Annotated in this window: 57 protein-coding genes and 1 riboswitch (1 of these 58 running past the window's edge); of the genes, 8 read left to right on the top strand and 49 right to left on the bottom strand. The window is 45.1% G+C overall.

Going from position 1 to position 57,671, the window contains the following annotated elements; genetic code table 11:
• Window positions 1-231 (bottom strand): helix-turn-helix domain-containing protein (locus BLW39_RS00005; protein WP_143404242.1); only part of this gene is annotated, 231 nt, incomplete at its 3' end.
• 255 nt (window positions 232-486) lie between these two features.
• On the opposite strand from BLW39_RS00005, the gene BLW39_RS00010 reads away from it, so the two are divergent.
• Window positions 487-1,185, top strand: coding sequence for an FAD-binding oxidoreductase (locus BLW39_RS00010; protein WP_074717642.1), 699 nt, complete (start codon window positions 487-489; stop codon window positions 1,183-1,185).
• Between the two features lie 73 nt (window positions 1,186-1,258).
• Here the strand turns inward: BLW39_RS00010 and BLW39_RS00015 are convergent, their stop codons facing one another.
• The 7 genes from BLW39_RS00015 to epsC form a co-directional block, all read right to left on the bottom strand.
• Entirely contained in the window at window positions 1,259-1,909 is a 651-nt protein-coding gene (locus BLW39_RS00015; RefSeq protein ID WP_148666466.1) for a helix-turn-helix domain-containing protein, read from the bottom strand.
• Window positions 1,869-2,510: a 3,4-dihydroxy-2-butanone-4-phosphate synthase gene (gene ribB / locus BLW39_RS00020; protein ID WP_059375059.1), complete on the bottom strand. Its 642-nt coding sequence runs from the start codon at window positions 2,508-2,510 to the stop codon at window positions 1,869-1,871. The genes BLW39_RS00015 and ribB overlap by 41 nt, the downstream gene beginning before the upstream one ends.
• Window positions 2,511-2,789: 279 nt before the next feature.
• The gene (rfbB, locus tag BLW39_RS00025) at window positions 2,790-3,812 is read right to left on the bottom strand and encodes a dTDP-glucose 4,6-dehydratase (RefSeq protein ID WP_059375063.1); all 1,023 of its coding nucleotides are present in this window, start codon (window positions 3,810-3,812) and stop codon (window positions 2,790-2,792) included.
• Window positions 3,813-3,881: 69 nt separating this feature from the next.
• Window positions 3,882-5,411, bottom strand: coding sequence for a ClC family H(+)/Cl(-) exchange transporter (locus BLW39_RS00030; RefSeq protein WP_059375065.1), 1,530 nt, complete (start codon window positions 5,409-5,411; stop codon window positions 3,882-3,884).
• Window positions 5,412-5,485: 74 nt separating this feature from the next.
• The gene (locus tag BLW39_RS00035; RefSeq protein WP_179948143.1) at window positions 5,486-6,727 is read right to left on the bottom strand and encodes a glutamate-5-semialdehyde dehydrogenase; all 1,242 of its coding nucleotides are present in this window, start codon (window positions 6,725-6,727) and stop codon (window positions 5,486-5,488) included.
• Window positions 6,724-7,518 carry a glutamate 5-kinase gene (gene proB, locus BLW39_RS00040; RefSeq protein ID WP_059375072.1) on the bottom strand — a complete coding sequence of 265 codons (795 nt, stop codon included), beginning with the start codon at window positions 7,516-7,518 and terminating at the stop codon, window positions 6,724-6,726. The genes BLW39_RS00035 and proB overlap by 4 nt, the downstream gene beginning before the upstream one ends.
• A 129-nt stretch (window positions 7,519-7,647) precedes the next feature.
• Window positions 7,648-8,151 (bottom strand): serine O-acetyltransferase EpsC, encoded by a 504-nt coding sequence (epsC, locus tag BLW39_RS00045; RefSeq protein ID WP_059375075.1) that lies wholly within the window; start codon window positions 8,149-8,151, stop codon window positions 7,648-7,650.
• A 217-nt stretch (window positions 8,152-8,368) separates the two neighbouring features.
• Between epsC and BLW39_RS00050 the strand changes: the two genes are divergently transcribed.
• Window positions 8,369-9,571, top strand: a complete 1,203-nt coding sequence (locus BLW39_RS00050) for an ammonium transporter (protein ID WP_059375077.1) — start codon at window positions 8,369-8,371, stop codon at window positions 9,569-9,571.
• A gap of 55 nt (window positions 9,572-9,626) precedes the next feature.
• Here BLW39_RS00050 and BLW39_RS00055 read toward each other — a convergent pair whose 3' ends face one another.
• From BLW39_RS00055 to BLW39_RS00065, 3 genes are all read right to left on the bottom strand, one after another.
• Window positions 9,627-10,307, bottom strand: coding sequence for a type 1 glutamine amidotransferase (locus BLW39_RS00055; protein WP_059375081.1), 681 nt, complete (start codon window positions 10,305-10,307; stop codon window positions 9,627-9,629).
• A 129-nt stretch (window positions 10,308-10,436) separates the two neighbouring features.
• A complete protein-coding gene (locus tag BLW39_RS00060; protein ID WP_059375083.1) occupies window positions 10,437-11,438 on the bottom strand; it encodes a YeiH family protein in 1,002 nt (333 codons plus the stop codon).
• A 236-nt stretch (window positions 11,439-11,674) separates the two neighbouring features.
• Window positions 11,675-12,538, bottom strand: a complete 864-nt coding sequence (locus tag BLW39_RS00065; RefSeq protein ID WP_059375086.1) for a LysR family transcriptional regulator — start codon at window positions 12,536-12,538, stop codon at window positions 11,675-11,677.
• An 84-nt stretch (window positions 12,539-12,622) separates the two neighbouring features.
• Here BLW39_RS00065 and BLW39_RS00070 point away from each other — a divergent pair, with 84 nt between their 5' ends.
• Together BLW39_RS00070 and BLW39_RS00075 are read left to right on the top strand one after the other, a co-directional pair.
• Window positions 12,623-13,555: a DMT family transporter gene (locus tag BLW39_RS00070; RefSeq protein ID WP_059375087.1), complete on the top strand. Its 933-nt coding sequence runs from the start codon at window positions 12,623-12,625 to the stop codon at window positions 13,553-13,555.
• An 81-nt stretch (window positions 13,556-13,636) separates the two neighbouring features.
• Window positions 13,637-14,326, top strand: a complete 690-nt coding sequence (locus BLW39_RS00075) for a YjjG family noncanonical pyrimidine nucleotidase (protein WP_059375090.1) — start codon at window positions 13,637-13,639, stop codon at window positions 14,324-14,326.
• 51 nt (window positions 14,327-14,377) lie between these two features.
• On the opposite strand, the gene BLW39_RS00080 is transcribed toward BLW39_RS00075, so the two are convergent.
• From BLW39_RS00080 to BLW39_RS00170, 19 genes are all read right to left on the bottom strand, one after another.
• The gene (locus tag BLW39_RS00080) at window positions 14,378-14,686 is read right to left on the bottom strand and encodes a thiamine-binding protein (RefSeq protein WP_059375093.1); all 309 of its coding nucleotides are present in this window, start codon (window positions 14,684-14,686) and stop codon (window positions 14,378-14,380) included.
• A 21-nt stretch (window positions 14,687-14,707) separates the two neighbouring features.
• Window positions 14,708-15,214 (bottom strand): energy coupling factor transporter S component ThiW, encoded by a 507-nt coding sequence (gene thiW, locus BLW39_RS00085; RefSeq protein WP_059375098.1) that lies wholly within the window; start codon window positions 15,212-15,214, stop codon window positions 14,708-14,710.
• Between the two features lie 287 nt (window positions 15,215-15,501).
• Window positions 15,502-15,609, bottom strand: a riboswitch (TPP riboswitch).
• Window positions 15,610-15,639: 30 nt separating this feature from the next.
• Window positions 15,640-16,449 carry a 2-keto-4-pentenoate hydratase gene (locus BLW39_RS00090; RefSeq protein ID WP_059375104.1) on the bottom strand — a complete coding sequence of 270 codons (810 nt, stop codon included), beginning with the start codon at window positions 16,447-16,449 and terminating at the stop codon, window positions 15,640-15,642.
• Window positions 16,450-16,912: 463 nt separating this feature from the next.
• Window positions 16,913-17,566 carry an SDR family oxidoreductase gene (locus tag BLW39_RS00095; RefSeq protein ID WP_059375108.1) on the bottom strand — a complete coding sequence of 218 codons (654 nt, stop codon included), beginning with the start codon at window positions 17,564-17,566 and terminating at the stop codon, window positions 16,913-16,915.
• 137 nt (window positions 17,567-17,703) lie between these two features.
• Entirely contained in the window at window positions 17,704-18,414 is a 711-nt protein-coding gene (locus tag BLW39_RS00100; RefSeq protein WP_059375111.1) for a 2,3-bisphosphoglycerate-dependent phosphoglycerate mutase, read from the bottom strand.
• Between the two features lie 115 nt (window positions 18,415-18,529).
• Complete coding sequence (gene spxB, locus BLW39_RS00105) at window positions 18,530-20,347, bottom strand: pyruvate oxidase (protein ID WP_059375113.1); 1,818 nt, start codon at window positions 20,345-20,347, stop codon at window positions 18,530-18,532.
• A 133-nt stretch (window positions 20,348-20,480) separates the two neighbouring features.
• A complete protein-coding gene (locus BLW39_RS00110) occupies window positions 20,481-20,741 on the bottom strand; it encodes a hypothetical protein (RefSeq protein ID WP_059375116.1) in 261 nt (86 codons plus the stop codon).
• Window positions 20,728-21,126, bottom strand: a complete 399-nt coding sequence (locus tag BLW39_RS00115) for a hypothetical protein (RefSeq protein ID WP_059375122.1) — start codon at window positions 21,124-21,126, stop codon at window positions 20,728-20,730. The genes BLW39_RS00110 and BLW39_RS00115 overlap by 14 nt, the downstream gene beginning before the upstream one ends.
• A complete protein-coding gene (locus tag BLW39_RS00120) occupies window positions 21,119-22,447 on the bottom strand; it encodes a Y-family DNA polymerase (RefSeq protein ID WP_059375131.1) in 1,329 nt (442 codons plus the stop codon). The genes BLW39_RS00115 and BLW39_RS00120 overlap by 8 nt, the downstream gene beginning before the upstream one ends.
• Window positions 22,448-22,569: 122 nt before the next feature.
• On the bottom strand, window positions 22,570-23,118 hold the full coding sequence (locus tag BLW39_RS00125) for a 5-formyltetrahydrofolate cyclo-ligase (protein WP_059375135.1): 549 nt from the start codon (window positions 23,116-23,118) through the stop codon (window positions 22,570-22,572).
• A gap of 86 nt (window positions 23,119-23,204) precedes the next feature.
• Complete coding sequence (glyA, locus tag BLW39_RS00130) at window positions 23,205-24,437, bottom strand: serine hydroxymethyltransferase (protein WP_059375138.1); 1,233 nt, start codon at window positions 24,435-24,437, stop codon at window positions 23,205-23,207.
• 128 nt (window positions 24,438-24,565) lie between these two features.
• Window positions 24,566-25,528 (bottom strand): asparaginase, encoded by a 963-nt coding sequence (locus tag BLW39_RS00135; protein WP_059375140.1) that lies wholly within the window; start codon window positions 25,526-25,528, stop codon window positions 24,566-24,568.
• Window positions 25,525-26,310, bottom strand: a complete 786-nt coding sequence (gene recO, locus BLW39_RS00140) for a DNA repair protein RecO (RefSeq protein WP_059375274.1) — start codon at window positions 26,308-26,310, stop codon at window positions 25,525-25,527. The genes BLW39_RS00135 and recO overlap by 4 nt, the downstream gene beginning before the upstream one ends.
• Before the next feature lie 82 nt (window positions 26,311-26,392).
• On the bottom strand, window positions 26,393-27,304 hold the full coding sequence (era, locus tag BLW39_RS00145) for a GTPase Era (RefSeq protein ID WP_059375143.1): 912 nt from the start codon (window positions 27,302-27,304) through the stop codon (window positions 26,393-26,395).
• Window positions 27,305-27,309: 5 nt separating this feature from the next.
• Entirely contained in the window at window positions 27,310-27,831 is a 522-nt protein-coding gene (locus BLW39_RS00150; protein WP_059375146.1) for a diacylglycerol kinase family protein, read from the bottom strand.
• Entirely contained in the window at window positions 27,809-28,291 is a 483-nt protein-coding gene (gene ybeY, locus BLW39_RS00155) for an rRNA maturation RNase YbeY (RefSeq protein WP_059375150.1), read from the bottom strand. Before ybeY ends, BLW39_RS00150 begins: the two co-directional genes overlap by 23 nt.
• Window positions 28,291-29,292, bottom strand: coding sequence for a PhoH family protein (locus BLW39_RS00160; protein ID WP_114666311.1), 1,002 nt, complete (start codon window positions 29,290-29,292; stop codon window positions 28,291-28,293). Before BLW39_RS00160 ends, ybeY begins: the two co-directional genes overlap by 1 nt.
• 92 nt (window positions 29,293-29,384) lie before the next feature.
• Complete coding sequence (pyk, locus tag BLW39_RS00165) at window positions 29,385-30,803, bottom strand: pyruvate kinase (protein ID WP_059375151.1); 1,419 nt, start codon at window positions 30,801-30,803, stop codon at window positions 29,385-29,387.
• 95 nt (window positions 30,804-30,898) lie between these two features.
• Window positions 30,899-34,309 (bottom strand): DNA polymerase III subunit alpha, encoded by a 3,411-nt coding sequence (locus tag BLW39_RS00170; RefSeq protein ID WP_059375154.1) that lies wholly within the window; start codon window positions 34,307-34,309, stop codon window positions 30,899-30,901.
• Window positions 34,310-34,509: 200 nt separating this feature from the next.
• Here BLW39_RS00170 and BLW39_RS00175 point away from each other — a divergent pair, with 200 nt between their 5' ends.
• Entirely contained in the window at window positions 34,510-34,707 is a 198-nt protein-coding gene (locus BLW39_RS00175) for a YjzD family protein (RefSeq protein WP_059375159.1), read from the top strand.
• Window positions 34,708-34,783: 76 nt separating this feature from the next.
• Here BLW39_RS00175 and pepT read toward each other — a convergent pair whose 3' ends face one another.
• The 11 genes from pepT to BLW39_RS00230 form a co-directional block, all read right to left on the bottom strand.
• A complete protein-coding gene (gene pepT / locus BLW39_RS00180; protein WP_059375162.1) occupies window positions 34,784-36,019 on the bottom strand; it encodes a peptidase T in 1,236 nt (411 codons plus the stop codon).
• Between the two features lie 26 nt (window positions 36,020-36,045).
• Window positions 36,046-36,831, bottom strand: a complete 786-nt coding sequence (locus tag BLW39_RS00185; RefSeq protein ID WP_059375165.1) for a Nif3-like dinuclear metal center hexameric protein — start codon at window positions 36,829-36,831, stop codon at window positions 36,046-36,048.
• Entirely contained in the window at window positions 36,806-37,516 is a 711-nt protein-coding gene (locus BLW39_RS00190) for a tRNA (adenine(22)-N(1))-methyltransferase (RefSeq protein ID WP_059375168.1), read from the bottom strand. The genes BLW39_RS00185 and BLW39_RS00190 overlap by 26 nt, the downstream gene beginning before the upstream one ends.
• A 101-nt stretch (window positions 37,517-37,617) precedes the next feature.
• Window positions 37,618-38,382 (bottom strand): ribonuclease HII, encoded by a 765-nt coding sequence (locus tag BLW39_RS00195; protein ID WP_059375171.1) that lies wholly within the window; start codon window positions 38,380-38,382, stop codon window positions 37,618-37,620.
• Window positions 38,375-39,220: a ribosome biogenesis GTPase YlqF gene (gene ylqF / locus BLW39_RS00200; protein WP_059375174.1), complete on the bottom strand. Its 846-nt coding sequence runs from the start codon at window positions 39,218-39,220 to the stop codon at window positions 38,375-38,377. Before ylqF ends, BLW39_RS00195 begins: the two co-directional genes overlap by 8 nt.
• A gap of 19 nt (window positions 39,221-39,239) precedes the next feature.
• Window positions 39,240-39,467: a YozE family protein gene (locus BLW39_RS00205; RefSeq protein WP_059375177.1), complete on the bottom strand. Its 228-nt coding sequence runs from the start codon at window positions 39,465-39,467 to the stop codon at window positions 39,240-39,242.
• Entirely contained in the window at window positions 39,457-40,017 is a 561-nt protein-coding gene (locus BLW39_RS00210) for a DUF2140 family protein (RefSeq protein WP_059375182.1), read from the bottom strand. Before BLW39_RS00210 ends, BLW39_RS00205 begins: the two co-directional genes overlap by 11 nt.
• Window positions 40,018-40,035: 18 nt before the next feature.
• On the bottom strand, window positions 40,036-40,887 hold the full coding sequence (locus tag BLW39_RS00215; RefSeq protein ID WP_059375187.1) for a DegV family protein: 852 nt from the start codon (window positions 40,885-40,887) through the stop codon (window positions 40,036-40,038).
• A 25-nt stretch (window positions 40,888-40,912) separates the two neighbouring features.
• The gene (locus tag BLW39_RS00220) at window positions 40,913-41,410 is read right to left on the bottom strand and encodes a dihydrofolate reductase (protein ID WP_059375189.1); all 498 of its coding nucleotides are present in this window, start codon (window positions 41,408-41,410) and stop codon (window positions 40,913-40,915) included.
• Complete coding sequence (locus BLW39_RS00225; protein ID WP_059375191.1) at window positions 41,397-42,614, bottom strand: CCA tRNA nucleotidyltransferase; 1,218 nt, start codon at window positions 42,612-42,614, stop codon at window positions 41,397-41,399. The genes BLW39_RS00220 and BLW39_RS00225 overlap by 14 nt, the downstream gene beginning before the upstream one ends.
• A gap of 85 nt (window positions 42,615-42,699) precedes the next feature.
• Entirely contained in the window at window positions 42,700-43,968 is a 1,269-nt protein-coding gene (locus BLW39_RS00230; RefSeq protein ID WP_059375277.1) for a tetratricopeptide repeat protein, read from the bottom strand.
• Window positions 43,969-44,159: 191 nt separating this feature from the next.
• Here BLW39_RS00230 and BLW39_RS00235 point away from each other — a divergent pair, with 191 nt between their 5' ends.
• Window positions 44,160-44,711 carry an Ada metal-binding domain-containing protein gene (locus tag BLW39_RS00235; RefSeq protein WP_059375192.1) on the top strand — a complete coding sequence of 184 codons (552 nt, stop codon included), beginning with the start codon at window positions 44,160-44,162 and terminating at the stop codon, window positions 44,709-44,711.
• Between the two features lie 95 nt (window positions 44,712-44,806).
• The gene (locus BLW39_RS00240; protein WP_059375193.1) at window positions 44,807-45,592 is read left to right on the top strand and encodes a glucose-1-dehydrogenase; all 786 of its coding nucleotides are present in this window, start codon (window positions 44,807-44,809) and stop codon (window positions 45,590-45,592) included.
• Between the two features lie 66 nt (window positions 45,593-45,658).
• On the opposite strand, the gene BLW39_RS00245 is transcribed toward BLW39_RS00240, so the two are convergent.
• From BLW39_RS00245 to BLW39_RS00260, 4 genes are all read right to left on the bottom strand, one after another.
• Entirely contained in the window at window positions 45,659-46,480 is an 822-nt protein-coding gene (locus tag BLW39_RS00245) for a hydroxymethylpyrimidine/phosphomethylpyrimidine kinase (protein ID WP_059375195.1), read from the bottom strand.
• A gap of 47 nt (window positions 46,481-46,527) precedes the next feature.
• The gene (gene topA / locus BLW39_RS00250; protein ID WP_059375197.1) at window positions 46,528-48,615 is read right to left on the bottom strand and encodes a type I DNA topoisomerase; all 2,088 of its coding nucleotides are present in this window, start codon (window positions 48,613-48,615) and stop codon (window positions 46,528-46,530) included.
• 156 nt (window positions 48,616-48,771) lie between these two features.
• Window positions 48,772-49,641: a DNA-processing protein DprA gene (dprA, locus tag BLW39_RS00255; RefSeq protein ID WP_059375199.1), complete on the bottom strand. Its 870-nt coding sequence runs from the start codon at window positions 49,639-49,641 to the stop codon at window positions 48,772-48,774.
• Window positions 49,642-49,749: 108 nt separating this feature from the next.
• A complete protein-coding gene (locus BLW39_RS00260) occupies window positions 49,750-51,663 on the bottom strand; it encodes an ABC-F family ATP-binding cassette domain-containing protein (protein WP_059375204.1) in 1,914 nt (637 codons plus the stop codon).
• Between the two features lie 85 nt (window positions 51,664-51,748).
• On the opposite strand from BLW39_RS00260, the gene BLW39_RS00265 reads away from it, so the two are divergent.
• A complete protein-coding gene (locus tag BLW39_RS00265; protein WP_059375207.1) occupies window positions 51,749-52,618 on the top strand; it encodes an N-acetylmuramoyl-L-alanine amidase in 870 nt (289 codons plus the stop codon).
• A 231-nt stretch (window positions 52,619-52,849) separates the two neighbouring features.
• On the opposite strand, the gene BLW39_RS00270 is transcribed toward BLW39_RS00265, so the two are convergent.
• From BLW39_RS00270 to BLW39_RS00285, 4 genes are all read right to left on the bottom strand, one after another.
• Entirely contained in the window at window positions 52,850-54,703 is a 1,854-nt protein-coding gene (locus tag BLW39_RS00270) for an ABC transporter substrate-binding protein (protein ID WP_059375210.1), read from the bottom strand.
• Between the two features lie 129 nt (window positions 54,704-54,832).
• The gene (locus tag BLW39_RS00275; RefSeq protein ID WP_059375212.1) at window positions 54,833-55,720 is read right to left on the bottom strand and encodes an ABC transporter permease; all 888 of its coding nucleotides are present in this window, start codon (window positions 55,718-55,720) and stop codon (window positions 54,833-54,835) included.
• 10 nt (window positions 55,721-55,730) lie between these two features.
• Window positions 55,731-56,696: an ABC transporter permease gene (locus BLW39_RS00280; protein WP_059375214.1), complete on the bottom strand. Its 966-nt coding sequence runs from the start codon at window positions 56,694-56,696 to the stop codon at window positions 55,731-55,733.
• Window positions 56,697-56,698: 2 nt separating this feature from the next.
• On the bottom strand, window positions 56,699-57,671 hold the 3' portion of the coding sequence (locus BLW39_RS00285) for an ATP-binding cassette domain-containing protein (RefSeq protein WP_059375217.1). Its footprint extends 14 nt past the window's final position; 973 of the gene's 987 nt are visible here — the last part of the coding sequence; the start codon falls outside the window, past its right edge; it ends in the stop codon at window positions 56,699-56,701.

A 57,671-nucleotide genomic window follows, 5' to 3' on the forward strand; every position in this document is an offset into this window, starting at 1 on the left:
CAAAAAAGCTGATATTTCAGGTGTCAGGGTCGGATGGCGACCGTGTTTGTGCCGATTACACTGGGCTAAATGATGAGCCTGTTGTGCATTGTATGGTTTAATTCGATTTAACTCGTAGGTAATAGTTGCAGGAGAACGCTTTAAGAAACGGGCTATTTCTCGAGTTGAATGATTAAGTTTGATCATTGTTTCAATGACAGAACGTTCGTGAGCTGATAAACTAGAAGACATAAGCTGCAGATCCTTTATGGTTGATTTTAGTCAATTACCATTAAAGTCTCTGCAGTTTTTTTATGCAAGGTGTTCGGTTTAATTTTACAATCTGCCATTTTTAAACATGAATTATCCGTTTGGCTGCATCGTTTAAATTTAATCGCTACCCTATTAGGATTTATTCACGTTCAATTAATTAGCTATGTTACCTCGATTCACCCTTTTATGTTTGTCTTTTATCTCTACAGCGGCATCGTATTGATTAGCTACGTGATGAGTAAGGTTCGTAGCCAATTGGGTAATACTAGAGGAACCGTCACGACAAATGAGGTATTAGCGCCAAATGTGCAAGAACTAACGATTACGCCACAGCAACATCATCAATTAAATTTGCGAATGGGCGATTTTGTCTTTATCTCCTTCCCTACTTTACAGGGCCTCAAAGAATATCATCCATTTTCCATCGTCAATCCGCCTAGTGACGATAGCCAGCATATTAAGTTGGCTGTCCGTGGGGATGGTGACTTCACAAAGTTGCTTTCAGAAATTGAGCCAGGGGCACCAGTCAAATTAATTGGCGGTTACGGCCGTTATCATTCCTTCCTAGAAGATAATGATCAAAACCAGCACATTGTCATGATTGCCGGTGGAATCGGCGTGACGCCATTGCTTTCGATTGCAGAAGGCTCTCCAAACCGTCAAATTTCGTTGTTCTATTCGGCTCATTACGACCACGACTTAATTTATTTGAATCAGTTAAAGGATTGGCACCAACGTGATAACTTTGATTTGCATTATCAGATTGGTCGCTATTCTGAAGATGATGTCTTAAACCATAAATTGCACGACTTACCAAATAACACCATCTTTCTGATTTCTGGTCCGGCCCCAATGATTCGCTATTGGAAACGGGTTTTGAAGAAAAATGGTATTGGAAATGGGCAAATGTATGCCGAAGAATTTACTTGGTAGTAGAAAAAAGAAGCTCTGTCGTTCTGACGGGGCTTCTTTATTTTATATTAGCAAAGTGGAAACAAATTTCATTTTAAAAAGCGGTCTGATGGTAGTGTTCCCAGGCAATTTGAACAATTGGTGACCGTTGACTTGCCTCGTTCCCTAGCCTTTTACCGATATGTTGGATTAGCCAAGTGGGCAAATATGGTTTGGCTAGTAAAGCTAAGTAGGCATCAAAGCTCAAAACGGAATCTAAATTTTCAAAGTAATCGACGAGATTTTCAGTGCACTTGGTTTGTTCACCAAGTAGCAATAAGAGAATGTCAGCTAGGGCTTGCTCGTGTTGTAATAGGTGCTTTTTGGCTTCGAGTTCTGTTAAAATTCGCTCTAATACTTGGCGATTATCGGCAAAGCGATAAGCCTTTTCCGCCCAATCAATCATTGAAAAGCCGTTAAAAATATTGGCTAAGTAAACATCCTCTAGGGTCAAACCCATATAACTTAATAGCTGAATGGCGGTGCTCAAATGGACGTCTGTTTGTCCCCGTTCAAATTTGGAAATCACACTTGTCGACAAACCGGTCGCTACAGCTAAGTCATTTACGGACATAGTTCGGCCTTCTCGTAGTTCGCGAATCATTGCTCCTAAATGTTGAACTTCTGCAAAGACATCTCTTGGCACCGTGATTTCCTCTTTTTCGTTATTCTGCGATTTGTTCCACTTCTTCAGCTGCTTGCTCACGTAAGTATGCTTGTAACTCTTCAATACTAATCATTGGCAATTGCCATTCTTTTGCTAACTGAACCAAGTCATTTTGCCGCGCCATGTGACCATCTGGTAAAAGAATTTCAATAATGGCGGCGATTGGGGCAGTACCGGCTAATTTAGCTAAATCAACGCCCGCTTCTGTGTGACCATTTCGTTCTAGTACCCCACCTGCTTTGGCAACTAAGGGAAAAGTATGACCAGGATGGACAAAGTCCTTTTCGCTGGCATCAGCTAAGGCCAATTGCTTAATAGTAGTGGCACGATCAAAGGCAGAAACACCTGTCGTCACGCCAGTTGATACATGTTCACCATCAAGCGATACAGTAAAGGCTGTCTGATTTGTCTCGTGATTATCAGCGACCATCTGCTTTAGGCCGTACTTTTCAGCTAATTCAGGAGCCATTGGTGCACAAAGCAAGCCACGAGCCTTGGTAACCATAAAGTTAACGGTTTCTGCCGTGATATTTTCACCTAGGGCAATCAAGTCACCCTCGTTTTCACGATCTTCATTGTCGACCACAATCACGGGCTGACCTTTTTTTAGTACTGCTAGTGCGTCTACAATCTTATCCATTTTTCTGCTCCTCCAAATTTCTTTCGCGAGTGACTTAATATTAACTGTAAAAGCTGCGACGAAAATAAATATTTCTTATAAGAAAAAATGAAATGAGTGAAAAGAAAGAATAAGCCGATAATATTCACTTTTTCTCTTCATTATTCGGGATAAAACGAAACATTTGAAACAGAACGTTCCCTTATATCTAAATAAAGACGAACATTATCAATTAAATTATAGCTGTTTTGTATTAAAAAAACACTAAAAAATCCTTTTAGTGGATAATTTTTTAGTGTTTCACTGATTGTCTGCTGACTGAAACTTACTTTGATACTTTGTCTCGGTAACCTTTTTACTGCTAGCCCACCAATCCGAATGACTTCGATACCAGGAAATCGTTTCTGCTAGTCCCGCTGAAAAATCAGTCATAATGGGTGTCCAGCCTAACTCTTGCTTTGTCCTTTCAGCATTCAAGGCATAGCGCTGATCATGTCCCGGCCGGTCGGCAACGTGGTCTAGCCAGTCCGTCGGATGACCCATTTGTCGAAGAATTTCCTCAATAACACTCTGATTATTTCTTTCGGTGTTAGCGCCAAAAAGATACGTTTGACCCGCTTGCCCTCTCTCTAAGGCAGCAATCAAGCCACGGACGTGGTCAGCTACATGGAGCCAGTCGCGAACTTGTTGGCCCGAACCATAAACCTTGGGTCGTTGGCCAGCTAAAATATTCGTGATGGTTCTCGGAATTAGCTTTTCAACGTGTTGATAAGGGCCATAGTTGTTGGATGAGTTTGATATTGTGGCATTGATGCCAAAAGAACGGACCCAAGCCTTGACTAATAAGTCGGAGCTGGCTTTGGTCGCTGAGTATGGTGAGGATGGTTGATACGCTGATTGTTCTGTAAATTGCTCATTTGATTCAATTGGCAAATCACCGTAGACCTCATCCGTCGAAACGTGATGATAGCGAACCTGGTATTGGCGTACTGCCTCTAATAAAGTATAAGTTCCAATAATATTGGTTGATAAAAACGGCGTCGGATTGGCTAAAGACCGATCATTGTGACTTTCTGCTGCAAAATTAATCACGGCGTCACTTTGACTAATAAGCTGGTCAACAAGATCAGCATCACAAATGTCGCCCACTACTAATCGAAACCGGTCTGACGGCAGCCCTGCCAAGTTAGCAGGATTAGCGGCATAGGTCATTTTGTCGAGGACGGTAATCTGAACTTGCTGCTCTTTTTGCAGTACTTCTCGGACAAAATTACTGCCAATGAACCCTGCGCCACCGGTTACTAAGATTTTCTGATAGTGCATGCCCTGCCCCACTTTCTAGTCTAATTAATGATTTATTATAACAAAAAAACGGCCTTCGCCGTTTTCCTCTTAGTCTGCTACTTGTAATTGATCGTGAATTTTTTTACTGTCCTCTTTTGGTACGCGAAGAAAAATCGTGTCCCCCGGTCGCAATAGCAAGTCCCCATTTGCCAGTAACTCTTGCCGACCACGGTGAACCATTATGACGATAGTCTGTTTGGGCCAGTTGATGGCACGAATGGAATGGTCGGCCAAAGTGGTCCCGGCTAGGACTGGTAATTCAATCGTAATGAAGTCCTGCTGTCCCACCTCTTCTTCATTTGCTAAGAGTCGATTGAGTAATGATTCGTAAATTGGTGCGCCATTTAGACCATCGACAACGGCATAGGCCACTAAGCTGACCAAGGCCAGCGGCAAAACGTGCGTGACGGAACCCACCATTTCAACAATCAAGATAATGGCGGTGAATGGTGCCTTTCCAATCGCGGCAAAGTAAGCAGCCATCCCAATTACGATAAAGTCAATCAAATAGGTGGCCGCCATCCAATGCAAGAGCACAAATACCTGGCCAATCATCGCCCCGTTCAAGGCGCCTAGGGTTAGGATTGGTAAAAAAATCCCACCCGGGAGACCGGAACCGTAGCTAATCATTGAAAAAACAAATCGGGCGACGACCATTAACAATAAGAACCAGAGGCCTGGAACGTGGTGGCCAAGGCCAAGGATAATTTGATTACCACCACCAAGACCTGCTGTCCAAATAAAGCCAAGTGGAACAACTAACACTAATGGAATTAGGCCATTAAGATACTTGGGTAAGCGGGTATAGCGATAAAGGGTCTGACTGGCTAGGAGAACTTTCTGATAGAAGAAGCCAAAGAGCCCTAATACCAGACCTAAAATTAGTAATAAGCCATAGAGGTGAACCGGGATGTTTGGCAATTGGCCAACAGCTAAGACCGGTGTTTGACCAAAAACAATGGTGGAAACGGCATCGGCCGTGACGGCACCAGTCAGTGCCCCGACCCAAATAAAGGGCGAAAAACTATGATAAATTTCTTCTAGCACAAACATCACCCCTGCTAAAGGAGCATTAAAGGCTGCCGCGAGGCCTGAAGCAGCCCCGGTCGCAATTAGGCTTTTGGTATTTTGCTCATCGAGCTTGAAGGTTTCGGCTATGCTTTGACCGACGGTTGCCCCCAGTTGAATCGATGGCCCCTCTCGTCCAAGCATTAAACCAGAACCGATGGCTAAAATACCAGCTACAAACTTGCGCCAGAGAATGGCAAAGGCGTTCAAATGTAGTTCGCCCAGCAACTGTCCTTCAACTTGTGGAATCCCAGATCCAGAAATTTGCGGCTGCTGCTTGATTAGCTGGCTAATGAAGATGCCAAAGATAAGATTAATCAGCAAGGCGATGAATACTAGCCCTTGATGACCTGTTCGCATATATGTATACATATGCTGCCAGAGTAAAAGCAGGTGTTCAATACTGAAACGGAAGCTGGCGACGACTAGTCCTGCCACTAGTCCAACCAATAAGCCATTGATGATCGTCCAGACTTGGGTGAAATTGAATTGAAGTCTCATTTTTTGCATAAACACAGTTTACACCTATTCGGACTATTTTCTAAATAAAATAAAAAAATAGCCTAAAAAGACTATTTTTAAAATTAATGCCTTGTTTGACCGTCGCCAAAGACTTCATACTTAATAGTAGTTAAGGCTGGCAAGCCCATTGGTCCGCGAGCATGGAGCTTTTGGGTTGAGATTCCAATTTCTGCTCCAAAGCCAAATTCAAAGCCGTCCGTAAACCGACTCGAAACGTTTTGATAGACAACAGCAGCATCGACCATATTCATAAATTGAGCCACATGGTCAGCGTCTTCGCTCAAAATCGTTTCAGAATGATGGGTGGTATGCTCGTTAATCCAGCTAATCGCTTCATCAGTGTCTTTCACAACCTTAATGGCCATAATCAAATCATTATATTCGGTGTCCCAGTCTGCTGCGCTAGCTTCTTTGACACTGGGACTAATTGCACGGGTAGCGGTATCACCACGCAGCTCAACACCAGCATTTGTCAAAGCTTGCACAATTTTAGGCAAAAATTCAGCTGCAATCTTTTCATGAACCAAAAGCTTTTCGGCTGCATTGCAGACCGCTGGCTTTTGTGTTTTTGCATTGACGATTACGTCAATTGCTTGATTTTGCACAGCGCTTTCGTCTACAAAAATATGAGTATTCCCTGCCCCAGTCTCAATCACTGGTACGGTGGCGTTGGCTACGACAAAGTCGATAAACTTGGCCGAACCGCGGGGAATCAAAACGTCAATGTAGTCGCGCATATGCAACAATTCATTGACGGAATCGTGGCTAGTGTCTTGTATCAATTGAATAATATCGGGGTTCAATCCTTGCTCAACCAAGACTTGACGAAGAACTTCTGCTAGCGCTTGGTTTGAATGAATTGCTTCCTTACCACCGCGCAAAATCACAGCATTACCTGACTTTAGCGTCAGAGCAGCTGCATCGACCGTAACGTTTGGGCGGGCTTCATAGACCATGGCGACAACGCCCAATGGCACAGTTTTCTTAACAATCTTAAAGCCAGTTGGATGCTGCCAATTTTCATAAGGCCCAGCCAAAGGGTCTTTCAAATCCGAAACGGCAGCCAAAGACTCGGCAATCCCTTCAATGGTTGCTTGATCAAGCGTCAAACGATTGCGCATTGAACCGGATAGTTCGGTTGCTGCCGCTAAATCCGCTTGGTTAGCGGTATTAATTGTCTGCCAATTGTCTTTTAAAGCTTGGGCCATCGCTACCAGGACTGTATTTCGTTTTTCGATTGTCAGGTTAGCTACCTCGAGTGTCGCCTTTTTAGCATTTTGTCCAATTAATTTCAGTTTTGTCATGATTTTTGTCCTTGAAAAAGAGTCCCAATTGGTTCACCGGAAATAATTTGTAAAATATTAGCCGGGTCGTTACCGTTGATCAGCGCCATTTTACTATGGTGAGCCATCGTAAAGTCGGCGGCTGCCAGCTTAGTGCTCATCCCGCCAGTACCCAGGCCTGAAGTTGATCCGGTTGCGCTGCTGCGAATTTCATCAGTAATTTGTTTAACACGGTGAATTGGCTGAGCTGTTGGATCCAAATTAGGATTAGCCGTATACAAAGCATCGACGTCGCTTAAAATAATCAGCCCATCCGCCTGAATTTCATTGGCAACTAGAGCAGCTAAGCGGTCATTGTCACCAAATGAGTGTTGGTGATCCAGCTCATCAACGGCAATTACATCATTTTCATTAATAATTGGAATGACGTGTTCAGCAAATAAAGTCTCAATGGCATTTTTGGTATTAGCTAACATCGCGGGATTGTCAAAGACGTCATAGGTTAGCAAGACCTGTCCCACCATTTGTTTGTAGAAGGCAAAGCTTTGATGGTAAGTCGACATCAAATAACCCTGCCCAATCGCGGCCAAGGCCTGTTGCTTCGGAATTTCTTTTGGTCGGGCTGGCAAATCCATTTGATCCAAAGCCACCCCGATGGCGCCTGACGTCACTAAAAGTACTTGGTGCCCTTCTTTTTGAAGAGTCGAGAGTGTTTGAGCCAGACGGTTAATCACTGGATAGTTAACCCGTCCCTCTTCCGTCACGATCGTACTTGTTCCTACTTTGATTACAATTTTTTGCCAATCGGTCATGCTGATTTTCCTTAGATGATTTTAATTAATTATACCAGGAAACCATCAGACTGGGTAATTGAAAGTCAAATGAGGACAGTAAAAAACAGCAAAATTCTTTGCTGTTTAAGTAGTTTAATAGGATGTTACTCAGCTAACCACCCGTGCCGGAATACCAACGACTGTCTGCCCAGCCAAAATATCCTGCAAGACGACTGCATTAGCACCAACTTTACTATCGGGTCCCACATGAATATTGCCGATGATCTTGGCCCCTGCCCCAATTAAAACACGGTCACCAATCGTTGGATGACGACGAATGCCATCTTTAACTGCACAACGAGCACCTAAAGTAACGCCCTGATAGATTGTCACGTCGTTGCCGATGACTGTTTCTTCACCAATGACCACATTGACACCGTGATCAATGACCAAGTGCTGACCAATGGTTGCACCGGGATGAATATCGATTCCTGTTCGTCTTTTACTGCGGTTAGCTAACAGCTGTGCTAAGAATAGATGGCCATGCTGCCATAAATAGTGACTTTGACGGTAGGCCCGCAAAGCTCGGTAACCAGTATGGAAAAAAATTACTTGATAACGATGTTTTAAAGCAGGGTCACGGCGAATATAGTCATCAACAATTTCAAACATGAGAACTCCTTTTGTCCTTCGTACTGGCTAGCGTATTCGGTCGCTAGCTAACTTTTATAGTATTTCCGAATATTTGTTGATGAATATACTCTGTTTTTGTTAGTAAAACATACATTTGATGTCAGAAAAGCTACCAAATTAAATTGGTATAGCTGAAACAGGCGGTATGATTATGACTGTAATAAAAAGAAAACAGGGACTCAGTGGAGGATGAAAGATGGATAGTGGTAGTATTGCATGGGTCTTGACTTCAGCCGTTTTGGTTTGGATCATGACTCCTGGATTAGGATTATTTTACGCAGGTCTTGGTGACAAGAAGAACTCATTGCATACTGTTGGCTTGTCAGTTTTGATAATTGGTCTGGCAACAGTTGTTTGGGGATTGTTAGGTTATAGCCTTGCCTTTGGTGGATCAGGTTCTTTCATTGGAAACCTCCATTTTTGGGGAATGAACCATGTTTCGCTATCGGGCTCAACCCGCGGCCTAACAATTCCTGATGGTGCATTTGCAATCTTCCAAGGAATGTTCCCAATCATCACGGTAGCCATTATTACTGGTTCTGTTGTTGGTCGGATGCGTTTGAAGGATATGTTAGTATTCCTGACATTGTGGTTACTCTTCATTTATGCACCATTAGCACACATGGTTTGGGACAATGGTTTCATTGCCAAGCTCGGTGCAATTGACTTTGCCGGTGGAACGGTTGTTCACATTTCTTCTGGTGTTACTGGTTTGGTCTTGGCATTGGTCCTTGGCCCTCGTAAGAGCCGGAAACCAAACAAGACGAACCCTACCTTTGTTTTGGTTGGTGGCTTCTTGCTTTGGGTTGGTTGGTTTGGCTTCAACTCAGGTTCAGCCTTAGCAGCTAACAACCAAGCAATTGTTGCCTTGGTTAACTCATGGTTTGCTTCTTCTGCTGCTGTATTGTCATGGGCAGCCATTGCTTACCAAATTCAAAAGAAAGTCACTGTTGATGGTCTGGTAACTGGTGCCCTAGCAGGTTTGGTTGCCATCACCCCTGCCGCTGGTTACGTTCAACCTTGGGCTTCAATCGTAATGGGATTGATTGCCGGTGTACTTGGCTTTGTCAGCATCACTGCCATCAAGAACTTCTTTGGTTATGACGATACATTGGATGCCTTTGGTATTCACGGAATCGGTGGAACTGTTGGTGCCCTCTTGACTGGTGTCTTCGCTAGTCAAAGCCTTTCAGGTGGTGCCAAAGGGTTGATCGAAGGTAGCTGGACTTTGCTTGGTCATCAAGTACTAGCTATTTTGATTACATTGGTCTTGGTAATTATTGGAACATTGATTCTAATCGCCTTGACCCGTTTGATTGCTGGCCCATTGCGGGTAACAGAAGCAGACGAAGAATCTGGTTACGATAAGTTAATTCATATCGTTGTTGTTGACGACTAATGATGAAAGAAAAAAGGTTGCATCCTCAAAATTAGGATGCAGCCTTTTTTACTGTTTATTTACTTTCTTGGACTAAATAATCTAAGAGTGTAAACATGATTTTTTGATTTTCACTGGGAACACCGTGCGCTAAGATATCCTGCCCACTTTGGTGCAAAGCATTAGCCGGGTCGGCCGCATATGCCCCATCGTTAGCCACCATCTCGCGGACATTATCGGCCATTGGTTCAAAGTGGAATTGCAAACCAATGACGTTATCAAAGACAAAACCTTGGTTTTTGACCAAATCCGTACTGAAGAGCAATTCGGCCCTGTCAGGAATTTCAAACATTTGTTCATGCCAATGCAAGCCAACCAGCGTCTCCGGTAAGCCTGGGATTCGATCACTTTCCTTTGTAACCTGAGCCCAACCAACCTCTTTCGCCGGTGCATCTAAAACTTTAGCACCAAGTGCTTTGGCAATTTGTTGGGCACCGTAGCAGGCACCGTAAATTGGCTTTTTGGCTGCCAGCATCTCAAGGATTAACGTCCGTTCTTCCTTAATCCAATCCAGGTCATCGTTTGGGCTCATCGGGCCACCTAAAATGACTAACAAGTCGGTATCGGCAACACTTGGCAAGACGCCATTAAACTGGGCCGGATGATAAACGGTCATTTCGTGACCATGCGTTTGTGACCATAAGGCAATGCTGCCTGGTCCTTCGTTTGGGGTATGTTGCAAAACATTAATGCGCATCAAAAAAGCCTCCTTTTTTCGACGGCAATTTGATATGGGTTTCGCCTGCATATGCCCTTGATGTCTTTATTTTATCACATAAAAAATGGACCTGCAGCTGTGCAGGTCCACATTTGTAAGGGAGATATTTTAAAAGAAAATTTTGATTAAAGCAATTGCCAAAATCACTTGAGTGGCGCCAACAAGGAAGCCGAAACTCAAGAATTTAACCCCACTCTTTTTAATTACAGTCCACTTCAAGTTAAGACCGATGGCAGCCAAGTTGACGATACCAAAGAAAGTACTGATTGTATGGCTCACTTGGTGAACTGGTGTCGGCAGTGTGGCCAACGAATTTATGACCAAAAGAATGGCAAAGACGATGATGTACCAAGGCAGAATCGTCACTTTAGCCTTCTCCTCTGTTGTTGCCAGGTCTTTGGCATCACGACGCTTGGCCAAATAAGCAAAGAGCAGCACGACGAAAACCAGCATAATCACTCGAAGCAACTTGAACAGTGTGGCGAAAGTCACGACATTGCTATTAATTAGGGCTGCGGTTCCAACCACCTGACCGACGGATTGGACGGTTCCACCAACCAAAGCCCCCCGCAGCAAGTCATTATTACCAAAGAAAAAGTGTGACAGCGTTGGTAAAGTCAGCAAAAGCAACATTCCAGTTAAGGAAACTGTCGCAACGGCTGTCCGACGGTCGTCGTCCTTCGCCTTAATGACCGGCGCCACTGCAGCAATTGCACTGGATCCACAGACTGCGTTCCCAGCCCCCATCAACATCGTACTATTATCATCGACCTTGAATAGGTACTTACCGAGGACAAAGACGATGGTAATAACCAAAATCATGTTAATAATGATGAAAGCAATTCCATTCAGTCCTAATTTGGACAGGGTCTTAAAGGTCAAAGTCGAACCCAGTAAGGCGATTCCAATTTCAATTGGGTACTTTTCCGACCACTTGACCCCTGCTGCATAGCGGGCATTAGCAAAAATCGTATTTCCCAAGATGATTCCAATAATCATGGCCAAACTTTCAGCCCCTAATTGTGGTAAGTACCGGCTGAGGAACTGAGCCACTAGCGAGACAATCAGCACTAATGCAATTCCAACGAGGTGAACTCGTTTAATTTTCATGATGAACTCCTCTTTTACTCGTTATGATTTGAACAAAAACAATGCCTCTACATTAAACACCTTTTTTCAGAGAAGAATCAAGGGAAAAATATTAAATTTTAGCAACATTCTTGAACTTTTCAAGAAATAATCCTGGTTAATGCGGTTTTGGGCAGTGGCAAGAGTCATGTTTGTGGCTCGGACATTTGGCACTTACTGTTAGCGCTAACCGGCCTTTTTGTAACTGGAGCAATAGCTTACAGCTGATCGGCATTTTTTTGGACAAAGTTGATGAAATTCTTCGCGCTATTGGTTAATAGACCGTCATTCTTTTGAATTAAGCTGATTGTTCGGCTGATTTCTGGCTTGGTATTAAAAGACTTGATCTGATAAAGCTTTTCCGTTTCGGCATCCATTGGCATGATGGTATAACCGAGCCCCTGCTCGACCATCAAAATTGTCGAGAAACTATCATGGAGTCGTAATTTCATCTTTGGCTGCACGCCGCTTTTCTCAAATTCGGCCATTGATTCACTATACAGGCCCTCTTCCAGCAAAATATAGTCGTAGTCGGCCAATGCTGACAAAGGGACAGGCTTTGTTTCATCAAATTCCTGGGCGAGATTGTCTGGCAAAATCAGTTTGAGCACCTGCTTTTGTATCGTTAAGCCATGGGCCACGATATCACCGTTTACAAATCCGATATCGGCATCACCATTTTCAATCCAATTAGGAATACTCGTGCCATCACCTTGAATAATTGAAAATTCGACTCCCGGATTTTCCTGTTGAAAACGGGCTAATAGCTTAGGCAGCCACTGCTGGGAAATGCTTGGAATCGTCGCAATTTTAATGACAATACTTTCCCCTTGAATTTCTCGTTTTTGCTCTTCCAATGCCTGGTAATCATTAATCAGTTGGTTAATGATTAGAAAGATTTTCTTCCCAGCAGGTGTTAAAAGAATCTGATTGTGATTTTTGATTAAAAGCTGGAAGCCAAATTCAGTTTCGAGGCTATTGAGCATTCGCGTGATGGCAGGCTGGGTATAGCCAAGAATTCGGGCCGCTTTGGTAACGCTTTGCTGTTCCAAGACAATTTTTAACGCTAAGAATTTATTCATAACAATTCCTCATATTAATATAAAAATCATTCATTTTAATTATACCTCTTCTTGCCGTATATTAATTAAAAGAGGTACGAGTCCATGAACAATTCTAAAAAAAATATTGGTATTCTACTGGCGGTTTTAGGCGCTTCTTGCTGGGGAATTAGTGGCGTTTCCAGCCAATTTTTATTTAGCCATCAGAGCATTTCGCCTGTTTGCTTAGTCGGTCTGCGCCTTTTTGTTGCCGGCTTTTTAGCACTGGTCATTGCTTATTTGAATCCCAAAAATCGACAAGCCTTCTGGCAAATATGGCGGGATCCGGCCAGCCGCAAACGATTATTACTCTTTAGCATGTTTGGCTTTTTACCCTCGCAGTTATCCTACTTTTTATCGATTAACTACGGGAACGTTGCCGCAGCAGCTGCCCTGCAATTTTTGAGCCCGACCTTTACCCTCTTTTTTATGATTTTATTTCAGCACCACCGGCCCCAAATGATTGAAATCATCACGATTAGTTTGAGCTTTATCGGCACCATTTTCTTAATCACTAATGGTAATCTGGCCATGTTAGCCATCTCGACGTTGGCGATTTTTTGGGGCATTCTATCCGGAGTAGGTCAAGTCGCCTATAGTATCTTGCCAAAACCACTTCTGAAACAATTCCCCGCCACCATCGTGGTTGGCTGGGGCATGTTTCTTGGAGGCATTCCGCTTTTGCCGGTTTGTCTGAGTCGCCATAACACCCTACAGCAATTAACCAGTTGGGAATGGACTAACGTCTTCTTTGTCATCTTGGTTGGGACGCTTTTAGCCTGCCTCTTTTACATTAGCAGTCTCAAATACCTATCAGCGACCCTTAGCCAGATGTTGGGGTCATTTGAACCACTAACCGCTACGGTCTTCTCAATCATCTTTTTAGGCCAACAAATGGGCTTGGTGGAGTTGCTCGGCATCCTACTAATTGTTAGCGTGGTCCTCATTCAAAAGAAACCAACCGTACGGCAACCGGTATCGACAAGGATTTCAAATTAAATTTGTATTTTAGTACTAAATAGCGCAAAATATTAGCCATGATGTAAAAACATTTTTTTCAGGATTAGGAGAAACTTGCGCATGTATCAGTACTTAATTTTTGATTTGGATGACACATTGTTAGACTTTACCGGGGGCGAGATTGCCGGGATTCGTCAGCTATTTGCTGACGAACTTGGCATAGCCGACAATCGTCTAGACGATGCCTTGGTCACCTATCAAGAGATTAACCACGATCTTTGGCACCGCTATGAATTAGACGAAATTCCACGACAGGAAATTTTTGATACCCGTTTTGCCAAAACCATTGAAGCTCTTCAAGTCAGCGGCGATGCTGATCAATTGGAAAAGGATTACGCCGACATGCGTGATCACAACTACCGACTAATCCCCTATGCTAGCGATTTACTTGCACATTTGAAGGAAAAGTATACGATAATTGCTGGTACCAATGGGCAGGATGCAACCCAACGGTTACGTTTGAAGGAAACGGGATTGGACCAGTACTTTGATCAAATCTACACCTCAGAAATGATTGGTGCTTCCAAACCGGATGTGGCCTTTTTTGAACGAATCTTCAACGATAATCCAGCAATGACGACCGAAAATACGGTGATGATTGGGGATGGCCTGACATCTGATATCTTGGGCGGACAATCTTTCCATCTCGATACCATTTGGATCAACCCAAACAAAAAACAGGCGCCAGCAGACATCAAAGCTACTCAAGAAGTTGTTGACTTGCCCGCACTAGAAAAAATTTTAAAATAAAAAAAGCCTTGTTTGCCAAAGCTTTTTTAAATGAAGTACTAACAGTCCTTGTTAGTGCTTTTTATTTTGGTATTTACCAATTTTTTGGTCGATAGTTAAAATTTCACCCTCTGGCTGATAAGCGACTTTGATATACGCAGATACCTTTTGAGCACCGGCTCGCACTGCTACGTGTTGACACTCTTTAGCAATCATCATTAGCTGGTCGTAATCATCGCCCTCAATGGTCGTTTCAAATGGGCCGACCTCGTAACGCAGTCCCGTACTGGCGATATAGGCAATCACCTCGTCAACAATCCGAATCAGTTCCTGATCATTTTCTGCTGCTGGTAAAACCTGAATTGCAATACTTGCACTCATTTTTTCTCCTTCAAATTCGCCTTAATTTAGGCTCTGTGTCATTTTCTTTAACAGACCTGATCGTCTGAAGAATAAGAGGACGGCCAAACCCATTCCGGCCCCAACAATCGCAGCCGGCGTGTAATATGGAATGAAATAGTACCACTCTTTGACATCGAGACCATAGAAAATTTTCATTAATGGATATGATGACAGAGCGCCAAAAATTCCAGTTCCAATTACTTCACCAACAAAAACCAGGTAAAGGTTATGGGTTTTGCGATAAATTAGTCCGCCTAGGACTGGGCCAAAAATGGCTCCAGTGACAGCCTGAATTGTGCGGCCCGACAGCATTCGTAAAATGCCGCAAATTAAGGCGCTAGCAAAGCCATACCAAGGTCCAACCAAGACAGCAGCCAAAACATCAACAAAGTGTTGAAACGGCGCCATAGCTGGAAAATGAACAAAACTGTTCAATACATAGGCCAAGGCCGCTAGCAAAGCTGTCACAATCAACTTCTTCGTTGAAATTTTCGTACGTGTTTTCATTCGAAAACGCTCCTTTGAAATAAATTGGAAAACGACAAAACAGCGCCGCTTCCCCGCAATCGTGTGGTTCAAAGCAACTGATTGCCAGCAACTTGGCCAATCAATTTGCCTTTGGAAGGTCGGTCGAGGCTTACTGGCCTCCTCTCACACCGGAACACGGCTTCCCATCGCTGTTTTTCAAGACTAAAGGCGCTCCCCTTCGTCCGTCGCGGCTGTTGTACCCGCGAAAATCGTTTTCTTCTCCTTTCAAAGTAAAAAGCACCCGTATCAAAAAAATACAGATGCTCACTAAAAATCAATCATGATTCCTACGACGGCATTATCCGTATCAGGTCAATGGGTCGAAGATCATATCTTCCTCTCAGACCGTTACACGGACTCCCCGAAAAATATTATAACTGATTACTGACAAGCTTAGCAATCCTTTATTTGAAAACGGTCAATTTCACATCCGGGAAGCCATGACTAAAGCTAGCAGTCCACTCACCGGCCGTTAGGTGTGGCGGCAACAAAAAAGTACCAGAAGAAACGCGTTGCCCTGCTTTTAGCGTCACGCCGTCTTCAGCCAACTTCTTGACTAGCCACTGCAAAGACTTGAGTGGATTACCTAAGACTTCACCTGAGTCCCCCTCCGCCACTTTGTGACCATCATGGCTCAACTTCGCTGTGACCTTGGCAAAGTCTTCCTCGGTTAGGGACTGACTTTCTCGTTCTTCACCATAGACGACAAAGCCACCAACAGCTGCATCAGCAACTACCAAATACTTGCTCAATTCAAGGAACCAGTCCGAAAAGCGGGCGTCGGGCACTTCGACTCCAGCAGAAACCAGTGTTTTTTTGCGTAAATCCTCAAGCAAATCATCAACTGACAGATCTTCTTTAGCCTTAAAAACCAATTCAACCTCAGCCAATGGATCCATCAAATCAGTCTTTAATGCCAAAGTCACCGGTGACTGAACAAAGTGGCTTTGAACTTGGGCACCATAAAGTGGTTCGGTAGAATCAAACATTTTTTGGGTTTGCTCACTCGTTAGGCTAACTTTGTAGCCGCCTAGTGGCTGCCCCTTTAGTTTCATTAATTCGTGCTGAACCTTGTAGGCAGTGGGTTCATCTTGAACCTTATCAGTCCAGTCTGCCATCGTTAATGGTTCTTTGTTTTGATAGGCACGGTAGAGCGCCTGAGCCAGTTTTGCTTCTGCACTTTCGGGTGCAAGTTGGTCATTAAATTCTGTCATGAAATGCTCCTTTCAGCATCTTCTCTTGGATTACACTAACAACACTTGATTCAACTCCTCTCGTTTCCTGTTACAAACAAAAAAAGCCCTTAATGCCGAAATAAATTTCGAAATTAAGGGCGCAAATGCGCGGTACCACCTTATATCTATTGAACGCGGTCCATTTGACCTGACACACCCTCAACCTCACACGTACAGCCTTAGAGGCGATACGTTGGCAAGGTAACGGTTGCGGCCGAGTGAAACTTACTAGGCTTCGGTTCACTAGCTAAAGAAAGATAGTCTCATTTAACCAGAAACCACGCTGTTCCACCAAACCAACGCTCTCTTTGAATTTCTCGGTTAAGGACGCTTCTTATGATTGCCTCTTTTTTTATCTGTTGACCGTAGTTTACTATATTATGAGCAAATGTCAATCTTTTTATCATCTTTTTCTAATTATTTGTTGCTGATGGTTGTTCCGTCAAATTAATTGATCAATTGGTTGGTCACCGCTCGTTAAGTCATAGACTTCGCCGATTGCCTCAGGATTTTTTAAGACTGAAAACAGAAAACGGCTCACGTCGGCCCGAGAAATGGACAGCGGCCCCTTCTCAAAGTCAACCAACAGTGATCCCTTGCCGGAGGCTGGCTCATCAAGCAAAGCCGTTGGTCGAACAATCGTATATGGCAAGCCAGAGTTCTTTAAGTACAAATCAGCATAATGCTTGGCCATGAAATACCAATACAAATTTGAAGCCACCCAGCGCTTGCGGTCATCAGCGCCGGCAGCTGAAACCATGATGTAACGACTAATATTTGCTTGACGGGCAGCTTGCATCGACTTAATCGCGCCGTCTAAATCAACGGCCATTGTACGCTCAACACCGCCTTTGCCTCCGGCTCCGGCAGTAAAGACGACCCGTTTAACATCATTTTTTGTCATCACAGCAGCCATTTCTTCAGGCGTCTGGTCGAGATCAGACAAGATTGGTTCAACGTTTTTTAGTCCAGTAACTGTTGACAGTTGGTCTTCTTTTCGAAAACCAGCGACTACCTTATGACCTGCTTGGTCTAATTCTTTTACTAGTAGCTGTCCAATCTTACCGTGAGCACCAATTACGAGTATTTTTGCCATGAATGCTACCTCCTTTGCCAGTGAAATGAATGATTTACTAACTTTATTATGCACTTTTTAACCTTCGAATACAAACTGGTCTAGTCGATTTTTCCAAAGAAAAAGACGACTACTTTCTAGTCGCCTTTCGTAACAGATTATTTTAAAAATGTTTTCTGGTAGGTAGACAAATTGTCCGCAAAATCATAGCGAATCGGCTGCCCATTTGGAATTTCAACCTTTGTCACCTCGTCTGGCGTCAGCTGTTCAATGAGCTTGGTTAACGCCCGCACTGATGTTCCATGCGCCACAATCAAAACATTTTGACCGGCCTGAAGGCGGGGAATGATTTCCCCTTCAAAAAGTGGTCGAACTCGTTCTTCTGTACTATGAATATTTTCAGTTCGTGGTAAAAGACCAAAGGCAACATTTGCATAGCGACGATCAAAGGCCGGATAACTTTGCCCATTAATCGTTACCGCTGGGCTGAACGCCGGTTGCTTTGGCGGCAAAACCGAATAAGACCGACGCCAGGTCTGAACCTGATCATGGCCGTATTGAGCCCGCATCTCATCCTTATTTTCGCCTTGTAAAATACCATAATGACGTTCATTTAACCGCCATGACTTGGTCAATGGAATGTAAGATTGTCCCATTTCGTCTAATAAACGGTTAATGGTCATGATTGTTCGACTTAAAACAGAACTATAAGCAGCATCAAAGCGCAGCCCTGTTTCTGCTAATTGCCGGCCAGCCTGCTCTGCTTGTTTTTTACCAGTTTCAGATAAATAGGTATCAATCCAACCGTTAAAACGGTTTGCTTCGTTCCATTCGCTTTGTCCGTGCCGTAATAAAACAAGTGTTGCCATCTTCACGCTCCTTTGGCGTTTATTTTACACCGATTCAAGACAAGAACGCAAAAAGAATAATAAAAAATAAAATAGCCGTTATAAAAACGACTATTTTATAAGTTAGCTTATAAGTTTACCATTCAACCCCATATTCATCGAAGAATTCAGGCAATGTCTTTAGACTTTGTCCGTCGTAAGAATCCAAAAACTCGCGAACTGAACTTGGTTGTTTCAAATCAAAGTTACTATTGTAGGTTGGATTAAGTGTTTCTTCCATGCCGTGGTCAGTTTGCGTCAACTTCAGTTCTTCAACTGGCAACGAGCGCGCAGCCGAAATCTTAGCATCGATTAAGAATGGCCGACCGGCTTTGGTAACCTCAATCGCTTGATCAAAGGCCGCTGGCAATTCACTGGACTTTGTAACCGTGACCGATTCGACCCCCATTCCCTTGGCAATCATGGCAAAGTCTTGGTCAGCAAGGTCAATACCGGAGTGGTACATGGCCACATCATCCTGTTCGCTCTTAATAAAGTTCAAGGTCTTATTGGCCGTGATGACGTTAATAATTGGCAAATTGTACTTCTTTTCGGTTAACAAATCTTGCATGATCATCGAAAAGGCCCCATCACCGGCGATATTCCAAACTTGACGACCAGGATATGAAAGTTGACCTGCTAAAGCTGCTGGTAGCCCTGAACCCATCGAAGCGAAGATGGCAGAAATGACAAACTTGTTCTTAGGTGTCACATGCAAGTGGCGGAAGGAATTAATAATGTTGTCACCAATATCAATGGCAAAGACGGCATCAGGATCAGCGACCCGATTAATTTCCTTATAGATTGGTTCTGCCCGCAAGGGTTCGTGGTTATCATCTTGTAACTGCTTTTGATAGGCAAACCAATTTTTCTTATCCGCAACCGCTGCCTTAAAGAAGGCTGATTCTGGTGCTGGTACACTACGGTCAAGGGCGGCCTTTACAAAGGCGGTCGCATCAGACCAAATACCTAAGTCAAGGTTATGGTGGCGGCCCAGCTCGGTCCGATCGTTATCGATTTGAATAAATTTGAAAGGATGAGTCGTATAAATTAATTTGGCAAATGGGAAGTCAGCACCAATGGCAATCAGTAGGTCCGCACTGGCCATAATTTCATCGGCCGACTTAGAAGCGGCTCGGTTCGCCATACCCAGGTTGGCTTCATAATCTTCGTCAACATGCCCCTTAGCCAAACCAGTCATGACTAGCGGGATTTGCAACTTCTTTGAAAGCTCAATCAAAACGTCGCCACCGGCTTGAATACCGCGACCGACGTGAATAACAGGTCGCTTAGCTTCCTTGACCATCGCCAAAAATTGATCAACTTCTGCATCAGTTGGTTGTGGCTGTGGTGTTGGCTTTTCATCAGTTGGACCATGTGATCCATAAGAAATATCTGGAATTTGTTCGTAGCCTAAGTCATTTGGAATAATGACCGTTGCCACACCATGGTGCTTATAGGCTTCACGAATGGCCTGATCGACAACATGTGGCAAACTCTCCGCCGTCATGACAGTCCGGCAATAGACTGAAACGTCTTCAAAAATTGGGTCTTCATTAAATTCCTGAAAGAAGTGTGAATTCATCACGGCGCGTGGCGTTTGACCGACTAAGGCAAGCACTGGCACGTGGTCTTCCTTCGCATCATATAAACCAGTTAAGAGATTGGTTGCTCCAGGACCAGCAGAACCAAAGGCCACACCAACTTTACCAGTTAATTTGGCATCGGCTGCCGCGGCCAAGGCACCAACCTGCTCATGGCGTACTTGGATATATTGAATCTGCTCTTTTTGCTCTGCAAGGGCTGCCATAGTGGAGTTAAAAGAACCCCCAGGATAGCCAAAGAGGTGTTTAACCCCCCAATCTTCAAGCACCTTTAACATTGCGACGCTTGCTGACACTGTATTCTTTGACATAAGACATCTCCTGTTCTCTTCTTGATGCCTTCATTATAGCCCTCTCTTACAAATATGTAAAAACAATTACGATTTTATGACAGAGAGGAATATTTTTCAATCAATAAAAGAAAAAAGACGATCATTTTGTGCCTTAGCCGAGGGTAACACGGACCGTTGTGGCGCGTTGAAGCATGCTTAACAGGGCGTCTAAATCTTGAATTTGTGGTCGTGGCACCGTTTTAATTTGCCGAGAGACCGTTGACCGTCCGACTAGCCCCCATTCAAAGAAGAAGTTCACTTGACCGGCATAGCGTTGGTCAACAACCCGTAACTCATAAGTCGTATTTTTGACTTTTTTAAATAACGGGGTAATTGCCCGGAGTAAATCTTGAATAATTTCAGTGTTTTCCATGTTGAACCTCCACAAACCGAATTTCATCCCAAAGCTTAGCAACTTGATCCAGGTAAAAGCCGCTCTCAAAAAAGCCCGTTACCCGACCTGTTATTATCGGACTGACATGACCGTCTTGATCTTGCTGATTTAGTTGCACGGACAGTTCTTGTTGGTTAGCCGCCGCTTGACCAACAACCCGTTGGATGTCATGATAAGCCATTTGTGGCTGCCAGCTAGCCTTTTCCAGGACTTTTTGATCCTTTTTTTGTTCAGATAACTTGGCAGTGTGGTCAGACAGAAAAAAACCGTTCCACTTGACCTTGCCCCGATCCCGATAATCCTGGGCAAAGTAGGTGGAAACCGTTTTGAGCCAGTCTTTTTCACTAGCAAAAGAATTATTCATAAGTATTTCCCCCATTATGGCCACCAACCAAGTTAGCGCGAGCAATTGCCGTTGCCCCCTTTTCGAGGGATAACGAACGAACGAGGCTCGCCGGGCCAAAGCGGTGCCGGATTTGGTCAACTACCGCATCAACAGGGTCCTCTTCGGCCACTGCTTCCGGTACCGGATCAAAGAGCGAAATGGCTTGTACCTTTTCACTCTGCAAGCCTGCAAAGCTGACACCGATATAGCGAACTGGTTGACCTGTCCAGTGCTTTTGAAAAATCTGGTTCATGATTGCCATTAAAGTTTGTGTCCGATTGGTTGGTTCGATTCGAACTGTTTGGTGCAAACCCGTCTTATTGTCATGTCGAGTATCAAATTGGATGCCCTGGTTGGCATAACCCAAATAAAGCGAAGCAAGGCTTGCCTGTTGGCCGTGTGACCTAAGCCGACTGGCCACCTGATCGGCCATCTCCTGAATCACCACTTGAATTTTCTGGCCATCATAGTACGTATCAGGCAAAACCTGAGAATTACCATACGATTTATCTTTCACCTGAATTTTTTCAGTTAAATCCGTCCGATCAATTCCCCAAGCTAAGGCAAAGAGTTGTTCGCCCATTAGCCCCAGTCGTTCCTTTAGCTGATAAGGATTGGCGTGGGCCAAATCCCCCATGGTCTGAATGCCCCAGCGTTCCAACTTAGCAGCCGTCTTTTTACCAATGCTCCAGACCTGACTCAAATTACTAATTGGCCATAATTTTTTGGCAACATCCTCATAATGCCAGACCGCTAACAAATTAGGCGCTTTTTTCCCTTCTAAGTCCAAAGCTAATTTGGCCAAAGCCGGACTGTCACCAATGCCAACAGAAAGGTAGATGCCCATTTCTCGGCGGACCTGCTCTTGAATTTTTCTAGCCGCTGCCGCCGGTGAATCAGCTACCAAATGCCAAAAGTCGGTCATATCTAAAATTGATTCATCAATCGAATATGGCAGCAAGTGGTCATCGTCGACATACTGCTGGTAAATAGCATTAATAGCTAAGTTTTTTTGAATATAGAGGTTCATCCGGGGCTCTGCTTTAATCAGGCCAGGAACATCAGGCACGTCCTTTTGCCGCGTTACGTTGGAAATCCCCAGCCGCTTTTTGGCCATTGGCGAGGAGGCCAGAACCAGTCCCCCAGTATCATTTTCTTGGTGGGACATCACGACGAGCATCGCCTGCAGTGGATTCAAATTCCGTTCCACGCATTCCACACTGGCATAAAAGCTTTTTGAGTCAATCAAAAAAATCACGCGCCGTTGTTCACTTTGGTATGGTGCCGGTAATTTGGCCATCTGCTCTTTGTCCTTTCCAAAAGTCTGTTTTTATTATACGAACAGATGTTCGTATAAGCAAGCAAAAACCCTTAAAATTTACCTAAGAAAAAAGCAAGGAAAAATTTCCTTGCTTCTCATTCTCAGTCTACTTCATCAATTGTAATTACTTGATCGACAACCTGGTCAAATTGATCAGGCACCCAATCTGCGCGGCGCTGTTCCGGCAAAGCTAAGCTAACACTGGCGCCTTGATAGTCCTGTAAAAAGCGGTCATAATAACCACCACCAAAACCAATTCTCAAACCAGCATCGCTGAAGGCCAGGCCTGGTACCAAAACCAAATCAATTTGGTCTTTGGCAACGGCGTGGTTACTTTCCGGTTCCAAAATGCCAAAGCTGTCCCCCGTTGTGAGCGGAGTGTTCGCATCGATTTCAACGAAAAACATCTGGCCATCGACAATCTTATCTAAAAGAACCGTCTTTTCTTCCTGCCAGGCTTGTTCCATGATTGGCCGTGTGTTGACCTCGAAAGGAAGCGATGCCGTCACGGCCACTGATTGTGCCTTTTGCCAGCTGCTTGTCTGAAACAACTTAGCGTACAACGCTTTCTCGTTGTCGGCTTTCACAATCGGATCCAATGCCCGCAATTTTTTAGTTTGTTCTTTACGAATCGTCTTTTTATCTGGCATAAGTGCCTCCTTTCACTGTTTATTATATAAAATTAAGAGAACTAAAAAAGCTGCCATGGCAGCTTTTTTGATTACAAATTTTTACATTATGGTAACTTGTGGGCCATTGCCAACTGTTCAGCTTGCTTTTTGATGTCCTTCAAAGCCTTTTCATCCGCGTGGTTGTGAATAGCTTCAACAATCAAGCGTGCTACTTCAGCACTATCGTTTTCATCAAAGCCACGAGTGGTGATGGCTGGCGTTCCAATTCGGATACCAGAAGTGATGAATGGGCTGCGTTGCTCATTTGGCAAGGCTTCCTTGTTGGTTGTGATTGAAACGCGATCCAACAATTCTTGTGTTTCCTTACCCGTCAATTCTGTCTTGGTCAAATCCAAGTTAAACAAGTGGTTATCAGTACCACCGGCCACAACACGGATATCATCCGTCTTTTCAAAGACCTTTACCATTGCTTGGGCATTCTTGATAATTTGCTTAGCGTAATCCTTGAATTCGGGTTGCAACGCTTCACCGAAAGCAACTGCCTTGGCAGCGATTACGTGTTCCAAAGGACCACCCTGTGAACCAGGGAAAATAGCGGAATTAATCTGCTTAGCGTACTTTTCTTGTGACAAAATCACCCCACCACGTGGGCCACGCAATGTCTTGTGAGTCGTTGACGTGACCACATCCGCAATGCCAACTGGATTTTGGTGCAAGCCAGCGGCCACCAAACCAGCGATGTGAGCCATGTCGACCATCAAATAAGCACCGACTTCATCGGCAATCTTACGGAACTTCTTAAAGTCAATCTTGCGTGAATATGCTGAAGCCCCAGCCACAATCATCTGTGGCTTCACTTCTTTGGCTTGAGCCAAGATAGCATCGTAGTCCAATGTTTCCGTCTTTGGATCCAAACCATAACTTTCAGAATGATAGACCTTACCAGAAAAACTAACCTTGGCACCGTGAGTCAAGTGACCCCCGGCATCCAAATCCATTCCCAAAATTGTGTCGCCAGGCTTCAAGAAAGCCATGTAAGCGGCCGCATTCGCTTGTGAACCAGAATGTGGTTGAACGTTGGCATATTCTGCTCCAAACAATTCCTTCAAACGATCAATAGCGGCTTGTTCGACGATATCAACGTATTCTGTTCCACCATAGTAACGCTTGTAAGGGTAACCTTCGGCGTACTTGTTAGTCAAAACAGAACCTTGAGCAGCGCGAACTGCTGCTGAAGCAAAATTTTCAGAGGCAATCAATTCGATGGTCCGGTTTTGCCGGGCACCTTCTTGTTGAATGGCTGAAAAAATCAATGGGTCTTGGTCAGTAAAATTCATGATTTAAGCTCTCCTGGGCATCTACTTTCACGAAAAAACAAAAACAACGACGTGGCTAGTCAGTCGACTAGTGCACAAATATTATAGCAAATATTCCTCGCCCTAGTCTAGACTAAGTCCGACTTTTATTAAAATTCATGCAAAAATTCATTTATATCGTTCGTTTTTAGATGATTTTCTAAGCCGATTAGTAACTTTAACCGCGCTTTTTGCCCATTGACGGCCGTGGCAAAGATTGCACCAGCTTTTTCAAGTTGGACACCACCACCGAGGTAATCGTAGACCGGTTCGGCAATCCCCTTAAAGGAGCGCGAAACAATCACGACCGGAATATCAGCGGCCAATAATTTCAAGACGCCACGAGCGGCATCCTCCCCTAAATTACCAGCCCCAAGGGCCTCAATCACAATACCATCAATGCCAGAATCGGCTAGAAGCGTCAAAATTCTGCCGTCCATCCCGGCATAGGCTTTCATGACCGGAATTCGCTCATCAACAGCATTAATTGGATAAGTCCGCTTAGCTGGTAAGTCGTAAAAGAATAAAATCTTGCGCTTATTGACCATACCCATTGCCCCGGAAATTGGTGAAGCAAAGGTAGCCACGTTGGTTGCGTGAGTCTTGGTTACAAAGCGAGCTGCATGAATTTCGTCGTTTAAGACGACCAAGACCCCACGGCCCCTTGATTGCTCGTCAAGAGCGACTCGTAAGGCAGACTGGTAATTATAAAGGCCATCTGATCCAATTTCATTTGATGATCGCATCGCTCCAGTCATCACGATAGGAATTGATAACGACAATGTATTGTCTAAGAAATAAGACGTTTCCTCCAGCGTATCCGTTCCATGGGTAATCACCACGCCGTCAAAGTCCTGTTCGGCGTTTTTGAGCCGGTTATAAAGCGCTAGCATGTTTTCGGGCGTAATGTGTTCAGAGGGCAAATTAAAGATGTTTTCCGTTGTTAATTCAACCTCTGGCAAATCCAAATGGATATCGTTCAGCGGATTTTGTGCCCCTTGTTCAACGTCACCGTTTGCGTCCTCATGCATGGCAATCGTTCCACCAGTATGCAATACCAAAATTTTTTTCATGACTTTCCCTTTCGCGCCTTAATGGCGAGCTGTCCTTCCCAGGCAGCCATTTTTTGAATAAAAACCTTTTCCTTTGGCTTTAAACCAAGTTCACGGTCGTAGAGGTAATCAATCACCCGCTGAATCGCGCGTTTGGTCATCAAGGATAAGGTAACCTTTGAAATTTTCTCAATATCAATTGCTGAAAATTGCCGCAAATAATAGACAGTTTTCGGCTCCAAGTTTAATCGATGGTCATCTAAATCAAAGTGTGACCGATCAATAATGCCGTTATACTTTTCAGAGTAATCAAAGTCGCCCGTTACCGCCCCAGAAATCGGATCGGCCTGCCAATTGGGTGCCACCCCAAAGGCTGGCAGTAACTGCAATTCAAAGATGTTCGTAATGATTTGTGGATCAATACCAGCATCTAATTTTTCAAAGCCAGCCACCGCTTTTTGATACCAGCTTGTTTGCGGTTGGTTTTCTTCAAAGGCCAAGTCTAAGAGCTTGGCAATCAGGGCCGCATAAGCACTGACATTGATATCTTGAATTACATGGCGGTAGGACTTGCTCTCCTGGACACCATTCATAAAACCAAGCCCCGCGCCATTTTTCGGATAAGCGCCATCAAAGATTAACCAGGTATAGGGTTGGCAGGCATAGCCTACCTTTGATTTTGGCTTCTTAGCCCCCCGCGCCATGACCGTGAGGATTCCCTCTTCTTTGGTAAAAACGCGAACCAGGAGGTCATTATCGCGGTATGACCGGGTTGTTAAGATTAAGCCTTCAATTAAAGCCATCATGACCTCCTTTCCAATAAAAAAACGGCCATCGATTTGATGGTCGTTTTGTTTTGTTGCGTTCAATCAAGGCAATCAACTTTTAGAAGTCATCCTTGCGGTAACCAAAGGACTGAAGGGCCTGTGGTCGGTCACGCCAACGTTCTTCTACCTTCACCCAAGTTTCCAAAAAGACTTTTGACCCCAACAAGCGCTCGATATCTTTACGAGCTCGAGTACCAATTTCTTTAATCATTCGGCCTTGCTTCCCAATGACAATATTCTTTTGGCTTGCGCGTTCCACGATGATAGAAGCCTGAATGCTAACCAGACCATCCGGGTCAGCACTAATCTTATCAATTACTACTGCCACAGAGTGCGGCACTTCCTGCTTGGTTAGTTGCAGAACTTTTTCTCGAATTAATTCTGAAATAACGAAGCGTTCTGGGTGATCCGTTAACTGGTCGGAGTCAAAGTACTGTGGTCCCTCGTCCAAGTCACCAATGACTGTTTCCAGCAATTCTGGAACATTGTCACCTTCTCGTGCCGAAATTGGGAAAATTTCCTTCCATTCCGGTGCGTCTTCCTGGTAAGACTGAATCACTGAGAACAATTCTTCTTTGTCGAGCAAATCAACCTTGTTAATTAACAAGTATAAAGGCGTCTTTTTGACTTCTTTTAGTCGATCGATGATGTAGTTGTCACCACCGCCACGCTTTTGGCTAGCATCGGCCACAAACCAAATGGCATCCGCTTCATGCAAGGCAGAAAAAGCTGACTTAACCATGTAATCGCCCAAAGAGTTTTGTGGCTTATGAACACCGGGGGTATCAATAAAGACAACCTGGGCCTCATTTGTTGTGTAAATTCCCTGAATCTTATTCCGGGTAGTTTGGGCCTTGTTGGACATGATAGCAATTTTCTCGCCAACGATGCGGTTAAGCAAGGTCGACTTCCCAACATTTGGCCGGCCAATAATGGCCACAAAGCCTGATTTAAATCCTGGATTTGTCATAAAGTTTATCCTTTCAAACGATGAACGAAACGTGAAAGATCAGTTTGAATACCAAAGTAATGCCAAACATGTGGCTGGAAAATAATGACCAAGATCAGCATTTCAGCAGTCACAGCAACAATCACCATTCCGGCCGAAACATCTTTGACCAAGCCAGCCAATGGATGATACTTACGTTCAACCACCAAATCGACGACCGCTTCCACCACTGTATTTAAAAACTCGCCATAAACGGCCAAAAAGACAGCGATTACCACCCACAGCCACTCAGATCGGTTCAGGCCAAGGTACAGGCCAATTACCAAAACAAAGAAGGCAAAGGCCAAGTGGAAACGCATATTGCGCTCACGAATCACGACCAAGAAGATTCCCTTCAAGGCATGGTAAAGCGAAATAAAGAAGTTCTTATTGCGTTGTGTAGGCGCCTTAGCGTTGTTTTGCTCAGCCAACTTTTCAACGGCAGACTTTTCTTTATAATCAGGCTCTGCTGTCTGGATAAAGTTATTATCGCGTGAGTCCGTAGTCATCGAGTATCTTCCTTTGTAAGTCAAACATTTCCTTCTCCTCGGCCTCACCGAGCATGTGGTCATAACCATTGAGGTGGAGGAAACCGTGAACGACTAAGAAACCAAGTTCACGTTCAAACGAGTGGCCTAAGTATTCCGCCTGGCTCTCAATAATATCAACGGAAACCAGGATGTCGCCAATGTTTTTTGCAATGTCTTCATCCATCTCTTCATCAGGCAAGACAGGTAAGTCATCACCATCTTCTTCAATGGCAAATGAAATCACATCCGTTGGCTTATCAAGACCGCGATAATCACGATTATAAGCCTGAATAGCATCGTTATTCATAAAGGTAACAGACATTTCGGTGTTGTCTGGTAGGTTCAAATAAGAACCGGCATAGTCAAGGACATATTGAACTAAGTCCTTGTGAAACTGTGAAACGCCAGCTTCCGTTTGATCAATTATTGCTAAATCCATTAATTACTTGCTTCTTTCTGTGCCTGCTTCAAGGCCGCCAAACGACTATCGGCAGCATCATAGGCAGAGACAATTTGACCGACCACTGGGTGGCGGACAACGTCACCGGCTTCAAAGTTAATGAAGGCAATCCGGTTAACATCCTGTAAAATACGGCGGGCAGCCACTAGTCCCGAACGAACACCGTGTGGCAAATCAATTTGGGATGGGTCCCCGTTGACTACCATCTTGGAGCCAAAGCCCAACCGGGTCAGGATCATCTTCATCTGCGCATTAGTCGTGTTTTGAGCCTCATCGACGATGATGAAGGCATCATCCAAAGTACGACCACGCATGTAAGCCAATGGTGCAATTTCCAAAACGCCACGTTCAATTAACCGGGCAACATGGTCAGCACCAACGAGTGTATTCATCGCATCGTAAATTGGTCGCATATAAGGATCGACCTTTTCCTTTAGATCACCGGGCAAGAAACCAAGTGATTCACCAGCTTCAACGGCTGGACGAGTAATCACGATCCGCTCTACATCACCCTTTTTCAAGGCTGAAATTGCCATCGCGACCGCTAAGAAGGTTTTTCCGGTACCGGCCGGACCAATCCCAAAGGTCAAATCATTCTTACGAATGGCTGAGACATATTGACGCTGACCGTAGTTTTTAACTCGGATTGACCGCCCCTTGTTATCGCGGATGATGCTTTCGCTATACAAGTCAGCAAAGTAATCCAACGTGCCCCGTTTAGCCATGGTCATCGCTGAAATAACATCGGCTGGGCCGATGGTAATTTGTTTTTTAATTAATTGTGTCAACGCCTCCAAAACGGAGAGCGCCAATGAAGCTTGTTTAGAATCACCCTGAACAGCAACTTGGTTGCCGCGAACGAGCATTTTAACGGACAAGCCCTCTTCCATTAGGACCAGTAATTGGTCCTTTGGTCCGGTTAGCTTAGTCTGTTGTTCGATATTTTCAAAAGTGAATAGTTTTTCTGTTTGAGTTGTCAAAAATCCCATACCTCATTTGGACTGAACTTACTTCATTTTACCACAACTTAGAACAAAAAAAGCCCGACAGGGTCGGACTTTCTCGATAAAAATTATAGTGTTTCAACAGAAACGTTGTTTGCTGACTTAGCAGTGTCAATTGGTGCAACAGTAACAACAACAATCTTGTCACCAGTGTCAGCCAATCCCTTAGCCTTAGCAACTTCCTTGGCCTTAGCAACCAATTCGTCAACTGACTTAGGAGTATCAGCCAATACAGGCAAGATACCGTTGTTCAAAGTCAAACCACGTTGTACACGTTCTGCGCTAGTCAATGCAATTGTCATTGCTGCTGGACGGTGCTTTGAAACCATACGAGCTGCGTAACCAGTTTCAGTCAAGACAACAACTGCCTTAGCTTCAACTGAGTCTGACAAACGAGCAGCTGCTGAAGCAACTGATTCAACATCGTCATCACCGTAGAATGTATCTGCATGACGGCTGTACAATGACAAAGCTGATTCAGCCTTTTCATCAATAGCAGCCATTGTTGCAACAGCTTCAACTGGGTATTCACCGTTAGCTGATTCACCAGAAAGCATCGTTGCATCAGTACCATCAAAGACAGCGTTGGCAACGTCAGAAGCTTCGGCACGTGTAGGACGTGGGTTTTCTTCCATTGAGTCAAGCATTTGAGTAGCAGTAATAACTGGCAAGCCCAATACGTTCATCTTGTCGATCATTTCCTTTTGAATCAAAGGAACGTTTTCGGCAGGAATTTCAACACCCATGTCACCACGAGGAACCATCAAACCATCAGAAACTTCCAAGATAGCATCCAAGTTATCGATACCTTCTTGTGATTCAATCTTAGGGATGATTTGAACGTGTTCCATGTTCTTTTCCTTCAACAAGGCACGGATATCCAAAACATCTTCTGGCTTACGAACGAATGAAGCAGCGATATAGTTGATTTCGTGGTCCAAACCAAAGCGGATGTCATCGGCATCCTTTTCAGTGATACCTGGCAAGTTGATTGAAACACCAGGTGCGTTAACACCCTTACGTGATCCCAACAAACCATGGTTTTCTGCGCGAACAACCAATTCCTTGTTTGCTTCGTCTTTTTCAGTGACAGTTGTAGCTAACAAACCATCATCAAAGAGCACTTGTCCGCCGACCTTAACGTCGTCAAACAATCCAGGGTAAGTAACTGCAATCTTTTCCTTTGTTCCTTCAATGCTGCCGTCCATTGAGATACGGAAAACATCACCAGTCGCAAATTGAATCTTACCATCAGCTTGCTTAGTAGTACGGATTTCCGCACCCTTTGTATCAAGCAAACGACCAACAGTCTTGCCAGTAATCTTTTCGGCTTCTGCAACTGCTTGCATACGGCCCAAATGTTCTTCGTGATCACCGTGTGAGAAGTTGAAACGGAATACGTTAGCACCAGCTTCGATTAACTTCACAATTGTGTCCACATCAGATGATGATGGACCAAGTGTTGAGACGATCTTCGTCTTTTTCATGGGTAAATAGCTCCTTTGATATCTTGGTGAGTTGCCTCTAAACAACTTCCTTAGCATATTGTAATACACTCTATAACCAATTCACAAGACACAATTTAGTCTTTTTGTCGGAAAACAACATTTTTCTTAGACAAAACTTGTTCTAATCCACTTTGTAATTGGTCTGGTCCGGCCAAATTAAATTGAGCCGGCATCGATTTTCTGGTTTTTGTCGCTGGCCAATACAAGATGACTGGGTATGGTCCAGGATTGGCCTGCATGATTTGCCAAAGCTTTCGCTTAATTTCTTCTTGATCATGGTCTTCGTCAAGCCGCAAGAACCAAGTGCCAATTTGGCTGGCCTTTGACTGGTTCGTTTCAGCAGTTATTTGCGAATGGACTGGGTGGGCCTTTTCTTGGTTTTGTAAAGTAGGTACCGCCTGTCGTGGATCAAGTTCCTCAATAAAGTTGGCAATCACTGCCAACCCCTGCCGCACTTCTGTCTTACCGCCAATTCGAATCAACCGACCTGCTTTCAGACTGGCCTGCTTTTGTTCAAATAGCTTTGGGAAAACCGTCACATCGACCGAACCGGTCATATCAGTTACGGTTACAAAGGCCATCGCATCGCCCTTCTTGGTCTTAATGGCTTTCACACCCTTAATCATGCCAAGAATTTTAACATTTTGTCCCTCCGCCAAATCAACAATCGGATGAACTCGCCCACTATCAAATTCGGCCTGAAAGGCCTCCGTTGGGTGACCTGACAGATTAAAGCCAAGCGCTTCTTTTTCCTTTTGCAGTCTTTCCACGAGTGACAAATCAGCCCGCTTTTTAACCTTGGTTTCTGCCAAAACTAAATCGCCAAAGGCGGCCGCGTTAATCAAATCGGGAATGTTTTCCAACAGCTCCGCGCGGTTGTAACCAAAATGATCCAATGCACCCGCATAGGCCAACTGGTTCAAGAACTTTTCGTCCCGAAACTTATCCGGCAAGGCTTTAACCAGGTCTTGCAAGGAATCAAAACCAGCAACCTGGTCACGGGCTTCTAGCACGGTCGTGACAAAGGCAGTTTGAAGGCCGCTAATGTTGTCTAGTCCCATGACCAATGCGTCATCCTGAATCGACCACAGCCTTGCCGACCGATTCACGTCGGGTGGCAAAACCTTGATACCAAGCTTTTTCGCTTCCAGTAAGTAGCCCTGTGCCTTTTCAACCCCACCCTGGTGAGCGTTCAGTAAGGCCGTATAAAAGGCCAATGGATAATGGGCCTTCATGTAAGCTAACTGATAAGATAATTGGCTATAGGCCACCGCATGCGACTTGTTAAAGCCATAGTTGGCGAATTGATCAATATAGGCAAAAAGTTTTTCGGCCTGGTCCTTTGGATGCCCCTGCGCCACTGCTCCCTGCAGGAAGGCGGTTTTCAGCGAGGCCATCTGGTCCAGCTTCTTCTTAGACATTGCTGACCGTAAGAAGTCGGCTTGAGCCAACGAGAAACCGGCATAAGCTGCCGCCACCCGCATAACTTGCTCCTGATAGACCAAAATCCCGTAAGTTTCGGACAAAATGTGGTCCACCACCGGATCAATCTTTGGAGTGGGCTCTTGCTGCAGTCGCCGTTTGATAAAGGTATCAATATGCTGACTTGGGCCGGGCCGGTACAGCGCGGTCGCCGCCACAATCAGATGAAAGTCATCAACTCGCAACCGCTTCAAAACATTTTTTATCCCGGCTGATTCAAATTGAAAAATACCAGTCGTTTGGCCCTTAGCAAATAGGTCTAAGGTTGCCTCGTCTTGTAGGGAAATCTTTTTGATATCAAAATTATCAGGTAACTCACCCTGAGCAAAGTCGATTGCTTGCGCCAAAATCTTTAAATTGGTCAACCCCAAAATATCAATTTTGAGCAGACCTAATTCTTCAACCGGCCCCTTTTCAACTTGCGTTAACAAATAGCCGTCGTTTCCAACCTGAACCGGCAGGGTTTCGACCAACGGCCGGTCTGAAATCACAATTCCAGCAGCATGGGTTGAATAATTTCTGGGTAAGTTTTCTAATGACAAGGCCGTTTTCATCAGCAAAGAACCAAATTCAACTCGATCAATTGCCTTCTTTAATCGACCGTCTGGCGCTTGCCAAGCTTCCTGTAGGCTGACCTTACGACCGTTTTTTCCGGCTGGAACGCCATCAGACAATTTCTTTTGTTCCTTTGCATCCAGGCCAAAGACCCGGGCGGTATCACGCAGAGCCTGCTTAGCCGCTAAGGTTCCAAAAGTAATAATTTGAGCAAAGGATTCCTGGCCGTATTTGTCGTGCAAATACGTCAAAACATCATCACGACGGTCATCGGGCCAGTCGATATCGATATCAGGCATCTGCGCCCGGTCCGGATTTAAGAACCGCTCAAAGAGTAACCCTTCCGCAATGGGGTCAACGCTCGTAATCCCCAGGGTATAAGCGACTAGAGAGCCAGCGGCCGAACCACGGCCCGCTCCCGTTTGGACATGTTCATCATGGGCATATTTTAAAATATCCCAAACAATCAAGAAGTAATCAGCAAAGCCCAAGTCGATGATGACCTTTAATTCATGGGCTAAGCGTTCCTGATAGCGCTGTTGATCAACGGTGAGGCCGGCTAAGCGCCGTTTCAAACCAGCTTCGGACAGCTTAGTTAAATAAGTCTTTGAATCTAAACCGGAATCTTGCTGAAAAACCGGTAAAGCCGGCGCCTTAAAGGTCAACTCAACGTTGGCCTCGTCAACTAAGCGCTCATTGTTAGCATACGCCCCTGCCAACGCCGGATTGGCCTGGTAAGCTGCCGCAACATCTTCTGCTTGCCATAGGTAATAGGCACCTTTTTCTCGTGACAAAAGGTCCAAGTCGGTTAATTTCGTTCCCTGGTCAATTGCCCGCAAGACCTGCGTACTAAAGGCGTCCCCCTCATCCAAATAATCAACCTGGTCCCAGGCAATCAAGGAAAGCTGACGAGCGGTCGCAAAGGCCACCAGACTTTCCTGGTGGCCCTGTGAGATTAGCGGGTTGATTCCCAAATACAGTTCTTCAACGCCACTTTGGTCTTGCAGTCGGTCCAAATAGTCCGCCGCCGCACCATCCTGGCCAATAATTAACTGACCCAGTTCTGACTGTGGCGTCAAAGTCAACGCTAGCCCCTCTAAATGCCCTTTCAGGCTGGTAAATTCAAAGGGGTCTTCTGGTGACCGCATCTTTTTGGAAGACAGGTAAACTAGGTTTTGATAGCCAACTTGGTTTTTGGCAGTTAAGAGAATTGGAAAAGCAGTTGCCAAATTAACCAAACCGTTCACTTGAAGAGTCAACGAAAAAATTGGCTTGATGTCGGCCTTTTTGGCGGCCTTATAAAAACTAACCAGGCCATATAAGACGTTTTGTTCGGCTAAGGAAACCGCCTGGTAGCCCCGGTCTTTGGCCACGGCCACAATTTGTTCAACAGAATTGGGGCTTTGTAGCAGTGAATAAGCACTTTTGATTTGTAATGGTGCGTACATGCAGTCCTCCAATTCGAAATTCTTTCTATAAAACATTATACCGAAAATTTGTTTGCCTTTCCGAAAAATGTCAACAGCCCTGCCTAGACCAACACTAAACAACAAATCCGGCAAATTGTCCGGGCAAATTCGGCCCAATCCCCTTGCGAATTCTAAAAAGGGGCGTATTATAGTGGGTAAATAAAAAAGGAAGTGGAAACATGCGCTATATTAATGTCGCTATCTGGTGTGCACTTTTTGGTGAAGTGCTCGGTTACTTGGTTGGACAAATGACTGGTGTAACTTTTAACCCAGGTGTAACAGCCCTTGTAACGATTATTGTTGGTGAAGCTGCTTTCATCTTGATTCCTGCTGTGTCTGGCTCATCGGCAGATGAAAAAGAAGAAGCCAACAGCTAAAATTTCATAACCAAATCAAAAAGACCAAACGTTTGAAAGCGTTTGGTCTTTTTTTTGATGATAAATAATAATGATTTTACTTAGCAGCCTTTTGTAAAATACCAAGCAAAACATCCGTTGCTTGTTCCATGACTTGCTTTGAGACAAATTCATAGCGACCGTGCATGTTTTCGCCACCAGCAAAGAGGTTTGGTGTTGGCAAACCTAAGAAGGTAATCTTAGAACCATCGGTTCCGCCACGGGCAGGGTCTGTAATTGGCTTAATGCCCAAATCAGTCATCGCTTCTTCAGCATAGTCCACAACCTCTTGGTGATCCTTTAAGACATCCCCCATGTTGTAGTACTGATCCTTCAGCGTCAAAGCAACTCGGTCCTTGTGCAAGTCCTTGTTCAACTGATCAGCAATTTGCGTCATCGTTGCCTTACGATTTTCAAACGTGTCATGGTCATGGTCACGGATAATGTAAGTTAACTTAGCTTCTTCAGGGGTTCCAGCCATATCAATCAGGTGATAGAAGCCTTCCCGCCCCTCTGTCTTTTCTGGTCGATCATGTTCCGGCAAGGCATTGTGAAAATCAATCGCAACTTGCAAGGCGTTGACCATCGCACCCTTGGCTGTTCCAGGGTGCACGTTTTGTCCAGTAATCACAATCTCTGCTTGGGCGGCGTTAAACGTCTCCCATTCCAATTCGCCCAATGGTCCACCATCAACCGTGTAGGCAAAGTCGGCATCAAAAGCAGCCACATCAAAGTTGTTTGCACCAATACCGATTTCTTCATCAGGGCCAAAGGCAACCCGAACAGGACCGTGCTTAATTTCTGGATGGGCAATCAAGTATTCGATTAATGAAACGATTTCAGCCACACCGGATTTGTCATCGGAACCAAGCAAAGTCGTTCCATCAGTCGTAATCAAGTCGTGGCCCTGATAGTTCTTCAAATTTGGGAAGACGGCTGGGTCCAACTTAAATCCTGAAGTACCCAATTCCAAAACGGAGTGCCCATCGTAATTATCCACTTCTTGCGGGTTAACATGTTCACTTTCAAAGTCAGCCGTGTCAACGTGTGAGATGAAGCCGACCTTTGTTCCTTGACCATCCGGTAAATTAGAAGGCAATTCAGCAAAGAGATAACCGTCCTTCATGGTGCGGACGTTCTCTAAACCGACTTCCTTTAATTCAACCGCTAAGTCCTTCAAAAACTGAACTTCCTTGGGTGATGATGGTACCGTTTGACTGTCTTCATCAGACCGGGTATCAACTTTAACATAACGTAAGAAACGAGACACTAACTGTGGGTACTTCTCAGACATGCAAAACCTCCTGCTTGCAAACAGACCTAAAGATAGGTGTAGGGATCAGTATTAATTTGACTTGCAGAGACCGGCAAAGTCTCAAACCACTCCCGCACCTTCTGGGCCATCGGCTCTTTCGCCAAGGCTTCCATGTGGTGATCGGGATCTAAGACAGCAAAGTCAGCTGCAAGAATATCATGACCAACATGGTAGTACAAATCAGCGGTCAAGTAAAGGTCAGCCCCGTCAGATTGGGCTTTTTTCCAGTATTTTCCGCCATCACCGCCTAGAACCGCAACCCTTTGTATCGTTTTATTAGAATTGTTAGCAATTAGCCGAACGTTCGCCACCTGGCAAACTTCCTTCACCTGCTTGGCAAAGTCAACCATGGTCATTGGCTGCGCCAAAGTCCCAATCCGCCCCAGGCCACTGTGACCATCCGCATTTGCTAAGAGTGGCACCGCCTGTTGGATGCCAAAGGCCACACAAAGCCAATCGTTTAAGCCACCGGCCGCCGCATCCAAGTTCGTGTGTGAGGCATAAATGACGATGTTATGCTGGATGGCCGTCGCATACATCCGATTTTGTGGGTCCGCCAAGTCGAGGTTCTTAGCAGGCCGAAACATAGCTTCGTGGTGGGCCCAAATAAAGTCCGCCCCCAAATCAATCGCTTCTTGAATCACTTCCGGACGGACATCGAGCGTCGTTAACACCCGGTGAATTTCCTGGTTGGCATCCCCAATTTGCAAACCGGTGGGGTCGCCCTCTTCAGCCAACGCCTTCGGCGCAAAGGCCTCAATCTGATCAATGATTGCTTGTGCTTTTACCATGAAAGACCTCCTCTTGGATTTGCTTGGCCTGTGCTTGCAGCTTTTGGTACTTGTCACTGGCCTCTTGCCCAGCGGCCGCTAAGCGGTCTAAGACGCCGTTAATTCGCTCGTATTCTAATTGCCACTTTGTCAGGAAAACCGGGTCTTGGTCCTTCAACAAATGTGGACCGAAGGTAATCTGGGCCGCTGTCAGCTGCTCTTCTCCCGGTTCCGCCACCAGCATCTCGTAGCGGTGGCGCCCTTCTTGGACAATTTCTTCATGACTAATCTTATAATGGTGTCCCACTAGCCAGGCCCGCACGGCCGCTTGATCAGTGTTTGGCTGCAAAATCAACCGTGAAAATTTGGCTGCAGGAACGCCCGCCGTTAAGATCTTTTCAATCAAGAGACCACCCATCCCAGCAATCACAACCGTGTCAACGGCATCGCTTGCTTCAATGGCAGCGAGGCCATCTGCTAAGCGGCAGACGACCTGATCAGTCAGCCCCTGGCTTTTGACCGTATGTTCGGCGTTTTGTAAGGGGCCCTCGGCTACTTCGCCAACCACGGCAAAGTCAATCTGGCCAGCCTGCAACAATGCTGCCGGCAAATAGGCATGGTCTGAGCCAATATCCGCCATACGACTTCCCTTTGGTACTAAGTTAGCCACCGCTTGTAAGCGGGGGCTTAATTTAATTGCTGTCATAAGCAATTCCCTATCCCTTCCATGCTGCAAAATGCTATGTATGCCTGACTCACGCCAGTTTAGTAAAAATGAGCCACAAGCCTGTGCCCCATTTGCCAATCCTATTGTAAATATTGTTTGACGGGCTCAAAGGTCTTGCGATGAATTGGGCTTGGTCCCAGTTCTTTCAGGCCAGCCAAATGCTTGGCGGTACCGTACCCAGCATTATGAGCAAAGTCATAACCCGGATATTCCTGGTCATAGGCGACCATCATCTCATCTCGGGTCACCTTGGCCAAAATACTGGCCGCCCCAATTGAATTTGACCGGGCATCCCCCTTAATCAGAGATTGCTGCGGCAAGTCAACGTCAATCTGCATGGCATCGACCAGCAAATAGTCGGCCATCGGTTGCAAGTTTTCGACTGCTTCTTTCATCGCCAGACGACTGGCCTGATAGATATTGACTTCATCAATTACTTCAGCCGATACCACGCCAATACCATAAGCCACGGCTTCATCCCGGATTGCCTGCACATATTCCTGGCGGTGCTTTGGGCTAACCTGCTTTGAATCAATCACGCCATACTGGTCGAAGTCCTTGGGTAAGATGACGGCCGCAGCCACCACCGGACCAGCCAAGGGCCCCCGACCAACCTCATCAACGCCAGCAATAGCCGAAAAGCCCTGCTGCCAGAGTGGCCGTTCCTCACTGAAACGAGACAAAAAAGCCGCCTTTTGCTCGGCTAACTTAATTTGACGGCGATCAAAGGCAGCCAGTGCCTGTTGAACGCCCTGGCGGTCATCTTGCCGCCAGTTTGCTAAACGAACATCATCAGCCGCTGCCGTCTTTAACGCCTGCTTAATTTGTGCAATCGTTTCAGTCATCGATTAAGTCCAATGTATAAGTGCCCAGCTTCCCTTGCCGCAAATCATTTAGGATACGGACTGCCGCCTTGTCATAGTCATCTTTGAAACCTAATTTGGCCGTAATCGCCAACAACAGGTCCACATCACTCTGATCAAAGGCATTATCGGCCAAATGGTAACGGTCGATGATGGCCTCGGGATGATAATGACGGAAAAAGTCCAACAACGTTAAGACAGCATCGTCCTTCGCAAAGAGCGTATCTTTCACCGCCCCACTCAAGGCAAGGCGTAAGCCAATTTGCTGGTCTTCAAACTTAGGCCACAAAACCCCGGGTGAATCGAGAATTTCCAAGCCAGCTGGTGTTTTCAACCAGGCAATCTTCTTGGTCACACCGGGCTTATTGGCCGTGGGAGCGACGTTTTTTTGGACCAGGTGGTTCAAAAGCGTCGACTTGCCGACGTTTGGAATACCAGCCAGCATGGCCCGAATTGGGCGGTTTTCAATCCCCTTCTTGGCCTGGGCCTCAATCTTATCGGCTAAGACCGTTTTAGCGGCCTTGGTCATGATTTGTGGCGTCTTGGGGCTCCTAGTATCTAAGACCACCACATGCAGTCCCTGGGCCTCAAAATGCTCTTTCCAGGCCCGAGTTTGCTTGGGGTCGGCCAGGTCGGCCTTGGTCAAAATTAAGAGCCGTGGCTTATCGCCGATTAGTTTATCAACCTCTGGGTTGCGTGATGATGCCGGCAAACGCGCATCCACCAGCTCAAAGACAATATCAACTAAGTTTAAATTTTCCCGCATTAAGCGGAAGGCCTTGGCCATATGACCAGGATACCATTGGATAAGTTGACCCATGGTGCCTCTTTTCTGTTTATTACCGTGAAGCCTGGTATTGTGACCAAGCCTCGTCAAAAATCGTCATCGACATCAAATAACTAGCCGATCCTTCTAAATAATTTGACAGCTCATCGAAGTCAGTTGCCTGCTTTGGAAAGCTTTGATCCAAAAAAGCATTATTGGCAAACTGTTGAATTTCATCAGCTGCGACTGGGTTGCGGTTGGTCATTAACCAACCATAAAATGTACGTGACTTACTGGGCATCGGATGCTACCTCTGAAAAATTAAAGATTCCCTTGGCAATGTTAATTTGATCAACCTTATAGGCAGAGGTGCCATCATCCGTTAATCGATTCACATCAAGGGCAATTTGAGACTTATCAGGTTGAACGGTCACACCGGCAGGCAGGGTTGTGATTTTTTTCAAATAACCAAGCGCAACCTGTCCGGGAACGGTCGTACCATTTACCACCGCCTTCTTGACGGACATGATGACATTACCGTCCTTCGTGACCGTTGGCGTCATCGTTAGTTTAGCACTAACATTACCGTCCATGGCCGTCCCGCTAGCAACGACGTTATTGCCTGAGAGCTTGACAGCATAGTTTGTATTCGCCAAATGCTTTTGCACCAATTCATTAAATTGGTCCTTGGTCAGCGAACTCTGTGACAAAACCTTATTAGCATGAGCAGTTCCTTGAAATTCAGTTTTAGTTGGGGCCAGAGCTAAATAGGCCGTATAGCCACCCACGATTAGAGCCGGCACTAAAATAATCCCGGCAATGCTCAACCACAAAACTTTATGCTTTTTCATCAACTGCTCAACTCTCCTTTATTCGGCTTCAAATAGAATTGCTAACGCACCCATTCCAGTGTGCGTTGAAATGATTGGTGTTGCGACTGAAACCAAAATATCAATGTCTGGCCAAATTTCGTTCAACCGTTTCGCCATCGCTTCGGCTTCGTCTGTAATACCCGTGTAAGTGACACCAATTGATTTCATCGTTGAAAAGGACTTCATCTTTTCAATGACATCGTCGTTAAAGGCTTTAATGGTTTTCAAGCCGCGGCCTTTCACCACAACATCGACCTTACCCTCTTCATCGACTTTCGCACCGACTTTAATATTTAACAGGTTTCCAATCAAACCCTGTGTCTTTGACAAGCGGCCACCGGCAACCATGTTGTCCAGTGAGCGGAATGACAAATAAATATAGGTTTCATCACGGGCTTGTTCAGCAACACGGATGACTTCTTCCAAGCTTTTACCAGCTTTAGCTGCTCGAGCGGCCGCCAAAACAACAAAGGCTTCTGACCGGTCAGCACTCAAAGTGTCAAAGGCATGCACGTCAGCCTTGGTTAGTGCATTGGCTTGGTTAGCGGCATTGACTGTTCCAGAAAGACCCGATGACAGGTGCAAAGACAAGACAGAGGCTTCCGGGTCTTCAGCATAACATTCGTCATAAACTTCTTTGAAGGTCCCAATTGAAGGCTGTGACGTGTGTGGCAAATTATCACTTGCTTGCATTTTTTCTAGGAATTCTTCTGCTGAAATGGTAATCCCATCCTGGTAGATGGTCCCATCGATTTGCACAGACAACGGTACCACTTTGATACCGTATTCTTCAATTTCTGCTGGTGTAAACTTTGCGGCTGAATCAGTTACGATTTGTACTTTAGCCATAAAACAAGTCTCCTCATCATTTACATTATTGACGTTTGTAAGTTAAAAATTCTAATTGGTAGTCACCGTCACTGGCTGTCCGTTGGTCAACTAGGTCAAAATCCTGGTCATTGACCGGTTCCATAAAGGTATCCCCATCAAAGTCGCCTTGAACCTTTGTCACGGATAGCTCGGTGGCCATTGGCATTAATTGCTTGTACAGCTGAGCCCCACCGGCAACGGTTACCAAACGGCCGGCTGCTAGTTCGTCTTGCATCAACGCTTCCAGGTCCTCCAGCGAATGTACCACCGTCACCTCGGCAAAGCCAGGATCAAAATCCGTTTGCCGGGTCAAAACCACGGAGTGTCGCTTTGGCAAAGGGCGGCCGATACTTTCCCAAGTTGACCGACCCATCACCATCGTGGAATTCAGCGTTTGCTCTTTAAAATGAGCTAAATCTGAGGGAATGTGCCACGGCAAAGTCCCATCTTTACCAATCGCACCGCGATCATCTTCTGCCCATACCATTCTAACTGTGGCCATCTGCCAACTCCTTAATAAAGACTGTAATTGCTTCTTTTGTATTGGCGACTTCACCCAGAACCACCGCCCGCTCCAAGGCGTGGAGGTATTGACCCAAGGCCGGTCCTGGAGTGGCCAAGCCGGCCTGAATCAAGTCACCACCAGACAAGGCTAATTCCTTAGCACTGTAGACTGGTAATTCAGCATGCAAACGGTTAATTCGCTCTAAGCACTCAGCTGAAGTGCCCATGATGGCCAACGTTTCCATCAAAGTTTCAAAGTCCTGGTGGTGTTCATAAATGGCCCACTGATCGATTGCTTCAGGGTTGGCCAGCAGTGGCGACAACGCCGTTACCGTCTGCATCACGTTTCGTGATAACTTCCATTGACGCAGCTCATCTTGGAGGTCGTCCTTGGCCAAAGCCAGTTGGCCCAAATACAGGGTCCAAACGGTTGCTTCGGTTTGCGGCTGCTGTTTTTCTAATTGCAACGCTACCTTCGCCAGGTAATCGTCCGTCACCCGACCGGTCTTCCCCGGCAAATACGGCAAGAGTTGACCACGAATTAGATGACGCAAGGCCGGCCCCGCCGCAATCCCTTGCAGCATCTTTTCAAATTCAACTTGAATCCGTTCAACGGCAATCTTTGCCAAATTGGGCCCCAAGGCAACTAAGGCCTGGAAGGTTTCATCTTCAATTGCAAAGTCAAGCTGGGCTGAAAAACGCAACGCCCGCATCATCCGTAAGGCATCTTCGGTAAAGCGTTCCGTTGCCTGCCCGACCGCCCGAATTTGCCGCTTGGACAAATCGGTTAAGCCATCAAAATAATCGATTACCTGACCGTCCGCCTGCAAGGCAAAGGCATTAATAGTGAAATCCCGTCGTTTTAAGTCTTCACTCAAAGACCGCACAAAGGTCACCTGGTCTGGCCGACGAAAGTCTGTGTAGGTTGATTCCGTTCGAAAAGTAGTAATTTCATAGCCATGGCCATGGTCTAAGACCATCACGGTGCCATGTTGAATCCCGGTATCAACTGTTTTTTTGAAAATTTGTTTAATTTCTTCTGGATAGGCCGAAGAAGCAATATCGACATCATGGATTGGCTTTTCTAAAATAATGTCACGAACACAGCCACCAACAAAGTATGCCTGAAAACCAGCCTGGTTAATTTGATTTAAAACCGGCTTGGCGGATGTTAATTCACTTGGTAGCAATTCAAGCTTCATTGGCCACTCCTTATCATCTTTTAATCCCCTTAATCTTAGCAAGATTTAGCTTAGAATGCACGTGGATTGTCCATATTGAAGTGAATTAATCCAATTCCAAATCAGCTAGTCGCTCTGCTAATTCAAAGTTATCGGGATCAAGGTCAACCGCTTTTCGTAAGGCTGCCCTTTCATTATCCCGTTGACCAATTTCGTGATACCAATCGGCCAAGTCATGCCAGAAGTCACCATCTGCCGGATAATCTTCGGCCGCAATCAGCCAGTTTTCGCGAGCCTTATCTTCATTTTCTAAGGCATGGTAGGCCCGAGCAAGGTCCCAACTAAAGCGTGGGTCGACTAAGTCCCGGTCGTTGGCGGCGGTAATCGTATCGATCACCGCCTGGTAATCGTGGGCAGCCAAGTTCAAGTCGGCTAAGGCCGAATAAGTAGCCAAGTCTTGGTCGTCCAAGGCCAAGGCCTTTTGGAAATAATCCTTAGCCTGGTCGAGCTCATCTAATTTGAAGAGCAATAAGCCGGCTAAACGGTACAAAATTGGATTGGTTTGATCATATGAAAGCCCCAACTGATAAGTTTTAACGGCTTCCGCATCGTTATGAATCCGTTCATAAAGCTGACCCAACAGTGGGTAGACCGAAGTGTATTGGGGGTCAGCCTCCAGGATGTCTTGAAACAATGGCAAGGCATCGTCGTCGGCTTTTTTCTCAGTGTATAAGAAGGCCAGCTGGAACTTGGTGTCAATCGTTAAGTCAATTGGCTTGATTTGTTCCAAATAGGCAATGGCATTATCGACGTTACCAATCGCAGCATAAGCCGTTCCAATTCGAGCCGCAACATCGACCTTGGCAATCCGGCGTTCACCTTGCAGCAACAAGGCCCGGTATTGGCGAATTGCTTGGTGGTATTGGCCAGTCGCAAAATAAAACTCGGCCAAGGCAAAAACAACCACTGGCTCTTCAGGCGCCAATGCATAAGCTTGGTTTAAGGCATGTTCAGCCGATTCCATTAACCCTTCGGATTGGTACAAATCAGCCTTGACCATCAAGGCTTGTAAGTAAGCTGGTGAATCTTCTGGCACCTGAGCCAAATAATCTTGCGCCAAATCAAGGTCATTTTCTTCAATTGCTAATTCAGCCAGGGCCGTTTTCAAGTCCCCTTCATCGGGATACTTTTTAGCCAAATGAAGGTAGGCCTCCTTTGATTCGGCCACAAAGCCAATCGCATAGAGGTCTTCAGCAAGTGAATAAATTAAATCATCGTCATCATTGGCCAATGACTTTTTAAAAGCAGCTTGCGCCTGGTCCAACTGGCCAAGGCGAATTGCGGCCATCATTTCTTCTGCATAATTTGTCAAAATTGTATGCCTTTCCATCTGCAACAAAGCAGTTTTCTACCCACTTATTTTACTAAATTTGAGACAAAATTACAAAACAGCGTCTTTGTAAAATAACAGTAATAGTCAAATAGACCAATTTGTGTTAAGCTGTTTATTAATTGATTCCAAGTACTGGTAACAGTCTTAAAAAATAGCAGGAGGAGGTAGACCTAATGTACTCACTAACCAAAAAACGCTGGCAAGCCATTCATGATCAAGATAAAAGTTATAACGGCAGCTTTATTTATGGTGTAGCCACCGACCACCGCGTTTGCTCCCCCTCTTGTATCCACGGTAAAGAAACCAACCCGGATGACATCCGCATTTTCAAAACGGACGACGAAGCCCTCTTTGAAGGTTTCAAACCTTGCAGTGAGTGCCAACCATTTGGTGAGATTTCTGATAAGGCCGAGCTCGTCTTCCAGGTGAAAGAATACATTGCCGCCCACTACAAGAACCGGATTACCTTGGACTCCTTAAGTGAAGACTTTCATATCTCTTCTGGTATTTTGCACCGGGCCTTTATGACGATTGCTGACGAAACGCCCCAAAACTACTTGTTACGGGTTCGAATGTTCCACGCTAAAAAGCTCTTGCGCGATGGTAAGGATTCCGTCGCCCTAGTCGGCTTGAAAGTCGGCATCCCAAACCTTTCCTACTTCAACACGGTGTTCAAGCAACAGGTTGGCGTGACCGCGGTTCAGTACCGCCGGCAAAACAAGTAATTTGCCAAATAATTTAAAAAAGTTTACAGTAGACAGCAAGTAAGGCACTTGCTGTTTTTTTGTATCATTTTGATTGTTTGAAAAAGGAGAAAGTTATGTTTGCAGATCTTAACCAAAAAGTCGCCGTCATTACCGGTGGTTCAAAGGGAATCGGTAACGCCATCGCGCTACGCTTTGCCCAAGAAAAAATGAACGTAGTCATTAACTATCACTCCGATGAAGCTGGGGCCCAAAAAGCAGTTGACGAAATCCGTCAAAATGGTGGTGATGCCGTCGCAGTTCAAGCAGACGTTTCGACTGAAGCTGGTGTGAAAGCTTTGCTCGAAGCAGCCGTTAGCAACTTTGGCGGCTTAGATGTCTGGGTTAACAACGCCGGCATGGAAATTCAAACGCCGACTCATCAAATTTCTTTGGAGGAATGGAACAAGGTCATTAGCATTAACATGACTGGTGTCTTTCTTGGTGCCAAAGAAGCCCTAAACTACTGGTTGGACAACAATAAGACCGGTAATATCATTAACATGTCATCCGTCCACCAGCAAATCCCGTGGCCTACTTTTTCTTCTTACGCAACCGCTAAGGGTGGTGTCAAATTGTTTACTGAAACAATTGCGATGGAATACGCGCCAAAGAACATTCGCGCCAATAACATTGCCCCAGGAGCCATCAACACGCCAATCAATGCCAAAAAGTTCGCTGATCCAAAGCAATACGCGGAAACACAGTCGATGATTCCAATGCAACGGATTGGTGATCCAGAAGACGTCGCTGATGCCGCCGTTTGGTTGGCTTCCGACCAGGCCAAATACGTCACGGGAACAACGCTCTTTGTCGATGGGGGGATGACTCTCTACGCCGCTTTCCAGGATGGTAAGGGCTAAAAAATTTAAAAATGCTTATTTCACCAAAAGAACCCTATTCCAAATTGGAATAAGGTTCTTTTTTTGTTACTCAAGCCAAGCAACGCCGGCCTGAAAGACGTTGCCATCAAGCCGCTTTTGATTCAAATGGTAGCCGGCAGCAATCCCTTGGTGAACAAATTGTTGACTCTTAGTCACCGCTTCCTCTAGGTCAAGCCCGAGAGCCAAGTAACTCGTTATCGCCGCGGCCAAGGTACAACCGGCACCGTTAATGCTAGCGTCTTTAGCTAATGCTGGTAGGCTGAGTGGTTGCACGGTTTGACCAACAGCCAAGACATCCAAGGTTTGCCCTGGTAAAAAGCCCAAACCACCCTTTTGCAAAACCGTTGTTTGCACCTGCTGACTCAATTGCCGGCCTAAGGCAGACAGATCAGCAGCCGTCTGTACATTTCGACGAGCCTTCTCGACTAAAACTAGCCCCTCATTGAAGTTGGGCGTGCAAATGGTTGCTAGTGGTAATAGCTTGTTTCGGTATGCTTCAACCAAGGCCGGGTTTTCCGCCAACTCCCCCTCTTTTAAGGCCAAAACTGGATCCACCACAATCGGACAGTCAAAGTCTTTAATAAAGTCAACCACCATGTCTAACTGGCTGATTGAGTTTAACAAGCCGACCTTAATGGCGGCAAAGTCATCAACTTGAGTGACCGAACTTAATTGCGCCTGCAAGACAGCATCCGGGACAGCAAAAACCTCAACGGCATCAGTTTTAATTGACACCACGCTGGTCAGAACCGAAAAACCGGCTAAACCAGCTCTTGCAAAGGTCGCCAAATCGGCTTGCAGGCCACCACCGGCAAGGGAGTCAGAACCGGCAATCGTTAGAACTTTCTTTAGTTTCTTTTCTTTCATACTACCCTCTTATACGAAAAAAGCTGGCCACATCGGTCAGCTTTTGCTTACTTACTTGTTGCAGCTTCTTTTTCTTCTGCTGATTGGCTCTCAGCATTTGGATCCTTTGGCTTGTCCCATGAAACAAAATCACAGTCTGGATAGCGAGAACAACCGTAAAACTTCCGACCACGCTTAGTCTTTCGTTCAACGACTTGCCCCTTGCCACACTTTGGACAAGTAATCCCGATTTCTTGAACAATTGCCTTGGTATTACGGCAATCAGGGAAACGAGAGCAGGCATAAAACTTGCCATAACGTCCCATTTTGACAACCATTGGTGCGCCACAGACTTCACAGTCCATCCCGGCCAATTCGTCATGCATGGTGATTTTTTCCAGTGTTTCTTCAGCACTAGCCACTTCCTTTGAGAATGGCTTGTAGAACTCATCAACAACCGGTACCCACTTTTTGTCACCGACTTCAATTTCATCCAACGAATGTTCGACCTGGGCGGTAAACTTCGTATCCGTAATATCTGGGAACTTGTCCTCAACAATGTTTTGAACGATTTCGCCCAATTCAGTTGGAACAAATTTGCGCGCGTCCACTCGGACGTAGTTTCGGCGTTGAATCGTATCCAAGGTTGGCGCATAAGTTGATGGACGACCAACCCCGTTTTCTTCCAAGGCCTTAATCAAAGCCGCTTCAGAATAACGGGCAGGTGGCATGGTAAAGTGCTGTTCTGGGTCCGTCTTGGCTAGGCTAATCTGATCACCCTCAGCAAGGTCAGGCAACAGATTATCCTTTTCCTTAGCAGCTGGGTAGGCCTTCGTGAACCCTGGGAACTTCGTCTTTGAACCATTGGCATGGAACAAAACGCCATTTTGTTCAACCGTAACGGCCAGTGTGTCCAAGACTTCTGGCGTCATCAATGAAGCAACAAACCGTGACCAAATCAAGGAATACAGCTTAAATTGATCAGGGGTCAACTTATCCTTAATGGATGCTGGCGTCTTGGTGACGTCAGTTGGGCGGATTGCTTCGTGGGCATCTTGAGCCCCTTCTTGCGGCGTGCCGGCAACTGGCTTGTGTCGTGAATATTCTTCACCCCACTCGTCATGAATGTACTGAGCTGCCGCATTCTTTGCCAAAGAAGATAGACGAGTTGAGTCAGTACGCATATAGGTAATCAACCCTACTTGCCCCAAACCGCGGCCAAGATTGATTCCTTCATACAACTGTTGTGCCGTCATCATTGTTTTACGAGTCCGGAACTTCAACTGCGTGTTAGCCGCTTGTTGCATCGTTGACGTCGTAAATGGTGGCTGAGGTTGACGCTTGCGTTCCTTTGCCTTCACTTCCGTGACTTCAAAGGGCTTGGACTGGTCAATTTTACCTAAGACGGATTGCACGGCAGCGTTATCTGGCAAAGGCTGCTTCTTGCCATCAAAGCCGTAGAAATTAGCCTTAAACTTTGCTTTGGCTTTTTTAAATTCGGAATCCAGGGTCCAATATTCTTCTGGTTGGAAGGCTTGAATTTGCCGTTCACGGGCGATAATGAGGCCTAGGGCAACTGATTGCACCCGGCCGGCTGACAAGCCCCGTTTCACCGTTTTCCACAAAACTGGTGAAATGGAATATCCCACCAGACGGTCAATAATTCGACGCGCTTGCTGGGCATCTACGAGGTCTTGGTTAATGGTCCGTGGTTCCTTAAAGGCGTTTTTAACAGTATCTTTCGTGATTTCGTTAAAGACCACCCGGTTGGCCTGTTTTGGATCCAAGTCCAAGATATGCTGCAAATGCCAGGCAATCGCTTCTCCTTCACGATCCGGATCGGATGCGAGATAAACTTGCTTAGCGGCCTTAGCAGCCTTCTTGAGGTCCTTAATTACCGGTCCCTTACCGCGAATATTAATGTACTTTGGTTGGTAATCTTGTTCAACATCAACACCCAAAGTTGACTTAGGCAAGTCACGAACGTGACCAATTGATGCAACGACCTGATAAGTCGATCCCAGGTATTTTTCAATTGTTTTTGCTTTTGACGGACTTTCGACAATAACAAGTTTCTTACTTGCCTTGCTCTTACTTGTCTTTTTCTTCGTCGTTTTTTTCTTGGTTTTTGCTTCTACCAACTTGTGATTCCCCATATTTCTGAAAGACGGTGGTTGCCAGTTTTAGCATCAGAGCAACCTTAGTTTGGTTCTAATTCGCCTTTTTCTCGGATTAACTCTCCCATCATACCAGGGCATGCCCAATTTTGACAAGAGGATTTGTTAACATTTTTCTACTATAGTAAATAAAAGTCAAGGCAGCCACTGAATCGCCCCTATGATATCACTACTAGTCAAAACTGGCAAAGCACCCGCTGCAATGAGTTGATTACAGCCAACAGAATCCAATGCATCAATTGGTCCGGGCACCGCTAAGACCTCCCGGTTTGCTTGCAAAGCTAAATTTGCAGTGATCAAAGAACCAGAGTGTTCCCTAGCCTCAACAACTAAAACTGTTCCGGCTAGGCCCGCAATGATTCGATTACGTAGTGGAAAATGGCTTTTATGGGGACCAACGCCGGGCGGAAATTCAGATAATAATAAACCCTGCCGACCCATTTGTTCTTGCAACAGTCGGTGCTGCTTCGGGTAAACTTGGTCCAAACCCGTGCCAATCACGGCAATCGGAACACCACGTTCGGCAAAGGTCAATTGGTGGGCCATCACGTCAATCCCCTTTGCTAGACCGGAAACAATCGCGCAACCACTTTTGACCACTGGCGGTAACAATTGGCGAACCACCGTCAAGCCATACGGTGTAGCTGTCCGCGTTCCGACAACTGCTAAGGCCGGTAACTGTAGTGCTCGCAAGTCACCCCGATAAAACAGGATTAGTGGCGGCTGATAAGTTTCTCGCAAACGTTCTGGATACGCCGCATCAAAATAAGTTAAAAAATGACCAGCATAATCTTCCGCCTGTTCAACGGCCGCCGCAAATTTCTGCCCCAGCCGGTCAATTTTTAGCCTAATCGAGAAGCGATCCAGTAAGTCAACCAAGTTGGCAAGGTCAAAAAATTCTACCAGGGGTTTCTCCTGCTTTAATACCATAATGATCTGGCTCTCGGTGGCCGGCCCAATCCCTTTTGTTAGATGAACAGCTAATAAAAAATGTTTGAAATCCATTGTTGATTCCTCCTTTCATCTAATTAGACGAAACCAACCAGCCAGCATCACAGAATCGGCCCGATGGAAGAAAGAATTAAACAAACAGCGTAATAAAAAAACAAGGCCTCAGCCTTGTTTTTCAACAATTTCACTTAATTCAGCCCAACGATCCATTTTGGCATCTAATTGACCACTAACCTCCGTCAATTGGCTTTGTAGTTCGGCCACTTTTTGATAGTCCGCACCATTTGCAGCCATTCGCTCGTTTAACGCATCAACTTGCCCTTCCAAATCAGCAATCTCGTCTTCAATCGTTTCCCACTCACGCTTTTCCATGTAAGTTAGCTTACGTTTTGCGTTCTTTTTCGGTGCCTGTTTTTGAGTCGATTGAACGTTTTTGGCCGGTGCTTCAGCCGCTGCCGGCTTTTGCTTCGCACTTGGCAGAACTGTCTCTTCCAAATAAGTTGAAAACTGGCCGTTATATCGGTCAACCACGCCATCGCCAACCAAATAATAGCCATAATCGGCCACCTTATCAAGGAAGTAACGGTCGTGGGATACCGTGACGACCGTCCCGGCAAATTTTGCCAAAAAGTTCTCAAGGACAGTCAACGTACCAATATCTAAGTCGTTCGTCGGCTCATCCAGCAAAAGCACATTTGGCTCCTGCAATAAGATTTTTAGTAGGTACAAGCGCCGCTTTTCACCACCAGATAATTTGCGAACCAGCGTCCCGTGCATGAAAGATGGGAAAAGGAATTGTTCCAGCAAATCTTTGGCCGAAATGATATTGCCATCCCGGTCCTTAACACTCGTTGCGACATCTGTCAGGTATTCAATCATCCGCTTATCGGCTGGGATTTCTTCTGTGACCTGGGTGTAATAGCCAATTCGAACGGTTTCACCGATCTCTAAGACACCATCAGTCAGTGGCAAGCGACCAGCTAAAACGTTCAATAAAGAGGACTTTCCAACCCCATTAGGCCCGGTAATTCCAATCCGGTCTCGTTGGCCAAAGCGCAACGATAAGTCCTTAAAAATGACTTGGTCGCCAAAAGCTAGGCTGGCGTTTTCTAAGGCAATGACCTTCTTTCCCAATCGTTGCTGACCCAATGAGACCTCAACATCCTGGTCGGTTTGGACATTCCCTAGCGAATCTTCCAGGTCCGCAAAGGCCTTTTCACGCCCCTTTTGCTTGGTCGTGCGGGCTCGGGCAGATTTTTTCATCCAAACGAGCTCTTTTTCGTAGAGCTTTTCACGCTTATGCTCTGCCGCCGCCTCGTTTTCCTGCCGTAAAGCCTTACCAGAAACATAATCCTGGTAATTTCCCTGGTATTCGTACAACTTACCAAAAGAAAGTTCAAAAATTCGATTAGTGACCCGGTCCAAGAAATAACGATCGTGGGTGACCGTTAACAAAGCGCCCTTGTAACTAGACAAGTACTTTTCCAGCCAAGCAATCGAATCAAAGTCCAAGTGATTGGTCGGCTCGTCTAAAATTAATAAGTCCGGTTCTTGAATTAAGACTTGAGCCAGTCCGACACGCTTGCGCTGCCCACCAGACAAATCAGCCACATTTTGTTTTAAATTGGTTAAATGTAGCTGAGTTAGAATGGTCTTAATTTGAGCCTCAATCGTCCAAGCATCATCGCGATCCATGGCCGCCTGTGCTTTTTCAAAGCGATTGGCCGCCTTCGGATTTTCGGGTTCTTGGGCCATGAAGTCTAATGCTTCCTGGTAAGAACGAATGGTTTGAAAGACTGGTTGATCACCCGCATAGATGGCATCCATCACTTGGAGGTGGCCATCAAGATTTGGTTCTTGGGCCAAATAGCCAATCCGGTAATCGTTTTGGGTAGTAATCTCACCGCGATCAGCCGGTTGGTCGCCAGACAAAGCATTTAGCAAAGTGGTCTTACCCGAGCCGTTGACACCCACCAGACCAATGCGGTCGCCCTGGGTGATTAAAAAAGAGATTTGGTCAAATAAGACCTTCTCCCCGTAAGTTGAAGTTAATTTCTCTACTCTGAATTGTTTCATACTTACCATTATACTCGATGTGGGTTGCCTTTTTTTGTAATAATAGTGCTAAAATAAACAAATAAGATAGAAATGGACCGACTTTATGTTTACTTTGTGGAAATGGATCAAACAAAATAAAATTGGCGCCATTATTGTCAGTGTTTTCACCTTCGCTACCATGGTGCTGATCCTGTCATTGGCCCAGCAAAATCAACTAACCACCAGGCCAGACCAAGTGCCCCTGCGTAGCGGACCCGGAATTGGCTACCAGGAAATTACCAAGCTAAAGGCCGGTACCAAGCTGACGGTTGTCGAAAAAAATAACGGTTGGTGGAAAGTTAAGCGTGAAAATAACCAAAAAGTTGGCTGGGTTGCTTCTTGGGTTGCCAACAATACCAAAATCAAAAAACCGACCCTCCTATCCGAATCGACCATTGTCTTGGATCCAGGACATGGTGGTTCTGATACTGGTGCTATCTCAACTGATGGTAAGCACTATGAAAAGACCTACACGTTAAGAACCGCCCTTGCCACCGAAAAAGTCTTAACGGATGCCGGTGCCCGCGTCATCATGGTTCGCAAAACCGACGTTGTGGTTCCGCTGCTTTACATCCCCCGCAAGGCTGAAAAGTATAATGCCGATGCCCAAATTTCTTTCCACTTTGATTCATCCGAATCAAACAATACGGCCTCTGGTGTTTCTCAGTACTATTACAACGATAATTCGCTGGACTTAGTCAAAGCCCTAAACGGCTCACTCAATAACCTGCCACTGCAAAACCGTGGCTATGAAACCATGCCATACCTGGTCATCAAAGATGTCACTCGGCCAGCTGTTTTGTTGGAAAATGGCTTTATCAACTCAGATCAAGATTTTGCCTACATTCGTCAATCTAGTTACCAACAGAAAATTGCCCAAGATATCAAAAAGGGACTCAATACCTACTTGAATACTCTTTATCCAAACAACTAAAAGAAGGACCCGAGTCATCTGACTCAGGTCTTTTTTTACTGACACTTACAGCTTGTTTAACAAACAAATTCGTGCGAGCAACGCGCACATTTGTTAGAACAAATGACGCCTGAAAGCAGCCACAAAAAAGCCCCCAACCATTCATGATGAATAGCTGGGAGCCCAAACATTAAATTAAATTGAATCGATTGAGTTAAAACAAAGAATAATCTAGCTAAGCGCTTTGTGAGCTTACTTGCGTGGATTACCACTGGTTGTTGGCTTATTTGAAGAAACACCCAACTGAGCATACAAGTCATTTGAATTAGCAGTGGTCCAACCAGTAACACGGCCGTTAACCAATGAAGCGCTAATTGGTGTCGTCGTTGGAATTGTGTAAGCTTCGTCATCAACCATCATCTTCTGGAAGTCCTTGATGTTGCTAATCAATTCTGACTGTGAAGATGAGTTTTGTGTGTCAGTCAAGTTCTTTGACAAGGCACTTGAAACAACGTGACCGAAGTTGTAGTTAGCTGACTTAGCCCACAATTGGTCAAATGTTGGCACAGTTCCTTCTGCCCAACCACCAAGTGTCAAATCCCAGTCTTGGTTTGTACCACCAACAACGATTGACTTCCAAGTAGAACTATCAACAAGCTTATCTTGGTAAAGCTTGACTTCAATACCGGCATTCTTCCATGCAGCGATGTAAGCCTTTGCTTCTGCTTCAGAAGTTGCCGTACCGGAACGAGCCAAGTAAGTCAACGTCAAACGCTTACCATCCTTTTCATAGTAACCATCAGACCCCTTCTTATAGCCAGCCTTCTCCAAGTACTGACCAGCCTTCTTAGCATCACCACTGTCCTTATCGTGATAACCCTTAACAGACTTGTCATAGAATTGTTCCTTAGAAGTTGACTTTGAAACCAAGGTATTCGTAGGAAGTGAGAAACCGTTACTATACTTAGCAGCAACATCCCCAACGTTCATGGCATAACCAACTGCCTTACGAACATTAGCATCTTGCAATGGTGTATTGCGATCCTGAACGTTTGTCTTAGTACTCTTGTCATAGTGACCAAGGTTGAAGTACATCTCAGAGTAATTTGATGCATACTTTCCTGTTGAAGCATAACCATTCTTATTGTTATACTTTGACAATTCATCCGCACCACCGTTCTTCCACAAGTTTGTTGGAACGGACGTTACCACATCAAACTTTTGCTTTGAAAGATCATTTTCAAGCTTTGACTGATCTTGGTTAACGTAGAACGTAATTGAATTCAACCGGGCCTGCTTACCCCAGTAATCGCTGTTACGAACATACTTAACGGTTGAGTCACTTGAAACCGATGAAACCTTAAATGGTCCAAATGACAATGGATTCTTTGTCACCTTTTCGGTTGTTGACAAATCCTTTGAAGAAACATTCTTCAAATCGTGGTATGGCAAGGCGTTCGATGGGACACCATCACCCCACTCCGCTGCGGCTGGCAATGATGTATAACTAACCGTCAACTTCTTACCATCTTTACCATCATCAAACTTCAAACCGGAGATCGACTTTGCTTTACCGTTTTGGAAATCTTCCATTCCCTTAATGTTCAAGAATGAACTGGTAAAGTTACTTGATGCCACATCATTTGTTGCCAAAGTTTCAAGTGAAAAGGCAACGTCTTGAGCCGTCACATCCTGACCATCAGACCACTTCAAATTGTCTCGCAAAGTGATCGTAATTGTCTTATCAGAACGGTTAATCTTCATCGTTGCTGGACCGCCACTTTCAACCTTACCGTGCTTGTCGGTATAAAACAGTTGATTAGAAGCTGGCTGCTGTTCAACACCAACGGATGCCCACTGATTAAATTCCGCATACCCAACGTAGCTAACTGGGGCTGCAGCTGTTCCAGGTACAGTCACGCTTAAGTTGCCGCCCTTAATTGGTGATTTGGAATTTTTATAATCCCCCTTAAACGATCCAACACTAATTGCCTTTGCCGGTGTATCGTAATGTTTCGACGTGCTCGCCAGAATAGCAAAGCCGGCAGCAGCCACGACGACAACACCTCCCACACCAAAGGCTATCTTTTTTCCTACACTTACCATGCAATGGTCCTCCTCTTTTTTTCAACCCTTTTTTAGAATATCTCAAAGTTGATAATTATAATCATAGCATCGTTAATTAGAATGTCAACGATTATTTTAATTTATTTTTAATCGTAATTTAATCGTTAATTAATCTAATGATTGGCGTTGGTCAACTGACCGCCGGACAATCTGCCCTAAGACAACGAAACCAAAAGTTAAGATAATCAAAATTAACGTTACTGGTACCCATAGCCACCAGCGAACATAAATTGTCGAAGCTGATCCATTCAACACCGTCAGCATTGATCCAAGCGAACTCGTTCCGGCTTTCAAACCAAAGCCCAAAAATGTCAGACCTGATTCAATTCCAATTGAGCCCGCCAGTGTCAAGGCGTAATCAGAGATAATCGTCGAAGAAATATTCGGCAAAATACCAGAAAAAAGAATTTTATACCAGGGTGTCCCTGAAATTTTGGCAGCCTGGACATAATCGCGATTAACCTCCGATAACGTCAAAGTTCGAACAAGGCGGACATTTGCCGGCCAGCTTAAAGCAGCCAAAATCAAAATCAGGTTCCAAATGGACAATCCCTTAGCCGTTGAAAAAATGATCGCCAGAATCATGACCAAAGGCATCACCAACCAAAAATCAATTAGTCGCATCGAAATCCAGTCTGCCCAGCCACCAAAATAGCCAATGACCATTCCAAAGACAATTGAGATTAAGGTCACTAAAGTAGCCACACCAAAACCGATAATCAATGAATTTTTAGCTGAAGCAATCAAAGTCAAGATGAAATCAGCGCCCGAATCTGTAGTCCCTAAAATGTGCCCATTTGTCATTGGCGGCAAATTTGAATTCATAATGTCACTCATCGACCCAATATTACTTGGTACAAAAAATTGGCCGAAGAAAATCAATAAGAATAATGAAATTAGCAAAATCAAAGCCGTCAAACCAAGACCGTCATTACTCAGTTCACGCCAGAAGCTAGGCCAAAATTTTGAACCAAAATGTTTTTTCTTTGTTTGCATGACCTACTCCTTATTTCACCCGAATTCGTGGATCTACCCATGCCGAAATAATGTCAGACAAGAGTCCACCTAATAGTGACAACGTTCCTTGTAACAGCATCAAGGCAGTGATGATCGTATAGTCACGACCAGTCAATGCTTGCACAAACAGCGCACCAATACCTGGATAACCAAAGATTGTTTCCGCAAAGATTGCACCACCAAGAACACCCGTAATGGAGTAACCAATTCCTGAAGCGATTGGCAAGAAGGCATTGCGCAAAATGTGTTTACGGAAAACTAATTTCATTGAGACACCCTTTGCACGGGCTGTTCGAACATAGTCTTGCGCTTGCTGGTCTAGCAAGTTTGACCGTAAGTACTGAAAAATGCTATTTGTACTAAATAAAGCAATCGTTAAGGCTGGCAAAAAGGCATAACGCAAGTTATTAAAGAAATTAACAATAAAACTTTGGCCATCTTCAATCCCCGTTCCTGAACTTGGAAATAGCGGAAGCAGATAAACAAAAAGCACCATCATGACAAAGTAAAAAACAAAAGACGGAACAGCCGAAGTCAATGTATTCCAAACAACCAATGCCCGGTCAATCCACTTATTTTCATGACGAGCTGCCAATAATGCCTGTGAAATGGCCAATAAATAAGTCAAGATAACAGCAATCACGCCCATTGATAAGGTTGGCCAGATACGACTACCAATCACTCGTGTTACAGACCAACCACGGTTAACGGTATAAGAAGTTCCAAAGTCTCCCTGGAAAATATGCTCAACCCAACGGATATACTGCTCATACCAGGGTAAATCCAATCCGGCTGCATGACGCATCCGCTCAATCGTAGCCGGATCCGAATTTGGATTTAAGTTCCCATAAAAGGGGTCACCAGGCATCAATTGTGCCAGCATAAAAATCAGCAGCGAAACCAAAATCAACTGCGGTAACATAATTAAAATTCGTCGAAGAATTGTTTTCGCCATAATTAATTGTGATCCTTTCTAATTGAAACGAAGTGCGTTTCGCTAATCGGGCTTAAATCATATGCCCGCAGACTATCTGGTTCATAGTACAAATCGTGATCCCGATCAAACTCCGCTGCGACTGCCAACCTCTCTTCTCGTTTTGATTGCCGGTCTTCAACTTTTTGGCTCGGAATTGCCGATAAAAGTCGCTTTGTATAAATGTGTTGGGGATGGTCAAAGATATCTTGGTTCGTCCCCATTTCAACAAAACGACCGTGGTGCATAATGGCAATGTTATCCGTCATATACTTCACCACCCCTAAGTCGTGTGAGATGAAAAGAAAACTAATACCATAATCTCGTTGAATTTTTTTCATAAAATTTAGAACCTGCGCCTGGACAGAAAGATCCAAGGCTGAAACAGGTTCATCCGCAACAATTAAGCGCGGATTAGTTGCTAAGGCTCTTGCAACAACAATTCGTTGCCGCTGTCCTCCAGAAAATTGAAATGGATATTGTTCCACGGTTTTAGCTGGCAAACCAACAACTTCTAGCAATTCAAGAACACGTTGCTCAATTTTCTCTTGATCAAAGGAGCGCTCCTGGTTATGCCCTTCACTACCAATCGCCGCTGGAACGCCAAAATTCTGCAAGGGTTCTGCAATAATCGTGCCGATAGTTTTTCGAGGATTTAGACTTGACTGACTATCTTGGAAAACCATCTGGACGTCCTTGTTATAATGAATAGCCTTTTTTTGCTTGATTGTTGTGACATCTTGATTGTCAAACAAAATTTGACCACTGGTTGGATTTTCTAAGCCAACCAGCATTTTCCCAATCGTCGTCTTACCAGACCCAGACTCACCGACCAAACCGTATGTTTGCCCAGCTTCAATGGTCAGCGAAACATCATCAACCGCTTTAATATCATCTGTTTTTTTATTAAAGAAACCACCTTTAACGGGATAATAATTTTTCAGGTTCGTAATTTTT

Source organism: Fructobacillus pseudoficulneus (assembly GCF_900108455.1).
Classification (GTDB): domain Bacteria; phylum Bacillota; class Bacilli; order Lactobacillales; family Lactobacillaceae; genus Fructobacillus; species Fructobacillus pseudoficulneus.

Coding starts and splice junctions, on each gene's coding strand:
- BLW39_RS00090 (WP_059375104.1), bottom strand. CDS start 16,449: ATGACAGAATTTAATGACCAACTTGCACCCGAAAGTGCAGAAGCAAAA.
- BLW39_RS00035 (WP_179948143.1), bottom strand. CDS start 6,727: ATGACAAAACTGAAATTAATTGGACAAAATGCTAAAAAGGCGACACTC.
- BLW39_RS00240 (WP_059375193.1), top strand. CDS start 44,807: ATGTTTGCAGATCTTAACCAAAAAGTCGCCGTCATTACCGGTGGTTCA.
- BLW39_RS00150 (WP_059375146.1), bottom strand. CDS start 27,831: ATGACTACGGACTCACGCGATAATAACTTTATCCAGACAGCAGAGCCT.
- BLW39_RS00270 (WP_059375210.1), bottom strand. CDS start 54,703: ATGGTAAGTGTAGGAAAAAAGATAGCCTTTGGTGTGGGAGGTGTTGTC.
- BLW39_RS00195 (WP_059375171.1), bottom strand. CDS start 38,382: ATGACTGAAACGATTGCACAAATTAAGCAGGCGTTAAAGACGGCAGCG.
- recO (WP_059375274.1), bottom strand. CDS start 26,310: ATGGCTTTAATTGAAGGCTTAATCTTAACAACCCGGTCATACCGCGAT.
- BLW39_RS00280 (WP_059375214.1), bottom strand. CDS start 56,696: ATGGCGAAAACAATTCTTCGACGAATTTTAATTATGTTACCGCAGTTG.
- epsC (WP_059375075.1), bottom strand. CDS start 8,151: ATGTTTGAAATTGTTGATGACTATATTCGCCGTGACCCTGCTTTAAAA.
- thiW (WP_059375098.1), bottom strand. CDS start 15,214: ATGAAAACACGTACGAAAATTTCAACGAAGAAGTTGATTGTGACAGCT.
- proB (WP_059375072.1), bottom strand. CDS start 7,518: ATGACCGATTGGCAAAAAATTGTAATCAAAGTAGGAACAAGTACGATC.
- era (WP_059375143.1), bottom strand. CDS start 27,304: ATGACAAATCCAGGATTTAAATCAGGCTTTGTGGCCATTATTGGCCGG.
- BLW39_RS00235 (WP_059375192.1), top strand. CDS start 44,160: ATGTACTCACTAACCAAAAAACGCTGGCAAGCCATTCATGATCAAGAT.
- BLW39_RS00115 (WP_059375122.1), bottom strand. CDS start 21,126: ATGAATAATTCTTTTGCTAGTGAAAAAGACTGGCTCAAAACGGTTTCC.
- ribB (WP_059375059.1), bottom strand. CDS start 2,510: ATGGATAAGATTGTAGACGCACTAGCAGTACTAAAAAAAGGTCAGCCC.
- rfbB (WP_059375063.1), bottom strand. CDS start 3,812: ATGCACTATCAGAAAATCTTAGTAACCGGTGGCGCAGGGTTCATTGGC.
- BLW39_RS00220 (WP_059375189.1), bottom strand. CDS start 41,410: ATGGCCACAGTTAGAATGGTATGGGCAGAAGATGATCGCGGTGCGATT.
- BLW39_RS00075 (WP_059375090.1), top strand. CDS start 13,637: ATGTATCAGTACTTAATTTTTGATTTGGATGACACATTGTTAGACTTT.
- BLW39_RS00190 (WP_059375168.1), bottom strand. CDS start 37,516: ATGACAGCAATTAAATTAAGCCCCCGCTTACAAGCGGTGGCTAACTTA.
- BLW39_RS00095 (WP_059375108.1), bottom strand. CDS start 17,566: ATGGCAAAAATACTCGTAATTGGTGCTCACGGTAAGATTGGACAGCTA.
- spxB (WP_059375113.1), bottom strand. CDS start 20,347: ATGTCAAAGAATACAGTGTCAGCAAGCGTCGCAATGTTAAAGGTGCTT.
- BLW39_RS00215 (WP_059375187.1), bottom strand. CDS start 40,887: ATGGCTAAAGTACAAATCGTAACTGATTCAGCCGCAAAGTTTACACCA.
- BLW39_RS00120 (WP_059375131.1), bottom strand. CDS start 22,447: ATGGCCAAATTACCGGCACCATACCAAAGTGAACAACGGCGCGTGATT.
- BLW39_RS00100 (WP_059375111.1), bottom strand. CDS start 18,414: ATGGCAACACTTGTTTTATTACGGCACGGACAAAGCGAATGGAACGAA.
- BLW39_RS00050 (WP_059375077.1), top strand. CDS start 8,369: ATGGATAGTGGTAGTATTGCATGGGTCTTGACTTCAGCCGTTTTGGTT.
- BLW39_RS00275 (WP_059375212.1), bottom strand. CDS start 55,720: ATGCAAACAAAGAAAAAACATTTTGGTTCAAAATTTTGGCCTAGCTTC.
- topA (WP_059375197.1), bottom strand. CDS start 48,615: ATGGGGAATCACAAGTTGGTAGAAGCAAAAACCAAGAAAAAAACGACG.
- BLW39_RS00175 (WP_059375159.1), top strand. CDS start 34,510: ATGCGCTATATTAATGTCGCTATCTGGTGTGCACTTTTTGGTGAAGTG.
- glyA (WP_059375138.1), bottom strand. CDS start 24,437: ATGAATTTTACTGACCAAGACCCATTGATTTTTTCAGCCATTCAACAA.
- BLW39_RS00185 (WP_059375165.1), bottom strand. CDS start 36,831: ATGGTAAAAGCACAAGCAATCATTGATCAGATTGAGGCCTTTGCGCCG.
- BLW39_RS00135 (WP_059375140.1), bottom strand. CDS start 25,528: ATGAAAAAAATTTTGGTATTGCATACTGGTGGAACGATTGCCATGCAT.
- ybeY (WP_059375150.1), bottom strand. CDS start 28,291: ATGGATTTAGCAATAATTGATCAAACGGAAGCTGGCGTTTCACAGTTT.
- BLW39_RS00070 (WP_059375087.1), top strand. CDS start 12,623: ATGAACAATTCTAAAAAAAATATTGGTATTCTACTGGCGGTTTTAGGC.
- BLW39_RS00125 (WP_059375135.1), bottom strand. CDS start 23,118: ATGCCAGATAAAAAGACGATTCGTAAAGAACAAACTAAAAAATTGCGG.
- dprA (WP_059375199.1), bottom strand. CDS start 49,641: ATGGATTTCAAACATTTTTTATTAGCTGTTCATCTAACAAAAGGGATT.
- BLW39_RS00010 (WP_074717642.1), top strand. CDS start 487: ATGAGTAAGGTTCGTAGCCAATTGGGTAATACTAGAGGAACCGTCACG.
- BLW39_RS00225 (WP_059375191.1), bottom strand. CDS start 42,614: ATGAAGCTTGAATTGCTACCAAGTGAATTAACATCCGCCAAGCCGGTT.
- ylqF (WP_059375174.1), bottom strand. CDS start 39,220: ATGGGTCAACTTATCCAATGGTATCCTGGTCATATGGCCAAGGCCTTC.
- BLW39_RS00260 (WP_059375204.1), bottom strand. CDS start 51,663: ATGAAACAATTCAGAGTAGAGAAATTAACTTCAACTTACGGGGAGAAG.
- BLW39_RS00060 (WP_059375083.1), bottom strand. CDS start 11,438: ATGAAAATTAAACGAGTTCACCTCGTTGGAATTGCATTAGTGCTGATT.
- pepT (WP_059375162.1), bottom strand. CDS start 36,019: ATGTCTGAGAAGTACCCACAGTTAGTGTCTCGTTTCTTACGTTATGTT.
- BLW39_RS00065 (WP_059375086.1), bottom strand. CDS start 12,538: ATGAATAAATTCTTAGCGTTAAAAATTGTCTTGGAACAGCAAAGCGTT.
- BLW39_RS00205 (WP_059375177.1), bottom strand. CDS start 39,467: ATGCCCAGTAAGTCACGTACATTTTATGGTTGGTTAATGACCAACCGC.
- BLW39_RS00265 (WP_059375207.1), top strand. CDS start 51,749: ATGTTTACTTTGTGGAAATGGATCAAACAAAATAAAATTGGCGCCATT.
- BLW39_RS00110 (WP_059375116.1), bottom strand. CDS start 20,741: ATGGAAAACACTGAAATTATTCAAGATTTACTCCGGGCAATTACCCCG.
- BLW39_RS00210 (WP_059375182.1), bottom strand. CDS start 40,017: ATGAAAAAGCATAAAGTTTTGTGGTTGAGCATTGCCGGGATTATTTTA.
- BLW39_RS00245 (WP_059375195.1), bottom strand. CDS start 46,480: ATGAAAGAAAAGAAACTAAAGAAAGTTCTAACGATTGCCGGTTCTGAC.
- BLW39_RS00170 (WP_059375154.1), bottom strand. CDS start 34,309: ATGTACGCACCATTACAAATCAAAAGTGCTTATTCACTGCTACAAAGC.
- pyk (WP_059375151.1), bottom strand. CDS start 30,803: ATGAAAAAGACGAAGATCGTCTCAACACTTGGTCCATCATCATCTGAT.
- BLW39_RS00080 (WP_059375093.1), bottom strand. CDS start 14,686: ATGAGTGCAAGTATTGCAATTCAGGTTTTACCAGCAGCAGAAAATGAT.
- BLW39_RS00055 (WP_059375081.1), bottom strand. CDS start 10,307: ATGCGCATTAATGTTTTGCAACATACCCCAAACGAAGGACCAGGCAGC.
- BLW39_RS00030 (WP_059375065.1), bottom strand. CDS start 5,411: ATGCAAAAAATGAGACTTCAATTCAATTTCACCCAAGTCTGGACGATC.